The following is a 57,671-nucleotide window of genomic DNA, read 5'->3' as shown; positions in this document are numbered from 1 at the left end:
CGAAACGGGACCGTGCCGGTTTACCGCCATAGATCAACCGCGCGCGTCTGGCTTCAGATAGGTCCATGTCGGCCCGGCTGTCTCACCCGATCCGTCCGGCAACGGGATACGCATCAGTTTTTGCGCCAGCGACTTGATCGAATACATCGTGGGGATCAGGTCACGCAAAGCCGATTTGTCCTCGGTGAAGGCGACATGCAGCCCATCCAGCAGGCCGGACCACGCAGCATTGAACTCGGCTGAGATCGCGGCGATTTCGGGTGCGGATTTATAGTTCTTTTCGCAAGGGTCATCTTTCATCGGGGAAACCGCGCTCCAATCGACGATCAGGTCATCGCCGGTCGGAGGGTCCGTTGCCAGATCCTCGGGGCGATAGTAGCGGCTGTGCAGGATCTCGTTGAACTTGAAGAAATGGGCGATGTCTTCCTGGCCGGCTGGTCCGGGGATGGTGTCGCCGTCACCGGCCCGGTCGCCCAGATCGGCACCTTCGCCTTCTTCCATGATTTCTCTGAGGGCCTCAAAGGCCGCCTCGTGGCATTGCTCGGGTTCCCCTGAGATTTCGATAACCACGCCGCCTGCGCCAAAATAGTCGTCATTGGTGATTTGGCGCGCGGGGTCACCGATGAAGATCGCTTTATCCCCGAACTCCTTGCACGCGTCTTCCAGCAGCTGTCTGACATAGGCGTAGAAGCCGCCAATGGTGGAATAGTGCCCCGTCAAGGCCTTGCGGAGGTCTTTCGGTGCGGTTTCGATCTTGCGAAAGCTCTTGACCTGTTTGGGCGAGAACCGGCGCAGGCGCACCTCGGGTCCGGCCCCGTCCAGCAGCTCTGACGGATATTTCGGCAGCAGATCGGGATTGTTCAGTTGCGGCGTACCGCCAATCGCGTTCATCAGATTCGCTACAAGCACCATATGCAGCATCTCTTCGACCATAACCTGTCGGATCACTTCAATCGGTTCGGCATTGACGATGGTCGGCTCGGACCGGTCGTATTGCCCCTGTTCAAGGATCGAATAGCAGGCCGTCGCGTAGGGCGGGATTGTCGAAAGCTCTAGCATCAAGGCGTCTTGCAGATGATTGCAGAGATCTTTGCGCGCGGCGTCCAGTTTCTTTTTCGAACTCATTTCGCACCCCCTTTCCGAACGGCTTTCTGGATGGCTCTGGCGGCCCTGAAGGCCATGGCCGACATCGTCAGCGTCGGGTTGGACGTGGCAATTGTGGGCATCGAACCCGCGCCCACCAGCCACAGATTGTCGTGGTCCCATGCGCGCATCTCGTCATTGGTGACCGAGTTGTGCCTGTCGGTCCCAATCCTGTGGGTGCCGACCAGATGGCCCGCACCGAAGAAGGTGTATCCCTTGCCATCATAGGTCAAATACCCCGCATCCGACGGGTTGTATGCGGTGTGGTTTTTGATACCCAGCCGCTGGAAAATCTGCGCGCAGGTGTCATTGGCTGCGGCCAACCCGGCGCGGGAATAGTCGTCCAGATCATAGCTGATCACCGGGCGGTATTCGCCCATGGGCGTGCGGAAGGCCGGGTCGATGGTCACTCGGTTTGTGGCTCTGGGCAGTTGCTCGACCATCGTGCCAATTCGGACCTGTCGTTGGACATCGTGATAGAGCTTATCGCGCAGGGCGGCTCCATAGAGGTTGTCTTGCTCGACCAGCCGCGCCACGTCAGAGTTCGGAGAGCCAGCGGCAAAGTTCCATCCCCAATTGCCGATCTCCAACCGGAAAGCTGCATTCTTGTTCCTGAAGTTCCCGTCCCGGAAATTGGCATAGCTCGAGGTCGATCCCGGCCCGCGAAACGGGCCGACCGGCTCGGGCGCGGAACCCCACGTCATCATATAGGGGTGGTCCATCAGGTTGCGGCCCAGCTCGTCACTGCTGGTGCAAATCCCCGAGGCCAGCGCCAGAGTGACGTTTTCCACCGCACCGCCAGCCAGCACGTATTGCTTACCTCTGGCCCGGCGCAATTCGTATTGGGGCACACCGGGGAACGGGTATTTCTTGTAAACGATGCCAGAAACACGCCCGCTTTCTGCCAGTTCGACCTTCGAGGCGATGGCCTGCGTGATCGTCTCCATTTGATGCTTGGCTTTGTGCTTGGCATCCTCGAGCGTTTTCATCGCGTTGTATTTGGCCTGAATCGGGCAGATCGGAATGCAGCTTGAGTTCCCCTCACACCGCTGACCCATATAGGCGAACGGCCCGGTCGCGCCGCGTGGGAGGAACTGTTGCTTGCGCTTGTCGCCAACCTGAATGCCCTTGGCAGTCCTTGGTTTGCGCGGGGTGGAGTTCCGGCCCTGCGGCGTGCGCGAGACTTTCAGTTGAACCGTGCTGGTGGCATCCTCACCGATTTCGATGGGCATCCCGTCTGCCTTGGCAAAAAAGCCATCCACGTAGGACGACGGAATCGAATGCATCGGATAGTCATAGTTCTTGTCGAAATACCCGACATTGTCGTGCCGTCCCGACGTGCGAATACCCAGTGCGTCGGGCGTCTGTTCTTCGGCATCGGCCGAGACGCCGATCTCCCACTCGGCGCGCTCATAATCAGCGCGCAGGTCCTGATAGCTAAAGGGCCAGTCAACGCCTTTGCCAAAGCGGCGTTGCATCTCGAAATCCGCAGGCATCATGCGCAGGCTTGTGCCCAGCCAATGTAGTGTGGTTCCGCCAAAAGCCATCAGATAGTTGCTACCAAAGGGCAGGGGGCCGCGTTGCACGAAGTACCCGTTGGTGTCCGGTTCGGTGCCCCGTACCGCAGTGATGTCCAGCACCGAAGGTGACGGCAGGGTTGGAAGGTTCGGATATGGCGAGTTCGGCGTCTTGGCTAGCGACAGATAGTATTGATCCAGATAAGACCGATACGTCTCCCACGTTTTGCCATGGTCCTCTCCGGCTTCGAGGATCAGAACCGAATGACCGGCCGAGACCAGTTCTTTGGCCAGAATACCCCCGGCAATTCCGGCGCCTACGATGACCACATCATAGGTCCGTTCGTCATCTGCAATCGCGCTCATTTGCCTGCCCCCCGCTGCTTTGGAGGTTCAAGACCCCATGCGCCAAAGCCCTGTTGCTTGGCCCCTTGGGGATGTGCACCGATGGCGTCCCAGACCAGCCCTTCCTTGTAAGATCGGGTCGAGATAATCTTGACCACATCAAACCGCGACGCGCCGAAGCTTTCGCGCCATTCCTGCGACAGCGGCACCCATTGGCCGGTGTACCAAAGCTGGATCAGCGTGCGCGACAGCGGGCCGAGGCATTTGTCCGACAGATAGGTCTGACGGATAATCCCATCGTCGTCCTGCTTGCCCAGCTTGTCGGAATGGGACAGGAACTCTGTAAGGATATCTGCGGGCAGGACCTGCCGGAACTGATGCCAGTATTCGCCTGCACATCCTGTGCCTTGCAGTTCGGCGCTGCTATAGCCGGTCAGGGCGGCGCTGACGGTCAGAAAGGCGTGAAATTCGGGGGTGTCATCATGCGTCTTCATGGCGATCCCCATCAATTGCGTCCACATAGAAGCCACGCGGCTCAAAGCATGCGGGCGGGCTTTCAAAGACCTGTACGGCCACCGGCGTCATATCGGTGAACAGCGTGCGCATGTCGCTGGTCATCGGGAAATCGTTGTTGCCCAGTTTCAGCTTGAAGCTTTTCGCGATGCGTTTGCCTTCTTTCGTGGTCAGCATCGCGGTTTCAAACAGGCCCGAGATCGTCCAGCGGGTCCAAACGGTGCGCCCAAGCCCGGTGGCGAATTCGGGGATCGGTGTGCAGTTGGTCAGAGTCCAGTGATCGCCCTTGAGTTTGCCCAGATCCGCCGTCAGATCGTAAACGATGGTTTGTGGGTCGTCGGGATTGACCAGTTGGATCCACCATTTCTTGGGCGAGATCGGAGGGTGCCCTTTCATCTTGGCATTCAGCGAAGGAACCTTGTAGTTGAAATGGCCCAGAAACTTGGGTTCTCCGAACGCTTGCCGCCCGGCTTTGACGGCCATGGCGTTGTCGGCGGCCACATGGACCCGCAGATGACCGATGGTTTTTGTCTGATCCCGACCATGAAGATATTCGGTCAGGGTCATCTTCGGCACGCCCGGTACCCGGTTCTTGGGATAGGCCAGCAGATTGAATTCGACCTCGTTCACGAAGCCCAGCGAGTTGTCGTAATGCGCGGTATAGCGTTGGAAATTCAGCAGGATGACGGCCTTGGTCTGGCCGTCTTCATCGGGAAATTCGGCGACGCACAGGCCGGTGCCCTTCACAAACTGGCGGGCAACCTCGACCGAGGTGTACCAATACATCCACTGGCATTGCAGCGAGGCATAGTAGAAGGGGAACGTGTCAAATTGCTTTGGCAGTTTCGGCATGACGCCGGTGACATCCGTCTGATGGCACGGGTCGTTTGTGACTTTTTTCTTTGTCATTTGGCTGTGATCTCCCCCACTGGCTGTGACAATTCTACTTGCTCAAATTCCGCCCGATCATGCCTCCGGCTGTTTTGTTTTTAGGGTTTTCAAAATGGCTTTTGCTTCGACCAGTGCAGGTGCTTTGGTCTTGTCGGCAGCCACGGCTGTCGAGATCTCGACAAGGCAGTTTGACGAGGCCTCAAGCTCGGCCAATTCCCGAATGACATGCAGGAGCGGGCCGTAATGGCCCAACTGCAACGCCACCATCGCTGCGTCCTTGAGGCGACCGATCCCGGCGCTGTCGTCCCCATGCGCCATGGCCAACCGTCCGCGCAGACAGATCAGGCCCACGATCCAGAATTTCTCGCCGCTGTCCTTGGCGAAGGCGTCGGCTTCGTCCAGCAGCTCCTCGGCCAGATCCAGCTTGCCGTGCAGAATGGCCGCATCGGCGTAAAGGCACAGGAAAAAGCTTAAACCAAGGCGGCAGCCGGTATCGCGCCATTCGCGTAGGCCCAGAGCGATCTCTTCCAGGGCCTTTTCACCATCGGTGCTCCGGCGCACCCAGCCGTTCATGACCCGCGCCCAACCGCGCCAGAATTGGAACGAATATTCCTCGGAAAGTGCAATCAACGTGGCTGAGCTGTCCTGAACCGTCGCCTCATCACACCGGAAATGGGAAATCCACCCGAGGAAGGCGTTGGCAAAGGACTGGCTGAACGGATGCGCCGTTTCTTCGGCATGGACCAACGCTGCCTTGATCGCTGTCAGGGCGCTGGCTTCGTCGCCCGACAGCCAGTAAGAAAGCGCTCGGTAGCCCTGAAGGGCCACTGCAAGGTCAACAACATCAAAATCGAGGCCCATGAAGCGATGTTCGATGGACAGATTGACCTTCAGTCCGGCCTCAAGATGGGTCAGCGCGTCCTTGGGGTGGCCCAGATAAGTCTGCAGCGAACCCATTGAGCGTTCTGCCGAGACCACGGTCAGCGGGCTGGACAAGTCCTCACACAGCGAGACCAGCCGGTCTGCATTCTGTTTCGAGATCACATACTCTCCGCCCAGCATGGTCGAACGGAACTGCCCGTAGACCACTTTGAACAGCCGCTCGGTCTCGCCATATTCACGGCAGAGGGACTGCGCGCGCGCATAGGCGGAAAGAACTGACTTGTGCGCATAGCCCCGAACAAAGGCCAGAGGCACGGCGATCATGATCTGCATGTCGATCTCGCGCCGGTCGCGTTCCTGCGACTGCGGCATTTCCTGCAAGCACTCCAGAGCATGCTGCAAATGGGTGATCGCCTCGACATTCGCCGAATGGTCCAATGCCTGCCGTGCGGCGGTCATCAGTTTGCCCTCGGCGGCGGGGTAATTGCCGGCGCGCCAGTAGTGATGGCCCAGAATTTCAGGCTCGCGCGCGACGGTTTCGGCGTATTGCTCTTCCAGAACCGCAGCGATTTGGCCATGCCACCGTGACGCGGTCGAGCGTAGCATGGATTGATAGGCCGCATCCTGCACCAGCGCATGGCGGAACCGATAGGCATCTGCCGTACCCGGCTGACCAGCGGGCACGATCAGTTCGGTCTCGAGCAGCTGGTTCAGCGCTTCGGTGATGTCGTGTTCGGTCCAGTCCAGAACCTCGGACAGCAGCTTGCGTTCAAAGTTTCGGCCAATTGCAGCGGCGACTTGTACGATCTCGCGGCTGGCCGATAAACGGTCCAGCCTGGCCATCAGCGAATCCTGCAGCGATTCCGGGATGGCCATGGACAATTCGGCCTGACTTTGGCCACGGTTGACCAAAAGTCCGGATTCCATCGCCATCTTGGTCAGCTCTTCGACAAACAACGGCACGCCATCCGTGCGGTCGGCCAAATGGCTGAGAACTTCCTGTGATGGCCGCAGGCCCGAAATGCTCTCAACCAGTTTATAGATGTCACGACGCACAAGCCGGTTGAGTTCCAGACTGGTGACATGGGACTGGTTGCGCCATGGCGACTGAAACTCGGTCCTGGCCGTCATCAGGATCAGGCAACGCCGGTTCGACACCTGTTCGATCCAGCTGTTGACGAATTCCAGCGTCGAAGCGTCAAACCAATGCACATCGTCCAGTAGCAGCAACAAAGGCTGGTCCTGTTCCAGCCCCGCACATAGTTGCAAAAGCGCCTCGATCAACGCGCCTTTTTCCCGCTCGGGCGCCATCGGCGCGACCAGCGAGGTGCCGTCTTCCAACCCCATCAGGCGCAGGATGGGCGCGGCGCAGGTTTCAGCATCAAGGTTCAGATCGGTGAGAAACCGGGTGACTTTGTCCCGGCTTTCCTCAGGTGGCGCATTGGGCAGCATGCCCGTCAGCGTCGTCAGCGCGTTCTTGATCGGAAAAAACGCGCTGCTCTGGTGCAAGGGTGACCCGAACAGAGTGAACTGAGTGGAATCTTCGCTGGTCAGCTTGTCCTTCAGGCCAAAGGCGATCTTGGATTTGCCGACGCCTGCGTCGCCAGTCAGCAGCAAAACCTGCCCCTCCCCGTCCAGCGCACCGTCCCATCTGGACTGGACCAGAGCGATCTCGGCGGTGCGCCCGATGGTTGGTGTCTGGTCGTGCGAGAAATCCTTGCGCGCGGTCTCAAAACCGGAAATCTTCTGCCCGACCACATAGAGATGCAACGGTGTACTGACACCTGCCAAAGGCGGGCTGCCGATCGAGGTGAAATCCAAGCGCTCTCCGATCAGCCTGCGGGTCACTTCGGATACGACAACCTGACCCACATCCGCAGCCGACTGGATGCGCGCCGCCACGTTCGGAGTATCCCCAAACAGCCAGACCTTTTCCGAGCTTGATGCGCCTGTCGCCGTACCCACGACCACAGGTCCGGTATGGATCCCGATCCGCACATTTGTCGAAACCGATTTGTCCGTCAGCCCCGCATCCCCATCCCGCGTTGCGGACGCGATTTCTAGCGCGCATAGAGCGGCGGAATAGTGGCTGAGTTCCTTCGCGGTGGGATATCCGAAGATGGCGACCACTCCGTCACCGGCGTAGTTGGCAATCTCGCCGCCGAATTTGGTGACGGTCCGGCCAACCAGTGCGCGATATTGCGTGATCAGTTCGCGATAGTCTTCGGGGTCGAGCCTTTCGGACAGGGCCGTCGATCCCACAAGATCGCAGAACATGACGGTCAGTTGGCGCCGCTCGGCGACGTCTTCTGGTGTGTCTTTGGGTGGTGTCGCAGGGGCAGTAGGAGGGGGGGCACCCTTGCCCGGCAGCGCGGCCCCGCAGGCGGTGCAGAATTTTGCATGCGCCATGGCTGATGCACCACAGGAGCTACAGGACAGTGTCAGTGCGTTGCCGCAGCCGTGGCAGAAGTTGGCCTCGGCAGGATTGGCCGCGCCGCATTCACTGCAATTGACATTCGGACGTCCCAATATGGCTGCCCCTGAGCACTAAAATTGCGCTGATTATGAAACAAAGAAACAATTTCGCTTTCTTTAGTAACATAGAATCTACAATTCGTCGCCCATGAATTGTGCGTGGGTTTTGCACGCCCGCAAAGGGTTACTCACTGGTGCGGGCAGACACTATGATTAAGACCCAGCCTGCGGGCGCAGAAATCCCCCAATTCTGTCGACATTTTCGACCAGAACGAAAGGGCTGTCGGACCCCGGTGTGGGCTGAAATAGCTGCCCATGGTTGCGTTGAAATGCGGAAAAGGTCGGGCCATTCAAATGGTCCAGAAAGGCTTGGTGGTTCTTGTAGATTTCGACGAAAACAACGGTGCCGTCACTGCAGGGCGGTGCCGAGCCTTCGCCGCCTGAGTGTATGAGGTAGCCCCAGGTGTCCTGTTCGTTCTTCTCCACATCAAGGGCCAGCTGTTTGAGGGCTGCAATCCCTTCGGCCTCCAGTTCAGGTTTCAAATACCAAGTCGCGATAGTGCTATACATGTTGATCGTCCTTTCAAGGGGCAGGCGAAAAACCCAATTCGTGATCAGGCCCGCCCCGGGCGGTTCAAATTGATTGATCGTGACGGCGTGTATGCCCGCGAAAAATGAGACTGCAATTTGCCACGATGGAGCCTGCGACAGGTCCTCCGGACAAGGGCCACGCACGCCTTATGTTAACATATCATCGACCTGACGGGCAAAAATCGCAGGCGGCCAATGGTTCTCGCGCTTTGGCGCTGGCCTTGCGTTTTCCTTTTTTGATCTAGATCGGCGGGCTTTAGGTCAACGACCCGAGGAGATCTGACGCAGATGTCCGTAGGCGGCTTTGAATTGCGCTTTGGCTGCCTTGTACTCTGCTGTTTTGCTGCTGTCGGGCAGAACACGCGCGCCGATGCCGGGTGGTTTCAGGATATCTTCCGGGGACGCTCCGGTTTCGGCGATCTGGGCAAGGCGTGCGGCCCCCAGTGCTGCGCCGAACTCGCCATCTTTGGGCATCTCGATCGGGACGTTCAAAACGGTTGCGATCAGCTTGACCCAGTAGCGTGACTTTGTACCGCCACCGATACCGATCAGCCGGTCGATGCGCGCGCCTGTCTGCACCAGAGCGTCATACGAGTCGCTTAGGCCAAAGGCGACGCCTTCCAATACCGCGCAGGTCAGGTCACTCTGGGCAGTGTCTTTTCCCAGCCCGGTAAAGCCGCCGCGAATGTTGGCGTCGTTGTGCGGGGTGCGCTCACCTGACAGGTAAGGGAAGAACTGCACACGCCCCGGCATGCGCAATTCATCGCCCAGTGCGCGGGTCAGGTCGGCAGGTTTTTGTCCGGTGATCTGGCCCAGCCAGTTCAGGCTGTCAGTCGCAGACAACATAACGCCCATCTGATACCAGCGGTCAGGCACAGCATGGCAAAACGTGTGCAACGCCGAGGCCGGATCGGGGTGATAGCCATCTCGGGCTGCCAGCAGCACGCCAGAGGTTCCAAGCGACAGAAACCCATCGCCCTCGTTCAAAGCGCCCAAGCCACAGGCGGCTGCGGCGTTGTCTCCGGCGCCACCTGCGACGGTGACGCCATTGCGCAGACCCCAACGGCTGGCCAGATTGGCGCGAAGGGTGCCTGCGGGCTGACATCCCTCGACCAGTCGAGGCATCTGAGATTCCGACATTTGCCCAGCGTTCAACAGCTCCTCCGACCACGCGCGGCGCGAAACGTCCAGCCAGGACGTGCCAGCGCTGTCCGACATGTCAGCAACGTAGTCGCCTGTCAGATAGTGGTTCAGATAGGCCGCAGGCAGCAGAACCTTCGCGATGCGGGCGAAATTGTCCGGTTCATGGTCTTTGACCCAAAGCAGTTTGGGGGCTGTGAATCCGGGGAAAACGATATTGCCCGATATTTCGCGAGTACGGGGCAGGGCGTCCAGATGCCGCGCCTCGGCATCTGCGCGTGTGTCATTCCACAGGATGCAGGGCCGGATCACATCACCTGCGGAATCCAGAAGCGTTGCGCCATGCATATGGCCCGCTACGCCAACGCCACGCAGATCGGCAAATTCGGGATGGGCGTCGCGCAACGCAGCAACCGCACCCTCCAGTGCTGCGATCCAGTCGGCGGGGTCCTGCTCGCTCCAACCCGGGTGTTTGTGATTGGACGTACAAGCATGCTCGGCCGAGCCCACAACACTGCCGTCTTCGTCCAACAGCAAAGCGCGCAGCCCGGATGTTCCCAGATCAATGCCAAGATAGCTCATGCTGCGTCGCCTCTGGTTTCATATTTTTGCAATCGGTCAATTCTGTTCTGAGGGGTCTGCAAAGCGCGGATCAGCCCCCGATGTAGCTGCCGGTCTTTGGGCGATAGAAGATCTTTTGATCATGCAGCTTGCCCAGAAGATCATGCATCCGGCGGATGGTGTCTTCGTCGGTCTCGTTCGCATCGATGGAATAAGAGGCCATCGCCTGACGCAGGGCCTGTTCGATCAGTTCCATATCCTCGACGGATAGTTCGAACATGTCATTATATTGCGGCATTTCTGGTCCTCCGGCTGCGGGTGCAAAACGAGAGCATGCCCTGAAAACCCAGAGTTTACCAGTTTGCGGGATATGTCAGCCCCTTTGCATCTGCGCCGAATAGAATTGTGCGATGGCCGGCGTCCGGTTCTTGACGCCCAGCCTGATCGTTCTGAACCGGCCGCCAGAACTGGCCGGACGTGAGATGGAATTGGTGCAGAACTGCCGCGCCCGAGGTTTTGGTATCGGCCCACCCTCAGCGCGCCCGTGCAAGTGCGGATCGGGATCCTTAACCAGCTGAACCGGAAATCCGTCAACCGGATCGTGCGCCTGTTCGCCGAGGCCATGCGCGAGTTGGGCGTATAGATAGACCGAGACGCAATCGAAGCCCTGCTGGAAAGCCGCCACGGCACTTCGATGGCTGCTTAGTTTCGCTGCATCAACGGGAGGATTGCAGATGGATATTCATGAATGCCAAGCGAAAGAACTGCTTTCGAAATTCGGCGTCGAAGTGCCCCCCCACGGCTCTGGCCTATAGCCCGGAACAGGCGGCTTACCGGGCGCGTGAACTGGGCGGCGACAAACGGATCTTCAAGGCGCAGGTCCACGCCAGCAGGCGTGGCAAGGCCGGAGGGGTCAAGCTGTGCAACACCGAAAACGAGATCTACAAAGCCTGCGACGACAAGTTTGGCCACAAGCTGGTCACGCATCAGACCGGTCCTGAAGGCAAAGGGATCTACCGCGTTTACGTGGAAGCTGCGGTGCCGATTGATCGCGAAATCTATCCGGGTTTTGTGCTGGACCGCTCGAGCCAGCGTGTGATGATCGTTGCGTCCTCGGAAGGTGGGATGGAGATCGAAGACATCTCGGCCGAACGTCCGGACAGCATCGTGCGTTTGATTGTTGAACCTGCGGTGGGTCGGCAAGAGTTCCAGGCCCGTGAAATTGCGTTGCAACTGGGGCTGGAGCCGAAGCTGATCCAGCACATGGTCCGCACGCTGCAGGGCTGTTATGCCGCCTTCAGCGATCTGGATGCCACCATGGTCGAGATCAACTCTCTGGTCATCACCGGAGACGACCGCGTTCTGGCGCTGGACGCGCAGATGAGCCTTGACGACAACGCCCAGTTCCGTCACCGGGCAGATCGCCGAATTGCGAGACAAAAGCCAGGAAGACCCGCGCGAAAGCCGCGCCAGAGATCGGGGCCTGTCCTATGTTGGTCTCGACGGCAATATCGGCTGCATCGTGAACGGCGCCGGTCTTGCGATGGCGAAGATGGACACGATCAAACTGGTTGGCGGAGAGCCTGCGAACTTCCTCGATATCGGTGGTGACGCCTCGCCCGAGCGTGTGGCCAAAGCCTTCCGTCTGGTTCTGTCGGACGACAATGCACAGGCTATTCTGGTGAACATATTTGGCGGTATCAACCGCTACGACTGGGTTGCCGAAGGTGTGGTTCAGGCGTTGAAAGAGCTGGATATCGACATCCCGGTCGTCGTGCGTCTGGCCGACACCAATGTTGAAGAGGGTCAGAAGATCCTCGCAAAATCCGACCTTCCGATCATCCAGGCCACCACTTTGATGGAGGCTGCCGAACGCGCCGTTGACGCATGGAAAAACGACCTGACCCAAGGCACCAAGATGAGGGCTGTGGAATGAGCATTCTTCTCGATCGTAACTCGTGCGTGATCGTGCAGGGTATCACGGGCCAAACTGCGCGGGCACTATCTCGTCGGGCAAAGCGCTGCTGGGGATCATGCCGGGGCACATTTAGTCCCCGCCTGTCAGATCGAACGTAGTTCTGGTCGCGTATGCTCGAACTTGACAGAAGCCGACAATGACAATCTCATTCAAGGGTGCGCATTTCCCGAAGGATCACCGCTCCGAGGTGATCTCGACCAGCCGTCGCGGCAGGATGGGGCCGGGTATCGCGCCTCGGCCGGTGCGGTCGTGATGATCTCACGCGTGTCGCAGGTGCTGGTGCAAAAGACGACGGCCCTGAATCGCCAAGTGGCACAAATGTCCCGAGAACGCTAAAAGTGTGACAAGGTATTCGTGTCACAGGTTTAACCGGAAACGCCATAGTCATACATCACTGGTTTGCGCCGGTTTTCACGTCACCTGGTCAAGGATCCTGTTATCGCAGCGCTTGAGGAAGCCGCGGGCGATCCTTGCGCCCGCGGAACAGGTTAGCCGACCCTACTGTGTCTTGGTCATGGCCGCGCGCAACAGTTGCGGGCGGTCTGATTGTGACGGCAGAAACACGGCCTGAGACCCCGCATCCAAGGCAGACAAGCTTGCGTCATACCACTGCATCGCCAGATCGCGGCGTTCTTGTACGCCAAAGCCTTCGCGCAGGTGGTGCCCGACCAGCTCTCCATATGCGGGCTCACCCATGGCGACCAGCATCAGGGCCGAGCCTACGGCGCTGTCCATATTGTCCTGACGGTAGCCCATCGCCAGACAGACCTTGCTTGTCGCGACAAGATCATCGGGGCTGAGGCCGGAATCCAATGCCAGCTTGCGCATCTGCGTTTCGGCCTCGGTTTTCGAAGTCAACGACAACGAGACAACCTGCGGTTCAAGCATTTCACCATAGGATTCACATTGCGCCGCCACCTGATCCGGTGTCAGGCCCTGAATGTCCTGCATCAGATCCTCGCCGCGTGCCATCGCGTAGCTGCGCGCCAGACAGAACTGCTCACTCAGGGCGAAATCAGGGTCCGACATGTTCGCCAGCGTCGTATAGCCACCATTGGTCGAGGTTTGCAGCATCACCGCACTACAGCGGTTCGCCAGCGACGGGCCGCCAGTGCCGCCTGCAAACAGGCTTGGCAGGGCTGCGGTGGCGGTTTCGGTCACTTCAGGTTCGGGCGCGGGTTCGGCAGGTGCCGCCGTTGCAGTCACAGGTGCGACAGGTTGCGGCGCGGGTTGCGGAGCAGCGGCCACAGCTGTGCCCGTTTGGACTTGCCGACGATAAGCCATCAACAAAGGCTGACCGGAGAGCTGCGTGCTGGCCTGACCGCCACTTGTACCCCAGTAATAAGCCTGCATCAGGAAATCGCGCTGATAGGGTTGGAAATCATACCCGTTGACCGGGTATCCCATGGACGCCTGATACCGTTGGATTGCAGCTCGCGTGCCGCCACCCACCTGACCATCAACCCGCCCTGCATTGTAGCCAAAATAGTTGAGCGCCGTTTGCGTCTGCGCCCCTTGCGAGGTGGACGGGATGCCAGACCGGTACGTCCGGGTGTTCGAGCGCTGCGCCTTCTTCTTTTGCTGATCTTTGCCGATTGCGTATCCGACAACGCCTCCGACGACGGCGCCGCCTATGAAATCACCGGCATCCGCCCTTGCAATCTGGGGATTCGCGGTCGACAACGCGAACGTTAAACAAAGTGTTGCCAATAAACGAAAAATCATAATTTACCTCCAAAACACAACAACAATTGGAAGAAATTATAGCACAACGCCGCCGCGCATGCGTAAAAAAGGCGGATCAGGATCTTTGCAGATCGACCCGCCAGTAGATGCCGCTGCCGGATTCATGAAACCAGAGGCGGCACGCGTTGGTATCAGCCCCGTTGCCCCACATGGCGACCCGCCCCCTGAGGGGTCGGCAGTTTGGCGTGATCTTCGGCAAAACCGGTCAGTTTCGCGGCCACACCCTCGGTCGGCAAAGAGGTTTTGCGCGCGTTCAGATCCATGTGCAGCAGCAGGGTTTCGACGGTGGCCGCGACCTCTCCGCCCGGGCCGTGCAGACGGTGGAACAGGTGCATTTTCTTGCCTTCGCCGCGCAAAACCTGCGTTGTGACGGTCAACCGATCCCCTGCATGCAATTCCGCATGGTACTGCACGAAATTCTCAACCGTGAAGTAACTGTTGCCCGCCGCGATATAGTCCGCATCCGCGTCGATCATCAGCATGAAACTGTCCGTCGCCTGGGCCGAGACCTCGATATAGTGGGCCTCATTCATGTGGCCGTTATAGTCTGTCCAGCTTTGCGGGATGACACGATCCACGGTGATCGGCAGATCATCACCTTCGGGGTCAGGCAACATCGCTTCGTGCGCATTCAGAACGCCGCCCGCCCCGCTGCCGGTTTTCTTCAGCGCGCGCATCATCCCGATCAGGTTGTCATCGCGCAGACGCTCCAATTCGCGGATCGACATATGGCCGGATTGCGCATCCGATTGACCGGCGATCAGGTCGACCAGCTCATCGGTGAATTCCGGCACATCCATCAGCTTGGTCCAGGGCCATTGCAGGGCCGGGCCAAATTGCGCCATAAAATGCTTCATCCCCGCTTCGCCACCTGCAACGCGGTAGGTTTCGAACAGACCCATTTGCGCCCAGCGGATGCCAAACCCCATACGGATCGCTTCGTCGATTTCCTCGGTCGTAGCGACGCCATCCTTGACCAGCCAAAGCGCCTCACGCCAGACGGCCTCGAGGAAACGGTCGGCGATATGCGCGTCGATCTCTTTGCGGACGGTCAGCGGATACATCCCGATGGACCGCAGGATATCCGACGCCTTGGCGCAGGTGTTCGCATCCCCCACCAGTTCGACCAGAGGCAGCAGGTAAACGGGGTTGAACGGGTGCGCGACGACAACGCGACCGCCGTGTTCGTTCAGTTCAGAGGGCTTGAACCCCGAGGTCGAAGACCCAATCACCGCATCCACAGGGGACAACTCTTCGATCTGCGCGTGGATCTTGTGCTTGAGGTCCAAACGCTCGGGCACGCTTTCCTGAACCCATGCGGCACCGGCCAAGGCCTCGCCCATATCGTCATGAAAAGTCAGAGTGCCCTCGGCTGGCAGTGCCTTGTCATACAGGGCGGGCAAGGCGCGGCGGGCATTGGCCAATACTTCGCCGATTTTGCGCTCAGCTTCGGGATCCGGGTCAAAAACCGATACGTTCCAGCCGTTCAGCAGGAACCGGGCCACCCAACCCCCGCCGATCACGCCGCCGCCGACGATGGTTGCTTTTTGTGTCATGGCGCAAGTGTCTCCGTATGGCCATCAATGGACAGAACCTGCCCCGAGATTTTGGTCCCTGCCTCTGAGGCAAGGAAATAGATACTGTTTGCCACGTCCTGCGCCGTGACCCATGTTTTCATCGAAACGCCGGTCACATAGGCCGCGCGCATAGTTTCAATACTCTCACCATGAGCTACAGCTTCGTTGGCCAGCACGCGTTCCATCCTGTCGCCCTCAACAGCACCGGGGCAGATTGCGTTGACGCGGACGCCAAAGGGGCCAAGCTCCATCGCGAGGGTTTTGGCCAGACCGATAAGGGCCCACTTCGCCGCCGCATAGGGCGACCGCATGGGATAACCCATGATCCCTGCGGTGGATGAGGTCATTGTGATCAGGCCACTCTTTTGTGCCTTCATGACCCGCGCTGCCCAACGGCAGGTTAGATATGTGCCATGTACATTGGTCGACAGACATTGCTGCCAATCGGCATAGGCTAGGTCTTCGATCGGCCCGGCGGGGCCCCCGGTGCCTGCATTGGCGCAGACCACATCAATGCCGCCCCATTCGGCCTCGACCGAACTTAGGAAGGTGTCCATGGCGGATTCCGAGGTGACATCGGCCACCACGGCGATACTGCCGGGATGCGCGTCAGCAAAGCTCTGAACTGCTGCGGGGTCTGCATCGCAGACCGCGACCCGCGATCCATCTTGAATGAACTGCTCTGCAATGACGCGGCCGATGCCAGCCGCGCCTGCGGTTACAAGAACGCGTCTGTTCATTTCGCGACGGGAGCGCGCTTGGTCAGGCCCAGTTTCTCGCGCACGGCGTCGGGGCCGATGATCTTTGCGCCCATGTTCTCGATCACCGTCACCGCTCGTTCGACCAATTGCGCGTTGGTGGCCAGAACGCCTTTTTCCAGAAACAGGTTGTCCTCAAGCCCGACGCGGACATTTCCGCCAGCCAGCACCGATTGCGCAACATAGGGCATCTGATCACGACCCAGCGAGAAGGCCGACCATGTCCAATCAGACGGCACCGCATTGACCATCGCCATGAAGGTGTTGATGTCGTTGGGGGCACCCCACGGCACCCCCATACACAGTTGAACCAGAGCGTTGGGCTCCAGAATACCCTCTTTCACCAACTGCTTGGCGAACCACAGGTGGCCGGTGTCGAAGGCCTCGATCTCAGGTTTTACACCAAGATCGGTCATCATCTGACCCATCGCCCGCAGCATGCCGGGGGTATTGGTCATCACATAGTCTGCCTCGGCAAAGTTCATGGTGCCACAGTCGAGCGTGCAGATCTCGGGCAGGCATTCCGCGATATGCGCCATCCGCTCTGTCGCACCGATCATGTCAGTGGCCGCTTCATTGACCGGAAACGGGCTTTCGGTCGGGCCGAACACAATGTCGCCCCCCATTCCAGCCGTCAGGTTCAGAACCACGTCGACCTCGGCATCGCGAATGCGGTCTGTCACTTCGCGGTACAGGCCCAGATCGCGCGAGGGCACGCCGGTCTCCGGGTCGCGCACGTGGCAATGCACAACAGCAGCCCCCGCCTTGGCCGCATCAATCGCCGAATTGGCAATCTGCTCGGGCGAGCGCGGCACATGAGGGGATTTGTCCTGCGTTCCACCCGATCCGGTGACGGCACAGGTGATGAAAACTTCGCGGTTCATGGCAAGGGGCATATCTTTGTCCTTCGATCAGCAGGAATCGCGCCTTGGCAGGCGACTGAATACAGCAACGCTACTTTCAATTCTTCGGAACAAACGATACATTTCTCGTCAGGAGGAATACTTTTGTCGTCATTCCCGCATGAGCATTTCGAGTTCTTGTTGTTGGACGGGTTTTCCAACATGGTTCTGGCCAGCGCGCTGGAGCCGTTGCGGGACGTCAAGATGCGCGCGCTCTACGCCAGTCCGGGTTGGGAGATCACCAGCCTGAACGGCGAACCCGTGGAAAGTTCGAGTGCGATACAGGTCTCTCCCAATCGGGCCTTCGACCCGACGAAAACGACCGGAACATTGGTCATCGTGGCCGGTTATCGCGTCCGGCAGCAGATCAACAAAGAGCTTCTGGTTGCGATCCGACAGGCCGTTCGGACCGCAAAGCGTGTTCTGGCTCTGGATACGGCGGCTTGGATTTTGGCCGAAGCCGGAGTTCTGGACGGGCACCAAGCCACGATTCACTGGCAAGAGCTTGATGCATTCCGCGAAAGCTTTCCCAAAGTAAACGTGTCCAGCGCCCGGTTTGTTCATTCCGGCCCGTTTCTGACCTGCGGAGGGGCCAGTACGGCGCTGGAACTTACACTTGACCTTATCCAGAGCCTGTTCGGCCCCGCCGCCGCGTTTGATGCATCGAATATGTTCATCTACGACCCCGCCCGCAAGTCCGAGCTAAAGCGCGGCTCGCAACTATTGCAGGACCGTGGGTCGCCGAAACTGCTGGACGCCCTGAATGTCATTGCCGAAAACGTCGAGACCCCGCTGACAACCTTTGAACTGGCCGAACGCGTCTCGCTATCTGAACGCAGCCTCAGCCGTGCGTTTGCAGATGAACTGGGGATGACGACCGGCAAATACTACAAGCTCTATCGTCTGCAACATGCGCGCTATCTGGCACAGGAAACGCGACTGAGTGTCGAGCAGATCTCCCTGCGATGCGGGTTCTCCTGCGCTTCGGCACTGGGGCGATCGTTCATCCGAGAATTCGGCCGCCCGATCAGCGCCTTTCGCCCACAAAACCGAAATGGGCCGTCCGATGGGACAGCCCGCTCTGTCTAACGCTTGGCCTATCACGCAGCGGCGATCTGACCTACCTTTTCAACCAGCACCTCCGTCTGCCGGATCTTCGATCTGAGTGACCAGCATGTCGACGGCATAGACGTCTGTGGCAGTTCCAACTTTGGGGATCATGATCAGGCCCAGCCGTTCGCCTGCCTGTGGTTGCGGATGAACTCAGCTGCTTCGGCCTCCTGCGGACCACCGATCTCACCGATCATGGCGATGATGTGGGTGCCCTTACCGTCTTGGAAACGCTGCAGAATATCCTTGAAGGATGAGCCGTTGATCGGGTCGCCGTCGATGCCAACGCTGGTCGAGACACCTATGCCCGCTCTTTCAACTGCGCGGCAGCCTCATAGCCCATCGTCCCTGAGCGACCGATGATGCCAACATTGCCCGGCAGGTAAGATTGCGACAGATCCAGGCTGGACCCTCAGAGTCATTTCGGTTGGGTCAACAGGTATTCTTCAATCGACTGGAAGCCATAACCGATGTGGATTCTCTGCAAATACCCGACCGCTGCGATGTCCTGATGTTCTAGCGCAGTCAACATATCGGATGTCTCGCTGATCAAGGCATCATATGCTTCTGATCCCACCAGTTGCTCCATTCGATGCCAAACACTGGTCGCCTGAAAATACGCCTGATTCCAAAACTCGCGCAGAGACTCGTTTCCGATCAAGGACAAAATCAGCGCCTGCAGGCGCTGGTTCAGTTTCACGAACTCCTGAGAATCCAACTGTTCCCTCAGCCTCAGCGCGCTTTGATGAATCGAGCGGATTTCTTCCTGATGATGGATTTCTATCGTGACAGGTGACAACTCTCCGATCAGGCTGGCCAGCACCATCCGCATTTCATAAAGGTGACGAATGCGTTCATCCGAAAGCTCAATGACGATTGTCCCGACGCCATTGCGCGTTTCGACCAGCCCCAAATGGCCGATACGTTGGAGCGCATCCCGAACCGGTGTTCTGCTCACTCCAAATTCATTGGCCAGCGCGGATTCCTTCAACTGATCCCCCGAACGATAATGCGCAAAGCAGATACGTTCCAGGATTTGCTCCTGAATATGATCTACTGTGGCTTTCGTTGGTGCATCGGTTTGTTGTTCAGCGGTGGTCAATATCTCGAACCTTCTATGTTAGCTGAATTTGATTTTGACCGCTGATCGGATTTCTTTCAACATTATCACTTGCCGGGGGCTGCCGCGAGGGCACCGCCGCTTTGGTGTCAGAGATCAGACAAACCCGCATTCAGGTTCTCAAGGAGCCCTTTCGCCTCCATATGCTGGCGCAATCGTTGATTGTAACCTCCGGGTGTGTTCAGCGATTGAAGAAGGTTCCGGCAATCCGGCGTGGAAAGCAGGCTGGACCCGACCAGGGTGCGCAGGAAGGCTTCGCCTTGTTCGGCATCCTGCACCTGTTGACCCAGCCAGTCACCGGCCCCCTGAACCATCAGAACAGCCGGAGACAAAACAGCCTGTGCTGCCAGATAAGCCGCCAGTTCAGTGTCGGAATTCATCTGAAAGACCCGATTTCGCATACCAAATAGTTCATCGATGAGTGTTGTGTCGCCAAGAACCAGAATCGGTGATCCCCCGACAGCAATTCCCGGAAAAGGGATCATGTTTGCCACCGTACGCGCCGGGGCGGTCATTGCCCCCAACTCCTCCAATGAGGGGCCGGACATCAGAGAGATGACCTGTTGGTCAGCGCGGAATTCAAGCTGTTCAAGTGCGGGCTTCGCCTGATCCGCCATCATACCCAGAAAAACGACATCGCTGGCTTCGATCACGCCCTGATTGTCCGCCACATCCACATTCGGAAATCTCTGCGTCAGCGCGCCAGAGTGTGTTTCACCCCGACGGGAAACCGTGATCTGGTGGCCATCGGTGGCCATTCCTTCGACGACCGCTCTTGCAATTGTGCCTGTTCCGATAACGCCAATGCGCATGGGGTTTTCTCCTGTTTTAGGGCCACTGAAACATTCGTTCAGGGGGTTTAACCTGCGGGTTCCCTTGTGTTTTCAAGCAGATGCCTGCGTATGATGCGATAGCCGTATCCGATATGAATCCGCTGCATGTAACCAACTGCCGCTATGTCCTTCTGCTCCAGTGCAACAAGCAGGTCGTTGGTTTCAATCACCAGCGCATCATAAACTTCCTGCCCTACGGATCTCTCCATTCGGTGCCAGACGCTAGACGCCTGAAAATGCGCTTGGCTCCAGAATTCCCGAAGGATCGAGTTTCCGATCAGGGAGCCGATCAATGTCTGCAACCGTTGGTTCAGAACAACGAATTCTTGCGAGTCGGGATTTTCAGAAAGCTCGCGGGCGTGTCGAGAGATCCAGCGCGCCTCGTCACAATGTTCTTGTGTGATACGGGCGGGGGACAGCTCTCCTATTTGTGTCGCCAGCGTCATCCGGGCCTCATAAAGATGCCGGATGCGTTCGTCGGAGAGTTTGATGACGACAGTCCCAACCCCGTTCCGGGTCTCGACCAGCCCCAGATGCCCGATCCGGGCGAGGGCGTCGCGCACTGGCGTTCGGCTGACGCCGAACTCTTTCGCCAGTGCGGCTTCTTTCAGTTGTTCGTCGGGGCGGTAGTGGGCACAGCAGATGCGCTGCAGAATTTGGTGCTGAATCTGGTCAACGGTCAGTTTGCTTCGTGATTCGATTCGTTGTGCCGATGTCACCGAATTCTCCGCCCTTTGATGATCACATTGACTTGATGACGCATGCTCAGAACTCTTTTAGCAGTCGCCCATATCCGGGTATCTGATCCGTGATGCCCGCTTTCCTGAGAACATCCCAGCCCATCGCCTGATTCGAGCAGATCACGGGTTTGCCGACGGTTTCCTCGATCTGTTCGACGACATCGACAGATCGCAGGGCACCACAGCTGATGAAGATCGCTTCGGCGTCATCCGAATCCACCGACAGCGCCAGTTGCTTGATGGCTTCTGGTCGAACACGGATCATGTCGCTGTCACGCTCAAGGTTCAGACCCCGAATTTCGGTGACCTCGAATCCGCGATCTTCGAGGTATTCCTTTTCCTCGAGATTGACCTCGTCCAGATAGGGGGTGCACACGGCAACTTTCTTAACACCCATTGTGGTCAAGGCATTGATTACTGCCGTGATCAGCGACGAAGCAACAGCGTTGGGGGCACCTTTGTTCAGTTCCTCAAACACCTTGTCTTCGCCCAAAACCAGACTGCCGGATGTACAGGCATAGCTAACCACGTCGATGCTGCCGTCTGGCAGAAGGGTCGATGCCGCACGCGCAAGATCCGGGCCCACGTTGGTCAGGCTTTCGACGGTGATGCTGTCAGGGATGGAAACGCGGGCAAAATGTGCGCCGACCCCTTTGGGCATCATAGCCATCATATCGTCTTCGATTGTCTGTTCAGTGGCCAGCAGGACAAAACCGATCTTGGCCCGGTTGTGCCGACCTTGATCAAAAAGTTCGCCGGCAATCGAATTCTCAAGCTGCATGCATCTATGACCTTTTTTATGGCTTTGCTCACGTTTGAAACAATGATTGACATAAAGCTGCATACAGGTCAATTATCCTATCAGCCTGCGGGGGGTCACCTTCAAAGCAGGCACAGTTCGCATCTAAGGGAGGTATCTTAGCAAATGCAGATATCCAAAATTCTGAAAACCGGTGCTGTAGCACTCGGCTTTGCCGGGTTCGCCGCGTCGAGCTCTTCTGCCCAGGACATCATCCTCGGCCACGTCATGGACCAGGAGCACATCTTCCACAAAGTGTCCGAACAGTTCATGGAACGCCTGGACGAGCTGTCCGGTGGCACCATGTCGGTTTCCTATCACCCCGGTGGTGATCTGGGCGACTGGACATCGATCGTCGAGCAGGTTGCACAGGGCGCCGTTCAGATGACCATGTCCTGGAACCACTCGGAACTGGACCCGCGCTGGGACGTTTCGACCCTGGGCTACATCGCCAACGACTGGGAGCAGGGCAAGGAAGTTTATGGTCCCGGTTCGACCATGAACGAAGTCTACAACGGCATCATGAACGATCTGGGCATGGAGTTGCTGGGCACCATCCCGACCGACTTCACTGGATACGTTGTTCGTAAGGGCGTCGATGTCCCTGTGAACTTCCCCGAAGATTCCGAAGGCTTCAAAATGCGCGTTCCGGGTCAGCCTCTGGCGATCGAACGCTACAAGGCAACCGGTTTCTCGGCTGTGCCCATGGCATTCTCGGAAGTCCACACTGCCTTGCAGACCGGCGCCATCGACGGCCGTGCCTATTCGCCGCCATCCGAAGTTCTGCTGTTCAAAGACGTGCTGAGCGCCTACGTGTTCACCCGCGAAAACTTTGAGCACACCTTCTGGACCGCCAACAAGCGCTGGTTCGACGGTCTGACCGAAGAACAGCAGGGCTGGGTTAAAGAAGCAGCAAACGAAGCTGTGACCTGGGCTTGGGCAAACGCAGAAGCGGAAAGCCCGAAGTGGTTTGCGCAGATCGAAGAAGCAGGCATCGAAGTTGTCGAGCTGAGCCCTGAGCAGCTGGAAAACTATCGCTCTAAGATTGTTGCTGTCGAATATCCCTACATGGAAGGGATCATCGGCGCAGAAATCATGGGCGAAATCAAGAAAGCCGCAGGCGTGGAATAACGCCACCACTCACGAACACGCGCAAGGTCCGCCTTGCGCGTGTTTTCTTTTAAGGGACGGGAGGAAAAATGACCAAGGACATCTTACATACGGACAGCCTGGATGACATCCTGGTGCCGTCACCGATCATACCGGTGCCAGCGCCCGAGGATCGAGATCAGCCCGTTTATCGCGGCCTAGGAGGTCTGTACACCATCGAGGCCAAAGTGGCATGGCTGATGCGTGTCGTCATGTTCGTAGCTATGATTGCACTGGGTTTGGTCATGGCATCGCAGGTTTTCATGCGATATGTCATCTCTTCCCCGTTTCTGGGCATCGAAGAAATGGCGCCGATGCTGGCGCTGTGGATCTACTTCATCGGCATGGCCTATTGCACGCGCGAGCGTGACCACATCGAAGGCGGTGTGATGTCGCTGGTCTTCAAGAACCGCTCGACACTACTGGCGTTCCGGCTGTTCGGTTCGGTTGTCTGCCTGATCGCACTGGTGGTCTTTGCCAAATTCGCCTGGGACTTTGCATCGTTCAACCTGTCTTTGAACCGCAAGAGTTCGTACATGAAACTGCCGAAATACATGTGGGACTTCAGCATGATCTTTGGCTTCGCCCTGACGATTTTCTACATGGTACTTCAAATTTTCCTCGAAGCGCGCGCGCTTTTGACAGGTAAAGGGGGCGAATGAGATGACGCTGTTTTTCCTCGCCATCGCCATCGTTATCTTCCTGCTGCTGATCGAAGTGCCTGTTGGCTTTGCTTTCGGTATCGGTGCACTGACTTTCGGATATCTGCAAGGCTCGGACGTATCGTTCCACACCGGGGCCGGATACTCGCAGGTTAACGCGTTCTCGCTGCTGGCCATCCCCCTGTTCGTTCTGTCTGGCACGCTGATGGGTGCGTCGGGCATCTCTGAACGACTGCTGGATTTCGTCAACTCTTTCGTCGGACGCACCAAGGGTGGTCTGGGTGCTGTGACCGTTGTGACCTGCGCGCTGTTCGGCGCAATCTCGGGTTCGGCTTCCGCCGCAATCGCGGCCATCGGCAAGATCATGGTTCCGCGCATGATCAAGGAAGGCTACCCCCCCGGTCACGCGACCGCGCTGGTGGCTGTGTCTTCGGTGCTTGCGCTGATGATCCCACCCAGCATTCCGATGATTGTTTTTGCGATCGCGATCCGCGAATCCGTGGCCAAGGCCTTTCTGGCGACCATGGGCCCCGGCATCATGCTGGCGATCATCTATTGCGCACTGAACTTCTGGTTCCTGCGCAAGAACACCACGATCACCGTTGCTGAATCGCTGACCTTTGGCGAGACCGTCAAAGAGATCGGCAAGACCGGTAAACGTGCCAGCCTTGCGATCATCATGCCGGTGATCATTCTGGGCGGCATCTACAGCGGTATCGCCACACCGACCGAGGCGGGCTCGATGGCGCTGGTCTACACGCTGGCCGTTGGTATGCTGATCTACCGCACGCTGCCGTTCAACAAGCTGTTTGAATCGACCGTCGAAGCGGCCCGTCTGACCGGCGCGATCCTGATGGTGTTGTTCTTCCTGTTCATCATGAGCCGGGGCATGGTTCTGGCCAAGGTGCCGACACAGTTTGCCGACCTGCTGCTGACCATCTCGGACAACAAGATCGTTATCCTGCTGCTGATCAACCTGCTGCTGCTGATCATGGGCATGATCATCGACGACGTGTCGGGTGGTGTTCTGGCGGCGATCATCCTGCTGCCGGTAACGCAGAAGATCGGTCTGGACCCGATCCATTTTGCGGCCATCGTGGGCACCAACCTGGGTCTGGGCAACGTCTCGCCGCCCTGTGCGCCGCTGCTCTACATGGCGGGTGGGGTCACGCGACAACCGCTGTCGACCTATGTGGGACCGACCATGAAGTTCCTGCTGCTGGGTCACCTGCCGATGGTCTTTATCGTGACCTTCGTTCCGCCGGTTGCCCTGTTCCTGCCGGGACTTCTTGACTGACCAAGTTGCCCGCCTTTCGGGGCGGGCACCTGTTAATACGCTTGCACCACCCCCCTCTGGAGAAGATCGATGCTGTCACCTGCTCAAGTCCAAACCTACGAAGAAGACGGGGTCGTGGTTCTGCGCGACGTCTTCTCGCAGGATTGGCTGAGCGTGGTGCGTAGCTCGATCGACTTCGGTCGTGCAAATCCGGGGCCAATGTATCTGGACTATTCCAAGGATACCAAGCCCGGAACCTATTGCACCGATATGTGGATCTGGCGTGAAAACGAATACATGAAGGATTTCATGTTCAACTCTCCCGCCGCGCAACTGGCGGGTGATGCAATGCAATCTGACTCGGTAGCGTTGATCACCGACAACTGGATGGTGCGTGAGGCGGGCGCAGTCAATCGCGCGCCTTGGCATCATGACAACCCGTATTTTGACGTCAGCGGCAAATGGTGTGTCCTATGGATGGGGCTGGAACCTGTCGGCAAGGGTGGCGGCGTTGTGTTCCTGAAAGGATCGCACAAATGGGGCCGCAAGTTCATGCCGCTTAGCTTTGCGGGCACTGGACAGAAGGCACCAACCCAGGATGGCTATGAGCCGACACCTGATTTCAGCGCCCAGATGGATCAATACGAGGTGCTGGAATACGAACTGGCGCCGGGTGATTGCCTGATATTCGACTCTCGTACTTTGCATGGTGCACCGAACCCGGTGCCGCCATCTGAAACCGTCAACCGCCTGACCATGCGGTTCGCGCAGGGCGATGCCCTGTTCGAAAAGCGCGGCAGTTGGACGGACGAACAAACCGACTACTGGGAAGCCCATGGCATGCGCGAAGGCAGGCCATTGGTCGAAGGCAGTCTGTTGCCCATGCTCTGGCAGCGAAACGCTGCCTGAGATTCACCCCGCTTTCGGCCTCCGTGTCGGACCGAAGGCACTTTTTAAGGATTAAGGCACATGCTTGAACACGCAAAACAGAGAACGATTGAACTTCAGGCCCGCATGAAAGAGGCGGGTATTCAGAAGGCTGTGTTTACCGACGAAAGCTCGATGGCGTATCTGGCCGGTTTCTGGGGCTATCTGGGGATTGAGTTCGGGCGTCCGTCGATGCTGGTGGTGGACGCGGATGATGCGCCTGTCGTCATCACTCCGCTGATGGAATCCGAAATGGTCGGCGCGATGACCTGGGTCGAGGACGTGCGCACCTGGGAAGATATCGGGCAGCGCACCTGGGGCCGGGCTTTGGCTGGTGCATTGGGTGAAAACCCGTCCGAGATCTGGGTTGAAAAGGGCTCGATCCCGGCGATCGTCCGCAACCATCTGGATGAGACCTATGCGGGCGTGCCGCTCAAGGACATCTCGCCGGTGCTGGGCGCGATGCGCACCATCAAGTCGCCGCTTGAGATCGAAGTGATGAAGCAGGCCGGTGAAATCGCGGGTGCGATGATGCTGGCGGCGCATAACTCGCTGAAGGAAGGCGCGCAGGAATATGAAAGCGCGCTGGCCGTGATTGATGCCGGTTCGCGCAAAGCGGCTGGTTTCCTGACCGACAAGGGCTGGGACAGCTTCGTGTCGCCGATGATCCACAACCTGCAGATCGTTCAAAGCGGCAAGAAAACCTCGATGGTGCATGGTCGTGCCAGCGTGAAAGCCTATGAAAAGTTCGATCCGGTCTATTTCTGCTTCTGCAACATGGCGCAGTTCAAGCAGTACAAGCTGGGCTTTGACCGCATGTTCCACGTCGGTGACGTCAAGGATCTGGACCGCGAAGTGCAGCAGGCGGCAATCGATGCGCAGCAGGCCGCGATCAACTCGATCCGTCCGGGTATTTTGGCCGAGGACGTCGCCGCTGCTGCGAACGAAGTCTATCAAGAGCGTGGCTACGAGACCGGCTATCGCACCGGCCGCTCCATCGGCGTTGCCTATCTGGAAGCGCCCGAGCTGAAAGCAGGCGACAAGACCGTGCTGCAGCCGGGCATGACCTTTGCTGTTGATGGCGGTATTTCGGTTGACGGTGTTACTGCTGGCCGGATCGGTGACTCGGTCGTCGTGACCGAAACCGGGTTCGAGTACATCACCAACTATCCCCGCGAAATCCTGCTCAGCAAGTAAGGGCGCGCTTGATGAAAGACATGATCATGAATTCCATGCCTTTTCCTGCGGAAGAACTGAAGGCACGCGTTGACCGCGCGTGCCAGGTTCTGGCGGAAAACAATCTGGACGGTATCCTGATCTCGGTTCCCGAAAGCATCTATTACCTGACCGGCATGGATCACTGGGGCTTTTTTGCCGCTCATGTCGTGATCCTGAACCGCAATGGTGAGATGGGTCTGGCCTGCCGCGCGATGGAAAAGATCACCTATGACAATCAGGTGAACAACGCCGCGTTCTATGGTCACAAAGACCATGAGGAACTGTCGGATTACGTGCATCAGGCGATGAAAGACCTGGGGATCATGGGCGGGCGCGTCGGTATCGAAAAGCGCAGCCTGTTCCTGACCCCGCGCCATGCCGAGCGGATTCAGGACGACGGCGCCGGTACGCAATGGAGCGACGCCTCGGGTCTGATCGACGATATCCGTCTGGTCAAATCGCCGCTTGAGATGGACTACACCCGCAAAGCCGCCCGCGCCGCCGATCTGGGCACGCTGGCCGCGATTGAGGCCGTGCGCGATGGCGCGTCGGACTATGAAATCTCGGCCGCATATCACAACAAGATGATCCTTGAGGGCAGCGAATATCCGGGTTTCGGCCCGTTCTTCCGCCCCACCACCCGTCTGGGTGAGGAGCACACCACATGGCGCGGTGACACGTTCGGCAATGGCGATGCGGTGTTCATGGAAACCTGCGCGGCGTATCGCAAGTATCAGGCACCGATGGGCCGTCTGGTCTATGTCGGTGACGCGCCCGATGGGGCCTATGAGTCCGCCGAACTGGCCATTCGCGGCATGAAGGCCATCTGCGAGGCGCTCAAGCCCGGCAACAAGGCGGGCGACGCCTATGATGCATGGCGTGAGGTCGCGTGCAGTGCCGGTCTGAACGACTATCACCGCCACCATTGCGGCTATCTGGTCGGCATCGGCTTCCCGCCCAGCTGGACCGGTGGTTCGATGGTCACGTCGCTGTTCCCGAACTCGGAACGCCCGATCGAGGTCGGCATGGTGGTGCACGCGCATTCGTGGTTCACCAACACCGATGTCACGGACTATTTCATCTCGAACACCGTCATGGTGACCGAGAATGGCGGCGAAGTGCTGACCAATCAAACGCCGGAAACCCTGATCCTGCGCTAAGACATCATGGCGCGCCGTATCGGGCGCGCCATCTACTCTGGACTATTTTGCCTGAGAACCCACATGGAAAAACTGACCAAACCGACGCTGACAGGGATCTGCAGCCAGATGGCATCGCATGATTTTCGCGATGCCGAGATCAACGAACTTGTCGACCCGCAGCTGGGCATCATCACCGGGTTTCAGGACCTGCTGGATGAGCTGGAAGTGCTGCGCAAGATCGACCTGGGAACAACACCGCCCGCCCTGACCGTGCAGAAACGATAAGACCGATGACCACCGAGATTGCTTTTGACACCGTGCGCGGCCTGAAAAACAGGCTGACTGCCGGGGATATCACCCCCTCTGAACTGGTTGGTGTGTTTGCCGACCGTATCGCGCAGCACAATGACCGCTCCAAGGCGTTCATCACCGTCACGGACGACACCGCCCGCACCGATGCCGCCGGTTTGAGCGCTGATGATCTGGCCGCATCCCCATTCGCGGGCATTCCTTATGCCTCGAAAGACCTGTTCGACGTTCAGGGGGTTCTGACCTCGGCCGGATCGCGGGTTTTCCATGACCGCATCGCCACCGAGGACGCCTTTGCCATCGCGCAAATGCGCGCCGCCAAGGCCGTCAGCCTTGGCAAGACCAACCTCCACGAATTCGCCTATGGCGCAACCGGCGAGAACGAGGTCTATGGCACCTGCGTCAACGCCTATGATCCGAGCCGTTTGGCAGGGGGTTCCTCATCGGGGTCAGCTGCCGCAGTGGCCTTTGGTCTGGTGCCCGCGGCGCTTGGTACTGATACCGGCGGATCGGTTCGCGCGCCTGCCGCGTTGAACGGTCTGGTCGGGCTGAAACCCACGATTGGCCGCGTGCCCACCACCGGAGTCGTGCCCTATTGCTGGACGCTGGATCATGTCGGCCTGATGACCCGCGATGTGGCGGATTGCGCTGATTTTCTTGGTATCGTGGCGGGTTATGACTCTCGCGATCCGGGCGCGCAGAATATCCCTGTCGACAATTATGCCGACGCGCTGAATCAGGATATCACGGGCCTGCGCATCGGTATTCCGGCCAATTTCTACTATGAGCGTACCGATCCGGAAATTCTGGCCGCGATGGAGCAGGTCAAATCCTTCCTCAGCGCCCAAGGTGCCACACTGGTTCCGGTCACCTTCCCTGATTTGGAACACAGCCGCGCGGTGTCGCTGACCGTACAGATGCCCGAAGCGCTGAGCGCGCATTCCGCCTACATGCAGGATCGCGGCGACCTCTATGGGCAGGATTTTCGCGCAGGACTGGCGTTGGGTCAGACCCTGCTGGCCGAGCATTACGTGCGCGCCAAGCGGTTCGTGGAAATGTACCGGCAGGAAACCAATGCGCTGTTCGACGATGTGGATTTGATCCTGACCCCGGCGGCACCGGAAATCGCACAGAAGGTCGGCACCGTGAAAACCACGCGCGACGGTGTGGACGAAGCCGTCGGCAACGCCATCACCCGCTTTACCACTTTCTTCAACATGTCCGGCCACCCGGCGCTGACCATGCCCTGCGCCATGCATTCCGAAGGTCTGCCCATCGCGTTGCAACTGGTCGGTCGGTATTTCGAGGAAAGCATGGTGATCCGCGCGGCGCACACTATCGAACGGAATGAGGCGTTCTCGATCCCATTGCCGAAGGTTGATGTCTGATCACGGCTCTATGACACTGGCAAGCACTGCGATCTCTAAAATCGGTAGGCTTTGTTGCCCCAATCGGAGTGCGGTCGGACTTCGCTTTTCGCCGGACAGACTTGTCCTACGACCTCTGTGATGGGTATGCCAAGCGTGGGCACGGCAACGCGGACTTGGATCTCTGCGACCTAGCGGTCGAAGTCCCGCGCCATGCCCCGCCCGGCAACACATTCGCAGAATGTGTGAGAAGACGCAGAATGTGTGAGAAGAGGGCTTTGCCCCAGCAGCTTCATGCAATGCATCTTTGTTTCGACCCGGCTCCGGTGGTGATAGCCGCTCCATCGCCGTCAGATAGCCTGACCGAGGTATCGCGAGGCATTGACGGCCTCGTTCCGGGCGATGGCCCCGGCGCTCGTGGGTTTCCACAGTTTTGCATTCTTTCTCGGAGGGATGACGGCATGAGCGCCGCGGGCGACAATCGCGTCATGGCATTTCCGAGTGTCGTAGGCCCCATCAGCAGTCATTGACCCGATAGCCTGATCAGGGGGGATTTGGTCAAGCAATTCTGGCAACATGGGCGCGTCGTCAACATTGCTGGTGGTGACCTCGACCGCCTGCACTACAGCATTCCAATCGCCTTCGCCCTCTGCCTTGATACCCGTGCTGTCAATCAAAAGGTCTAGCGGGCCGGTGCTGCCGCGATAGGGCCGGTTCACCTTCAGTGTCTTCTGGCCCCGCTCGGCAGATTTGCGATGCAAATCGCCTGCCGGGCAATGGGGCGGCACGAAAACAGAACAGGTCCAGATCGCACCCGGCCTGTGGCGTTAGATAAGGCCTGTCCTAAGTACCGCTTAGCCAAATTGACCTTGGGTTGGGGCTGTTTCGAACTACCCTGCTTTGCAGAGAACACCGGACCGATTCTCGGTACGAAGGAGTACAAAGCCTATGAGCAGGACACTCGAAATCCTGGACAAACTGATAAGTTTTGACACTGTATCGGCGAAGTCAAATCTCGAAATGGTCAATTGGATCGAGAACTTTCTGAAATCCAACGGTTTTAGCGTTCAGCGTATTCCATCGCCATGCGGCACCAAGGCCGGATTGTTCGCGCAACTTGGTCCAACAGGAAAGGGTGTGCTGCTGTCGGCACATACGGATGTGGTTCCGGTCGAAGGCCAGGATTGGAGCCGCAATCCGTTCCGGCTGACCCGGGAAGGCGACCGGCTGTTTGGTCGCGGTACCACTGACATGAAAGGTTATGTTGCCAGTGTTCTAGCGCTTGCGGAGAAAGCCAAGCGATCGAACCTTGCCGAACCGCTGAAGATCGCGTTGTCATACGATGAAGAAATAGGCTGCGTGGGCATACAACAGATGCTGGCGGCACTTGCACCGTTGCTCGGTCGTCCGCGCGCGTGCTTTGTTGGCGAGCCGACCGAAATGCAGGTCGCTATTGGTCACAAGGGTAAGGCAGCTTTACGCGCTGTTTGTCACGGTCAAAATGGCCACTCCGCACTAGCCCCACAATTTGTCAATGCGTTGCACATGGCCGGGGATTTCCTGTCGGAAATACGTGGTCTTCAGGATAATTATGCCCAAACCGGCGCACGAGATATGGCATATGCCGTTCCATACACGACTTTGCATGTTGGTAAACTTGCAGGTGGGATGGCGTTGAACATCGTACCTGATCAGGCTGAGCTTACCTTTGAATATCGCCACCTTGCTGCCGACAACGCAAAAGAAATTCTGAACCAGATCCAGGCGGCAGCAAAACGGGTAGAAGAGAATTTCAAACCTCTTTGGGCCGGTGCATTTATTGAGGTTGAACAATACAATGCCTATCCGGGTCTGGACGTTGATCCAGAAACGCCAGTTGTCGCATATGCACAGTCCCTCGCACGACAATTTGATATCACGAAGGTCGCCTTTGGAACCGAAGCCGGGTTTTTCGATGGGCTTGGCATACCCACCGTAGTGTGCGGCCCCGGTTCGATGGAAGGGCAGGGCCACAAGCCGGATGAATATCTTTCTCTGGACCAGCTCGCAGCGTGTGACGCGATGATGGATAGAATTCTGAGTGATTTGAGCCAATAAAAATGGAGGCAAACAGGTGTCGATGACCCCTTGTCTGCAAAAAATGGAACGTCAGCCCCTGGATCTATGGGGCCGACCTGAAGACATTGGGTCTGTCACAGTTGAGGGTGACGTAAAATGCTCGGACCGCTTTGATATCGTTAGCCCGGAGGATTCAATCTTCGGGGGCCAATACAGCGGCAAGCGCGGCACGTATCGCGCAACATATGAGTTTCATGAGCACGCCACATTGCTGGATGGTGAGGCCGCGCTGACCACAACGAAATGAGCGGGGAAACCGTTGTCCATGGTCCTGGTGACAGCCATAAAAATGAGGGCGCAGCAGGACAGGTTGGTATTTCGCTACCCGCCGGTAACACCAGGTTTCAAGAACGTAGTTCAGCCCGGGCGATCTATTTCTATCGTGTTGGTTCTTGAAGATGGCTCAATTGCGCTACCAAACTGAAAACGCATAGACTCAATCAAAGGATGAGCCAGAACCTCCAATCAAAAAACGCTCAGATGTCCCAAATTATCTGACGACGGATGGTAGCGGGAACCGTTTCGATCAACACTGTTGACGCGCTGTCCACCCAAACCCCGTTTGGCGGCATGAAACAGTCAGGCGTCGAAAGGGATTTGTCTTTGCTCTTGCTTGATAAGTATACTTCGCTGAAGACAACCTGGATCAAGCACAAGACCTAAAACGGAGATCTCGCCTTGGCAATCAGGTATACACTGCGACAGCTTGAGTATTTTGTGGCCGTTGGCGAGGCGGGATCTATTGCCGTTGCTTCTGAAAAAGTCGGTGTGTCATCTCCGTCGATTTCGGCGGCAATTTCACAGCTTGAGAAAGAGTTTGGGTTGCCATTGTTTGTGCGGCAACACGCGCAGGGGCTGACACTTACGCGCCCCGGGCGCAAGTTGTTGCAACAAGCTCAGATTGCGCTCGATGAAGCCGACCGGATGGTGGACATAGCGAATGAGATATCCGGGACCGTTTGTGGCAAACTTTCAGTTGGATGCCTGCTAACATTCGCCCAGATGCTGCTGCCTGGTATCCGCCGGAACTTCCAGAATAAGTACCCAGCTGTTCACGTGGCACAAACCGAACTAAACCAAGCAGATATCTTTAGCCACATTCGTCGTTCTGAGATTGACGTAGCCTTAACCTACAACCTCGACATACCGACCGATTTGCGATTTGTTACATTGGCGGAGTTGCCGCCGTATGCGTTGATACACGAAGATCATCCTTTGGCAGATTGCGATGAGCTCGACGTTTGTGACTTGCAGCCGCATCCAATGGTATTGCTGGATTTGCCTTATAGTTCAGAGTATTTTCTGTCCTTCTTCCGGGACAGGGACATCCATCCTAAGATAGTCGAGCGAACTCACGACATGGCTGTTTTGCGTAGCCTTGTCGCAAATGGATTTGGATACTCCATCGCCAACATCCGTCCTCTCAACGATTTGTCGCCTGATGGTAAGTCAATCAAGTTCATTCCTTTGAAAGGTGATTTGCGGCCGATGAGGATGGGACTGCTCATGGCGCCGGATGCCGATAGCTCAATCACCATTCGAGCATTCTGCGATCATTGCCATGACCTGGTTGTTAGCAAGCAACTGCCGGGCATCACTAACTTTTGATGTTACCCAACCCAAGTTCAGAGAGTTCGATTTAAGCTGAATATTGCTGCGGGAGGTTCTGTTGCAAACTCTGTCCTACCAGGTCAGATCAAGTGCAGTTCTGGTAGCGAATTGAACCGCCCCGGTTTGCCCGAGACCCAGAAGTACGGAACACGTCATCCAGAGGAGCTCCGCGCCAGGGCGTTGCGGATGGTTTTGGATCACGAGAGCGAAAACGCGAGCAGGTCGGCAGCGATTTTGTCGATCTCTCAGAAGGTTGGATGCAGCAAGGACAGCCTGCGTTTCCGCGCCAAGCAACATTGGACCGATGCGGGTCAGCGCGATGGCGTGACGACCGCAGAGCGGGATCGCATCAAGGCGTTGGAGCGCGTGAACCGGCAGCTGCGTCAGGCCAATGAGATCCTTAAAAAGGCATCTGCTTATTTTGCGCAGGCGGAGCTCGACCGCCCACTACTCCCGAACAGATCGCGTATTTCGAAGGCGTCGATATCATCGAGGAAGATGGCAGCTGGCTGCGCGTCTATGGTAGCCGTCAGAACGTAACGCCCACTCGGCCAACTACTGACGTCACCTAAGCTGATCAAAGCTCTGGCCGAGCGGGCCAGCGCAATGCAGGTCTCCTCTCCCTATGACGAGGGCGGTGACATGGGCCCGATCATCACGCGCCCACAGTTTTCCAAGGTCCGGGAATATTTGGATGGCGCCCGCGTCGACGGGTTGGATCGGCGGTCTGTGCCGACCCTGCTCGCAGCAAGGCGCTGTGTGATGGTATCTAGGCAGGGCAAATCTGGTGCAAAACGCGGCAGATTGTCTATCCCGACAGCGCATGGGGCGGGTTCAGGGCCAGCGGCCTAGGCCGCGAGTTGGCCCCCTGGGGTCTGTCCGTCTATCAAGGTGTCAAACACGTGACATCGCCAACACAATCAAGCGGTCCGGACAAATCCGAGGTTTCTTGTCCAGGCGATGGATGTATCATGAAAGAGATGCATCCAATTGGTTCAAAAAGGGATGATATGCTCGTTTCCAATCCGGCCGCCTCAGCGCCAAGTTCTAACTGATACCAGCGATAGGGACACTATGACTAAAGCCAAGAAACCCAGTGGACGCCGCAAAAAGCTGAAAACGCTTTCCGAGATTTTTCAGTTTCTGCGCAAGAACGAAACGCCAATTTATATTGTGACGCCGACCCCATATAGCCTTTTAGGCCTGGATCAGTGGGTTGGTGGGGTAGAGTTCATCAACTACTTCGATATTTTTGATGGCAATCACCCGCGCTCTTTTGTGCCCACGCCAATCAGCCATGATGATTTCCAGTCGATGGAAGATGTGGCCAACTATCTGGTGTCGCATCCAGAGTTTGTTGAAAAAGTGCAGGCCAATCCGGCCGCCAAGGCCGTCTTTGTGATGTTCAACGAAAAGACGGAACGGCTTTGTGCTGACATCGGGCTGGACATTGCACTGGCACCTGCCGAAATGCGCGAACGGCTGGACAGCAAGATCGTTACCACGCAGTTGGGCAATGAGGCTGGCGTCGACTCCGCCCCCAACGTGTTGGGGCAGGCAAATACCTATGCTGAGTTGAACGAGCTGGCAGACGACGCTGGTCTTGGCCGCGACCTTGTGGTGCAGACGCCCTATGGCGATAGCGGGCGCACCACGTTCTTCATCAAATCCGAGGCGGACTGGGATAAATTCTCGGCCAAGATCATTGATGAAAAACTGAAGGTGATGAAGCGCATCAATCATCTGCCCGGTACAATCGAAGGCTGCGCCACGCGTCACGGAACGCTTGTGGGGCCGGTCATGACCGACATCACCGGATTTGCCGAAATCACCCCTTATAAAGGTGGCTGGTGTGGCAATGACATCTCTCCCACCATCCTGCCCGAAGGCGTGCCAGAGCAGGTTCAGGAAATGACCCGAAACTTTGGCGATCGTCTGTACAAAGAGGGATATAAGGGTGTGTTTTGTCTGGATTTCCTTTTGGATACAGACACAAACAAGGTGTATCTGGGCGAAGTGAACCCACGCGTCAGCGGGGCGACCCCGCCGACCAACCTGATCACCTCGACCTATGGCGGCTGCCCGCTGTTCCTGTTCCACCTGCTGGAATATCTGAACGTGGACTACGACATTGACGTGGCCGAGATCCAGGCGCGCTGGACCGAGTATGACAACTGGACCCAGCTGATTTTCAAGCAGACCGAAGACAAGGTCGAGCTGATCACCAAAGTGCCGCAATCCGGCATCTGGCAGATGGATGACGATGGCGAAGTCAGCTTTGTGCGTCCGGCGCTGAACGTGACATCGGTCGGCCAGGAAAATCAGGCATTTTATCTGCGGGTCTATGGCACGGGGGATTACTGCTACCACGGCGCCGATCTGGGATGCCTGCTGACCCGCGGCAGGATGCAAACCGATAAACGCAACCTGACCAAACGGGCCAAGCTGTGGAATTCGGGGATCAAGGCGCAGTTCAAATCCATTCCGCTCAAGGCTGAGCAGGCCGTGACCATCCCCGAGGATTTCTCGGAAGGGAAGTGGTTCTAAACCTTTGATAAAAGGGCCGGGACGTACCCGGCCCTTATGCCTCAGCAGCCTGATCTCCAAGAGTTATTGCGACAATGGAAAGTGGGCGCGACATGACAACAGATCTCGTGATCCGGCTTGTGCTGCCAAGGGATGAACCCGAATGACGCAGCCTGTGGGTATCTTGTCTTTCGTTCTATGAAACTACAGTTGACAAAAGTGTTTTTCAGACAGCCTTTTCCCGGCGGTTTCCCGATCAGACCAGCGAATTCAACGGGCTGGTTGCTGAATCAGATGGCAAGCTTGCGGGGCTGGCGCTTTTTCTCTTTCACTGATTTTTGTGATCGGTTGAAGGCAGCTGTTATCTGATGGACCTGTTTCCCGATCCCGAATTTCGCGGCAAAGGAATTGCGCGTTCTCTGATCGAAGAGGTGCACCGCATCGCGGGCGGGGCGGATGTGCCCGGTACGTACCGGATGACCCGGGAACTCAACTACAAGGGTCGGATGTCATACGATCAACTCGCCGAGAAAACGTCGCTCATTGTTATTGTGAACATAGCCTCACGGAGCGTCAAAAATGCGGCCAGACGTTGGCCTGACTACTTCAGGCCTGGGCCGCCCATCGGCCCCTCGCCAGAAGGTTCGATGGGTTCGATATCATTGCGAACCCAGAAAAAGCGAAACCCAAAAGACCGCAGCCACTTTTCCAACCGATCCAGGCTGGACCATTCACGGCGCAGCCCGCGCGCGGATTCGACCAGCGCCCATTGCCCGTCGACCAGAAAATACACGGTCCAGGTGTTCGGGTGCCGGTCATTGTTGGCGAATCCACCACCAGCGACCTCGCGCACTGTGCGCACCGCCACGGGATAGTCGGCGATGCGCTTATCCAACATCAACTCGGGCAATTCACTTTGCCGGATTGTGCTTGTCGGGGCTGGTTCGTTGTCCATTTCGCTCTCTTAGTTGGTGTTACCCAACTACAGTCACGAGATTTCAGTCGCGTCAACCGGCTCAGGTTCAGATACTTCCGGGGCGGTCATTGCGGCACCGCTGCGCGCGGCAATCTCATCCTTGCTCAGAACTTCGACGCGTTCCGCCACGGTCCAGCGATGGCCAAACGGATCTGCCAGAGCAGCAGTGCGTTCACCCCAGAATGTGTCCTGTGGTTCCGAAACTAATGTAGCGCCTGCGGCGACTGCCTGATCAACACTTGCGGCAATGTCTTCTACATAAAGATGCAGCGAGACAGCACCTGCAGCGGTCGGTGCCTGCGGTACATGTCCATGTGCAGCCCAGCCGTTGGTGACAAACACCATGGCGTTGCCCAGCTTGACAGAGGCAAATCCCGGAGCATCGGCGTTGTCTTGATTTTTCACTTCGGCGTCGAATGCATTTTCCAAGAAATTCAGCATTTCAGGAACGTCCAAAACGGCCAAAGAGGCGGTCACAGTTGTATACCCGCGAGGGCGAATAGCTGGTTTTTTCATCGTTCAGTCCTGGTTTGTGTCAGCACGCTCACAAATTGGTGCTTCTGGAAACATTATGGTGCATGGTGTAGCATTTTTGGGTTGCGCATGCAACACCATGCACCATAATGTCGAAAAACATGGCAGGGAAAAAGTATCCAGATGACCGTCGCAGCAGAGCAGGTTCACGACAATCAAACAGCGGGATTCGTAATGAATCGGAACCTGTTGTTGTTGTCGGAAGACCGCCCGCAGGACGGGTGGGCGCAGATCTGCCGAAACTTCTGGCCCGGCTGGAAAAAATGGTATCTTTCCAAGGGAAAGATGTCGGCCACGTCCAAAGAGGCCAAACATGCCGTGCGTCGGTATATACCCGAACTTGAGCGCTTGATTGACCGCCTGTGCGAAGTGGCACCAGACGATGAGAATTTGCATGATTTTCTGACCTTCTGGTGCCCGCCTCGGTATCTGACCAACTGCTCTCAGGCGGCGTCGCGCGATGCACGGGGGCCGTATTTGATTCGCAACTATGATCTTGATCCCGCGTTGAACGAACTGACGCTTCTGCGGTCAGCTTGGCGTGGGAAAAAGATCATTGGCATGGTTGATGGGTTGAGCGGCCTGTCCGATGGCATCAATGAACATGGTCTGGCTGTATCGCTGAGTTTCGGTGGTCGGCTGGCAGTCGGGCGCGGATTTGGTGTCCCGCTGATCATCCGTTATGTGCTGGAAGTGTGCACCGATATTCAGGACGCAATTGAAGTGCTACGATATCTGCCCTGCCATATGTCGTACAATGTGACATTGACGGACCGTTCCGGCAAAGTGGTCACAGCTTTTATCGCCCCCGACCGCCCACCCATGTTCCGCAGCCAGAACTGGGCCACGAACCACCAGCTTGGGGTCGAGCTGTCAGGTCACGGCAGGTTCTCGGCGACACTGGAGCGGGCAGACATTCTGCAAAACGCGATGTCACACGGACCTGCGGATGCCGAAACGCTGAAGCATATCTTTCTTGCCGAACCGGTTTTCGCCAAAAAATACCGTGACGGCTTTGGCACTGTATTCACCTCGCTGTATCGACCGGAAACCTGCTCTGTGGAGTTGCTGTTCAGCAATGGACCAGCGGGGCAATGGACGGTTGACGACACTCCCAACTCTACTATTTCGCTGCAATTCGATGATCAGGGATCTCGAATTCGGTGACCAGACAGACAAGAAGGATAACCCAATGACCAAATTCGCCATCGGTGGAATCCAGATGCATCTAGCGATGCACGACAATATGCCGGAAATGAGAAAGCGGCTGAGCATCATGATGCACCTCTACCCATGGGTGGAAATGGTGGTGTTTTCTGAGTTGTGCCACTCGGGTCCGAACCCTGCCTCGGCCCAGCCGCAGGGCGGTGAGTACGAGACCCAGTGTCAGGAACTGGCGCAGAAATATGGCATCTGGCTGATCCCGGGTTCCTATTTCGAAAAGGGTGAGCAGGACGGCGTTATCTACAACACCTCACCGATCATCAACCCGCAGGGCGAAATCGTCACCCGCTATCGCAAGATGTTCCCTTTTACACCGTACGAGGCACACACAACACCAGGGAGCGAAGTCTGCGTTTTCGAAGTGCCCAATGTCGGCAAGTTCGGTATGTCGATCTGCTATGACATCTGGTTCCCGGAACTGTCACGGCAAATGGTTTCCCAAGGGGCTGAGGTCATTATCAATCCGGTTCTGGCCAGCTTTATCGACCGCCATGCTGATCTGATCATCGCGCAGGCGTCGGCGGCGATGTTCCAGTCTTATGTGTTTTCGATCAATGGGTTGATGGCTGGCGGGAACGGCTATTCGCGTGTCATCGACCCAGCCGGGCAACTGCTGCATGATGGCTGCGTCAACGAAGAGATGATCCCCATTGAAGTGGATTTCGAAAATGTCCGTCGCCAACGGCGCCAGGGCATCCTGAACATGGGTCAGCCTCTCAAAAGTTTCCGTGACACGCCCATGCGATTTCCGATCTATGGCGAGGGTGAACACCGCTCCGACTACCTGGACTCGCTTGGGCTGTTGAAGAAACCTGAACGGCCAATTCGCGGGTAATGTTCGGATCGGGTATTGCCAATCTGTTGGCAACCGATTGTGAAAAATTGGAAAAAGCAAGGATACACTGCCATTGCGGCAGTGTATTCGGCACATGGGCTGAACGTACCGAAGCTGGCCTGATGGTTTGAGGGCGCGCTGAAAACGAACGCGTCTGGTGTCAAAGCACCATCTGGGGGCGGCCGCAAAACCCAAAACGGTTTTGTTGCCATGCCAAGAATGACCGAGTTTTGGGGCTTGCGGGCCCTTGCGCCAAGGCCAAAACTGCACAAGGCGAGAATGACAGCGCAGTGTGAAGCTATCCGCTGGTCAGAGTTCCGCTCAAAAGGGCTGGACTTTCGCAACCCATAGACTTGCCACAAAAACGCTATACTGATGAATAGAGTGGTTTCGGCGACATTGGTGCGACATGCGGCAGCGCGAACCAAGTGCCGGCAAAAATTGGGATTTGCCCATAACTTGAGGAACGGGGAAAGTTCTCTACCCCGGTATTTAGATGGCGATTGGTGAATCAGGCAGTTTTGTTACGGACGGATCTTCTGACAATCCGCCGACCTTTACCGTCACCCTGACCGAAGCCTTGACCGATCCGGTATTCGCTTTCACTGCGACGGGAAACGGTGCCCACAGTTTCAACCTGCGACTTACAGACCAGACACTGGATGCAGACGGAAACACGACGTCCTTCACCGTTACCCTTGAAGAATGGGAATATCTGGACGGCGCGCATCCGGCCATCGAAACCATCAACTGGCTTGCAATCGAAGAGGGCGTGCACACGCTTCCCGACGGGCGCATCGTCGAAGCTGGAAGAACGACAATCGGAAGCACCGGGCAGAATACCGGTGGCTCCGAGACATTCAGTGCGGGATTCACCGACCCTCCGGTCGTTCTGACATCGGTGATGTCGAATAACGACAGCACGACGGTCGACAGTGACCCATCGAATATAACATCCACCGGATTCAACCTGACTCTGCAGGAAGAAGAGGCCGAAGACGGGGTCCACGCAGCGGAAACCATCGGCTGGATCGCGATTCAGGCAGGAGGTGATACGACAAATGGCACCGCGAGCGTTTCTGGCAACTCGGTGACTCACAACACAAGTACCCTTGATCTGGGCGATACGTTTACCAACGGCGTCGTACTTGCTGAAACGCAGACACTTGATGGCCCCGATACGGCGGTTGTTTCGATTGACGGCCAGACCGGTTCAACGGTCAGCGTCTATATTGATGAAGAACAATCAGCCAATTCCGAGACCAATCACACCACCGAAGTGGTCGGGATTGTTGCTTTTGAAGAAGGTCTTATCCCCTGCTTTGCCCGAGGCGTGCGCATTTCTGTGCCCGATGGCACGCAGCTGATTGAACAGCTTTCGGTGGGCGATGCTGTCCTGACCGGCAGCAACGGCCTGCAAACAATCCGTTGGATCGGGTCGCGCAGGTATGATTTTGACGCATTGACCCGAAACCCCAAGCTCCGTCCGGTGCGGATTGTGGCCGGGGCTTTGGGAAATGGCTTGCCGGAACGGGATCTTCTGGTTTCCCGCCAGCACCGGATGGTGGTCAGTTCCCGAATTGCCGAACGTATGTTCGCCACCCGCGACGTCATGATCCCTGCGATCAAACTCACTACTCTGCCAGACATATTTGTCGATGAAGGCGCCGAGTCCGTGGAATATCTCCACCTGATGTTCGACCAGCACGAAATCATCTATGCCGAAGGTGCGCCCTCGGAAAGCCTGTTCACCGGGCCCGAAGCGTTGAGAGCGCTCACTCCTGAAGCTCGCGCAGAGATCGAGGCCATTTTCCCGGAAATTTGCGACCCGAACTTCCTTCCATCCCCGGCTTGCTTCATTCCGGAAAACGGAAAACAAATCAAAAAACTCGTGGCACGCCACCGCAGAAACAGCAAACCGCTCTTTACGGTTGCCTGACGCATCGCCGGTTGTGCCGCCGTGCCAAGGTCGGTTCATTCACAGTGGCAGCGAGAACAACGCAGGTTCAGCAAACCGACTAAGGTAGGGGCCAGGTAAAAAACCAACGGGGTTATTCGCGGATCTCCGACGGTTCGACGCCCCAAAGATTGGCTTTCAGCGTCCATCCCCTGTAGCCCCCTGCTGAAATGCGACACCAGTCCAGCGAACACGCGCCAAGGCGGGCGACCACTCCGGTCTCGAAATGCGCGTTGACGGTCGAGTTCGGATCGGGTCGGGCGTAAACCGGCAGCATTTCGGATTCGATCAGCACCGTGCGTACACCGGACAACAGAGCGTAGTGAACCCAGCCTCCGGCCCCGTCGCGGTCCTGCACCTTGCGCCAGTTGCCGTATTCCGCCGTGATTTGCAGCGGCATGCCGCGCCGTTTGAACACCCAGTCGATTCGGTGGGTCAGGGACGGACCACGGCGCACGTTGCCTTCGGCAGCCTTCATCGAGACATAGCGCGGAAGGGGCAGGTTGGTGACCGGGCCGCGCAGGTCTTCTGCCGCGACCGAAACAGAACCGAACGCAATAAGATACGCGGATAGGATCGCCAAACAAAGGCGTTTCACCGGTAGAAGACCACTCACTGACTGCCTGCTCTTGTGCCTGTTGATGTGCTTTCGAAAAAAGGTCGACTCAATGCCTTTGGGGTTCTTGTGCCCCGCCTTATCCTGCGCCACGATGCCATGACGCAAGCGCGTTTGCAAAGCAGTGGGAGGGCGGAAGTGCCAAGAGAACGTCTGAGTGTTGTTGTTACGCGACGGTTGCCGGAAGCAGTAGAGACACGGCTGAGTGAACTGTTTGATGTTCGCCTGCGCGACAATGACACCCCCATGACCCGAGAGGAACTGGTCGCTGCGGTGCAGCAGGCCGACGTGCTGGTGCCGACGGTGACCGACACAATCGACGGTGGTCTGCTGGGGCAAGCCGGTGAAAATCTGCGCTTGATTGCCAATTACGGGGCAGGGGTCGACAATATCGACGTCTCGACTGCGCGTCAGCGTGGCATTCTGGTCTCGAACACTCCGGGTGTTCTGACCGATGATACGGCCGACATGACAATGGCGCTGATCCTGGCAGTTACGCGTCGTTTTCCCGAAGGCGTCGCGATGATGCAGCAGGGCGATTGGTCGGGCTGGGCCCCGACTGCTTTGATGGGAGGTCGGATCGGAGGGCGACGTCTGGGTATTCTGGGCATGGGTCGGATCGGTCAGGCTGTGGCGCGCCGCGCCAGTGCCTTTGGGATGCAGGTACACTACCACAATCGCCGCAGGCTGCGTCCCGAGATCGAACAGGATCTTGAGGCCACCTATTGGGAAAGCCTCGATCAGATGGTGGCGCGAATGGATGTCATCTCGGTCCATTGCCCATCGACCCCGTCGACATTCCACTTGCTGAACGCGCGGCGATTGAAGCTACTGAAACCCTCGGCTGTGGTGGTGAACACCTCGCGCGGTGAGGTGATCGACGAAAACGCGCTGACGCGACTGATCCGGTCGGGCGATATCGCGGGCGCCGGGTTGGATGTCTATGAACACGGTACACAGGTAAACCCACGCCTTCGCAAGCTGCCCAACGTTGTGCTGCTGCCCCATATGGGATCAGCCACGCTGGAAGGGCGGATCGAGATGGGTGAGAAAGTTATTATCAATATCAAGACCTTCGAGGATGGGCACAGACCTCCGGATCAGGTGGTTCCATCCATGCTGTAATCATATTTTCAGGAGGGAAATTATGCGTATCAACCAGATTTCAGGACTACTTCTGTCTGTCATTGCCTTTGCAGCTCCGGGTTTTGCCCAGGAAACAGCGGATTCCGTGGCCCCCGAAGGTGCGAGCGAAGGTCAGGTTCAAGCCCTGACCGACGAGTTGATCGCGGCGCTTGAGGCCAAAACAAGCGGCGTGCCCGTGCAATCGGAAAACTGGATGGTCGCTGCGGCGAACCCTCTGGCGGTTGAGGCCGGGGCGAAGATCTTGCGCGCGGGTGGATCGGCAGCAGATGCCATGGTCGCCGTGCAGGTTGTTCTGGGATTGGTCGAGCCGCAATCCTCGGGCCTTGGGGGCGGGGCGTTTCTGGTCTGGTACGACGCTGCCACCGGACAGCTGACGACATTGGACGGGCGCGAAACCGCCCCGTTGGACGCGATGCCGACCCTGTTTCAGGATGAAAACGGCGAACCTTTGCAGTTCTTTGATGCCGTCGTCGGTGGGTTGTCCGTTGGCACGCCCGGTACGCCTGCCTTGCTGGAGGAAGCACACCGCCGGTGGGGTCGCTCGCCGTGGCCCGGTCTTTTCACCGATGGTATCCGGCTGGCGGATGACGGGTTCCTTGTCTCGCCTCGTCTGGCCAGTCTGGTCGCGGGTGACGCCGAGCGTCTGTCGCGTTTTCCTGCAACGGCTGAGTATTTCCTGCCCGAAGGAGAGCCGCTGCAGCAGGGCCAACGCCTGATGAACCCCGCCTATGCGGATACCCTGCGCGTTCTGGCCGAGGACGGTGCCGCCGGGTTCTACGGCGGACAAATCGCGTCTGATATCGTGCGGACCGTCCGCACTGCGCCGGGGAATCCGGGCGTATTATCGGGCACCGATCTGGCCCTGTATCAGATCATTGAACGTGATCCGGTCTGCGCGGCCTACCGCGCCTATGAGGTCTGCGGGATGGGTCCGCCTTCGTCCGGGGCGCTGACCGTGGGGCAGATTCTGGGTATGCTGAACAGCTATGATCTGGCCGCGATGGGGCCTGAGAGCATGGAGGCATGGCGCCTGATCGGCGAAGCCTCACGCCTCGCCTTTGCGGATCGTGGGCGGTACATGGCCGACAGTGATTTCGTGCCGATGCCGACCACCGGGCTGGTCGATCCGGACTATCTGGCGCAGCGCGCGGAGCTTTTGAACGCCGAGGACGCGCTGACCGAGGTTGCTCCGGGCACTCCCGAGTTCGATCATGCGTTGAACTTGGCCGATGACGAGTCATTGGAGCTGCCTTCGACCTCGCATATCTCGATCGTCGACAGTTACGGGAATGTCTTGTCGATGACGACGACGATTGAAAACGGCTTTGGCTCGCGCCTGATGACGAACGGGTTTTTGCTGAACAACGAACTGACGGATTTTTCGTTTCGCACCCATCGCGACGGAGTGCCCATCGCGAACCGGCTGGAGCCCGGCAAGCGCCCGCGTTCGTCGATGAGCCCGACCATCGTCATGCAGGACGGCGCGCCGGTTCTGGCCATCGGTTCCCCCGGAGGCAGCCGTATCATTGGCTACGTTGCCAAATCGATCATCGCCTGGGCGGATTGGGATATGGATGTGCAGCAGGCGATCTCGCTGCCCCATCTGGTCAACCGTTTCGGAACCTATGATGTCGAGGTGGACACCGCTGCCGAAGGCTATGCGGATGCGCTGATCGAGATCGGGTTCGAGGTGAACCCCCGCGATCTGACCTCGGGTCTGCATGCGATTGAGATCGGCGAAACTCTCAACGGTGGGGCGGACCACCGGCGTGAGGGGATCGCGCTGGGCGAATAAAACCGGGGTCTTGCCCGGCTCGGGCGGGCCTTTTCGGCATATCGGGAAAGGCCCGCGCATCTGGCGGGCAGGAGAGGGTTAGCATGGTGCAGGCGACGATTTTGCCGCGAAACGAGGCGGGGATCATAACGGCGCTCGGTATCTTGAAGCAACAATTTGGGGATCGGCTGCAAACCGGTACGGCCATCCGCGAACAGCATGGCCACACCACGACCTGGATCACCAATCAAAGCCCCGACGCGGTGGTGTTTCCCCGCACCACGCAAGAGGTCTCCGAGATCGTCAAAACCTGCGCCGCGCATAAGGTGCCGGTAATTGCGTTTGGCACGGGCACTTCGCTTGAAGGGCATGTGAACGCGCCAGCCGGTGGGGTGTCGGTCGATCTGACCCAGATGAACAAGGTGCTGGCGGTGCATGCCGAGGATCTGGACTGCGTCGTGCAACCCGGTGTCACCCGCGAAGACCTGAACGCGCATCTGCGCGATCAGGGCCTGTTCTTTCCGATTGATCCCGGTGCAAATGCTTCACTCGGCGGGATGGCTGCGACCCGCGCGTCGGGCACCAACGCGGTGCGCTATGGCACCATGCGGGACAACGTTTTGAGCCTTGAGGCGGTGATGCCGGATGGACAAATCATCCGGACCGGCAATCGCGCCAAAAAGTCCTCGGCGGGGTACGATTTGGCGCGGCTATTGATCGGGGCCGAAGGCACGCTGGGCATCATCACAGAATTGACCCTGCGCCTGCATGGTATCCCCGAGGCGATCAGTTCGGCCCGCTGCTCTTTCCCAACCGTTGATGCCGCCTGCCGGGCGGTGATGATGACGATCCAATACGGTGTACCTGTGGCGCGGATCGAATTGCTGGATGAATTGTCTGTCAAAGCCGCCAATGCCTATTCCGGTCTGACCCTGCCCGAAACGCCTCTGCTGCTGTTGGAATTCCACGGCTCGGACGCCAGCGCCGCCGAGCAGGCCGAGACCTTTGGCCAAATCGCGGAAGAGTTTGGCGGTACGGACTTTGCGGCAACCTCGTCCACCGAGGAACGCAACAAGCTCTGGCAGGCGCGTCACGACATGTACTGGGCCAGCCTTCAGCTGCGACCGGGCGCCAAGGGGATCTCGACCGATGTCTGCGTGCCGATTTCCCGTCTGGCCGAGGCCGTGGGGGCCGCACAGGACAAAGCGGCCGAGCTTGGCCTGCTTGCACCTGTCGTTGGGCATGTCGGCGACGGGAACTTTCACACATTGCCGCTGATCGACATGGACAACGCCGAAGAAGTCCGCAGGGCCGATGAGTTCGTTGGTTGGCTCAACGATCTGGCCATCTCGATGGAGGGTACCTGCACGGGCGAGCATGGCATCGGGCAGGGCAAGCGCCCTTATCTCGAGAAAGAGCTGGGCCGGGCAACACACTACATGGCCGCGATCAAGGCGGCGCTGGACCCCGACAACATCATGAATCCGGGAAAGATACTGGCCGATCAGCCCTGACGGTTTCCGCGATCTTGTCCGTTTTGTGCCCACAAATCGTCTAGGTGATGTGGTGTCTTGTGGTGAAAGACAAACAGGTGATCAGCATGAGTGCAAAATATCTGGCTGGCTTTGTTGCGGTGGCCGGTTTGGCGGTCGCAGGGCTGGACTACTATCAGAAAGCCAAGACCTCGAACGAAGGGCTGAGCGCAAGGGACTATATTGCAGCCTTCACCGGCGGGGCAGAGGATGCGCCCGCAAGCGCTGACAGCACACCGGAAGTTCAGGAATCGGAAGCCGCCGAGCCGCCCGGCAAGCTGGTGTGCAAGACCGTCGGAAACACCAAACGGTGTCGTTCGGAAGGCTGATGGCTGGTTCTAAGTCGCCATTTAACGACCTGCATCTCACGTGCGGGTCGTTTTTCTTATATCACTGGTCGGATGGCTTCCGCGTTTGATTTCGGAATCAAGCCATATGGTGGCAACAGATTCCAAGGGGAGACACCCGGTTATGAAAACCCAAGTCAAAGCACTGGTCGTTGGCGGCGGCGCCGTCGGAACCTCGATTGCCTATCACCTGGCCAAAGCGGGCTGGGATGATGTGATGTTGATCGAACGGGACGAGCTGACCTCAGGCTCGACCTGGCATGCAGCGGGCTTGCTGCCGCTGTTCAACATGTCTTACGCGACGACCCACATCCACAAGTATTCGGTCGACTTCTACAAGCAGCTTGAAGAGGAAACCGGTCTGAACGCGGGCTTCGCCGTGGTCGGCAACCTGCGCATGGCGCAGACGCAAGAGCGTATGGACGAATACATGCTCTATGCGTCCACAGCCGAGACCTGCGATGTTGCCTATGAATGGCTGACACCCGAGCAGATCAAGGAACGCTGGCCGCTGATCGAGACCTCGGACCTGAAAGGCGCGATCTACCACACTGAGGACGGCTATATTAACCCCGCCGACGTGACACAGGCGATGGCCAAGGGTGCCCGTCAGCGTGGCGTGGACATCGTGCGCAAGATGCAGGCCGATGCTTTTCACTGGACCGGCACCCACTGGGAAGTCACCTGCACCAAGATGGTCGAAAAGGGCGGTAACCTGGTCCCCTCTGACGAGCAGGTCGTGATCACCGCTGAACATGTCGTGACGGCATCGGGCAACCACGCACAGCGCACCGCCAAGATGCTGGGCATCAAGATGCCCGCAATTCCGGTTGAACACACCTTCATCGTCATGGACAAAGACCCCGAGCTGGTCAAATGGCGCGAAGCGGGCAACCCCGAGCACCCTGTTGTGCGCGATGCTGACAATGAATCCTATGCGCGCGAGGAACGCGGCGGCTGGATTCTGGGCATCTACGAACATGGCGCACCCGCGCAGTTCGAACATGGCGTGCCCGACAGCTTCCGCGCCGACCTGTTCCCACTGGATCTGGACCGGATTGCGGATCAGTATATGGCGATGGCCGAGCGTGTGCCGTCCTGCGCCGAATCCGGTCTGAAGGACGATTTCAACGGCCCGATCTGCTATACGCCTGATGGCAACCCGCTGGTCGGTCCCGCTCCGGGTCTGCGCAACATGTGGCTGGCCGAAGGCTTCAGCTTTGGCATTACCGCCGCAGGCGGGACTGGCTACTATCTGGCGCAGATGATGGTCGATGGCGAAGCCGAGATCGACATGGCCTCGCTGGACCCCAAGCGGTACTCGTCGAACTGGATGACCACCGAGTTTGCAGCCCGCAAGAACGAAGAGTGCTATGAGCACGTCTACATCCTGCACCACCCGGATGAAGAACGCGAAGCCTGTCGCCCGCTGCGGACCGTTCCGGCCTATGAACGTCAGAAAGCCCGTGGCGCACAGTTTGGCTGGGTCAATGGTTGGGAACGTCCGAACTATTTCGGCCCCGTTGATGCACCGGACAATTTCGACAAAGAAAGCCGTTCCTTCCGTCGAGGTGGCTGGTGGCAATATGCCGTCGAAGAGGCCAAAGCAATCCGCGAAGGCGTTGGCCTGATCGACGCGTCGGCCTTCACCAAGCATGTCGTCAAAGGCCCCGGAGCGACCCAGTTTCTGGATTGGTTCACCTGCAACAAGCTGCCCAAGGTCGGGCGTATCAACCTGACCTATGCGCTGACGTCGCTTGGCACCACCCGTACCGAATACACCATCGTCCGCAATGGCGAGAACAACTACTATATCGTCTCTGCTGGTGCCTGGACCGAGTACGACGCCGACTATCTGCGCAAGGCGGCCGAGGACAAGATGGAGGAGTTCGGCTACATCGAGATCCAGGACGTGACCACCCAGTGGGGCGTCTTTGCCATCGCCGGACCCAAGTCGCGTGACGTCCTGAAAGAGGTCATCAAAGACGCCGATCCAGAAACCGCACTGTCGAACAAGCGCTTCCCCTGGCTTTCGGCCCGCCAGATCGAACTTGGGATGTGCCCGGTCAACGCGATCCGCGTGGCTTACACCGGTGAGTTGGGTTGGGAACTGCACCACCCCGTAGAGATGCAGAACTACCTGTTCGACCTGCTGGAAAAAGCCGGTGAGAAGCACGGTATGAGGCTGGTCGGTGCGCGTGCTCAGAACTGGCTGCGTCAGGAGAAATCCTACCGCGCCTTCGGCACCGAACTGGGCCGCGACGCGACCCCGCTGGAGGCCGACCTGCCGCGCTTTGTCGATCTGTCGAAAGACTTCTACGGCAAAGCCAAGCTGGAAGATACCGGCGTGCGCGTGAAATGCTGCACCCTGTTGATCGACGGACCCGACGATGCCGACCCGTGGGGTCGCGAGGCGCTCTACACGCCGGAAGGTGCGCGCGTGGGTCGTCTGACCTCGGGTGGGTATTCGGTGGCCTTCGAGAAATCCATTGGCATGGGCTATGTGACGCCTGAGTTGGCGGTCGAAGGAACCAAGCTGAAGGTCAAGATTCAGGACAAGCTGTGGGATGCCGTGGTCACCTGCGACAGCCCCTACGACCCGAAGAACGAAACCATCCGCAAGGACGGCTGACCTTCTGGACGATTGCGGCGGCGCGAGGAAATGCGCCGCCTGCGGCGACACATGCCTCCGGCGGAGGTATTTTAAAACAGAAGAAGCAGGGGCTGGTGCAAGATCCAGCCCCCCTGCTTTTGGCTAGGGGGGCCTTCTCCTGTTGCGGTCATCGGCGCCTCCGCCTGTACCGCAAATTCACAATCGCATTTCAGAGTTAACGATCCGTTACTTCTTCTGTTCAAAAATACCTCCGCCGGAGGCAAGCCTGCGTCAGCAGGCTTTGACTAGCCCAATTGCCGCTCAGGTTCCTGGTCGTTGTGCAACAAACGCCAGATTGTTGGAGGGCATTTCGATTTGGTGAATCAACTGCAAGCGGTAGTGCTGTAAGCGCGCTTTGATCTCGGTGTCGTTCTTGTATCCGATCTCTGGATCCTGTGAGATGAGGGCTTCGTGGAATTTCTCATCCCCAGGGCTAGTCAATAAGCCGTCTCGCTTGAATGGGCCATAGAAGATCAACCTGCCGCCCGGACGCAGCGCCTTTGAGGCTTCGCTGAAAAAAGTATCAGTTTCGGGCCATGAGATGAGGTGTAGCAGGTTGATCAAAACGATCAGGTCTTGTCCTTGAAAGGTCGTCTGCCAGCCTGCGGATGTAGCGTTCAGATCGGTGGCAGGCAGGATATTGGAAACATCCGTTGCGTAGGCGTCGATACTGGCGCGGCGGTCAGGGTCGATTTCCGTGGGTTGCCAGACCAAGTTGGGCAGTGTCTTCGCAAAGGCAGCAACATGCTGGCCGGTACCGCTTGCGATCTCGAGTGCGCAACCCGAGGCAGGGGCCATCCTGGCCAACAAGGCGCAAAGCGCGTCCGAGTTTCGGCTTGCCGCCGGGGCGATCATTCGGGCCCCGTCGCCTTGCGTCGCGACGCTGGCATTCGAAGGCAGCGCGCGTTTGGTCATGATCTTAGCCTTTCCACATGCAACTGCGCGACAATGTCCTGAGGCAATACAGACGGCGCGCCCGTCACGAGGCCGGCCAGCAGGGATGAGGCAGCAGGCGATGTCTGGAATCCGTAGCCACCTTGCCCGCCGCACCAAATGAACGAGCGATCCTGCGGGTCCGGCCCCAGAACCAGCGTGCCATCCGATACAAAGCTGCGCAGTCCGGCCCAGTTCGCTTCGAGCCGGGTAACCGGGGTCGTCACCATCGCCTCATATCGCGCCAGCCCTTCGGCAAGCACCATATCGTCGGCATAGGCATCGTGCGGCGTTGTCGGCTCGGCTTCGGAGGGTGAGACCAGATATTTGCCCGCATCCGGCTTGGCGTACCAGCCTTCCCCCGACCCCATCAGCATGGGCCAGTCGGACACATCATGCCCTCCCGGCGCGGGAATGCGCGCCACAGAGCGACGTTTCGGAACGATGCCAATGGGCGGCAGCCCGGCCATCGTCGCGACCTCATCCACCCATGCGCCGGCTGCGTTGACCAGGTTTCGGGCCTCGAACACGTCGCCTGCCTGAATGACCCAATGCCTGGTTTTTCGGATCCCGGTGACGGCCTGACGGGTCAGGATCGAACCGCCGTTCCCTCGGATCACGCGTGCGAAATCCTGCATCAGGCGATCGGTATCGATGTCGAAGGCGTTCTCACTGATGGCAGCATGGCCCAGAACGTCCGGGTTCAGGATCGGGACCTTGTCCAGGGCCTGCTGCAGCGAAATGGAGCGTACATTCAGCGCCTCGACATCTTTGGCAAACAGGTCTGCCTGATCGTAGCTGGCAACCAGCATGAGGCCGCGGGGGGTCAGGTACCCTCCGTTCTCTGTGTGCAGGTACTCCACCCCCGCCTGATTGAGCGCAACGACTGAGCGGGGGCCGTAGTTTTCCTCGAACAACGCGGCCGAGCGGCCTGATGCGTGATAGCCCAGAGCGTCCTCAGCCTCGAGAACGGTGACAGAGCCATGGGCAGACAGGCGCGCGCCCGCGCTGAGGCCCGCGATGCCGCCGCCGATGACAAGAAAATCAATCATAGTTTGGTGGCCGGGAAAGAGTGTATTGAAGCAGATGTCATAAGAGCCTTGGTGCTTGTGCCTAGAATGTGCTTGGATTTCGAAGAACTTTAAACAGGCTTGAATTTGGCGATCAACCCGGCCAGAGACGCTTGATAGAAAAGAAGGAGATTAAGGTGACTTCAGCGGACCTACATCCCATGGCTACGGGACATATCCCCAAATATGTCGTCGCAGCCGACGGGAGCGATTATCTCTTTTCAGTAATGGTCGTGTTTTTCGTCGCTCTCGTGGTGATGATTGGTGTCGGATATCTGACGCTGCATTCGGTTCCCGAGAAGATGGCGCATGAGAACAACCACCCTCAATTCCAGTTGGTGGGCATTCTGGCGCTGTTGGCACTGTTCACACATAACGGCCTTTTCTGGGTCGCAGCCGTTCTGGTTGCCGGGTTCCAGTTCCCCGATTTTGCGACACCGTTGCGAAACATAGCGGATGCCATCCGCTCGCTAGGGCAATCACTTGCGCCTCAGGCACCGGTCGAACCGGCCCCTCCGGCACCGCAGACCAACAACACGCCGGAGCAATAAACCATGATCGAAACGATGCTGTGCGCCCTGATTACGGTGCTTCCGGATTACCTGTTTCGCCGCTTTGTCCAGGGCAAGCGGATCGGGCATGAGATTACCCTATTCACCATGTGGTACGAGCTGCGCTGGGGCCTGACCACCTGTGCCATTTTGGCGCTGACTGTGATCACCACGCTGTTCTACTTTCATCCGGCCTCCAGCACGGCGGCCTCGTATTTCCGAACGGTCACAATCCTGCCGCAACTGGGTGGGCGGGTGTCCGAGGTTTATGTCCGCAACAACGAGGCGGTCATCGCCGGTCAGCCGATTTTCCGGATCGAGGATTTCACCCAGCAGGCGCAGGTTCAATCAGCCCATGCGCAGGTCGCGCAGGTTCAGGCCTCATTGAAAGTGGCTGAAACGGATCTGGCGCAGGCGGATGCCGGGATCGCCGGTGCGCGCGCAGCCTTGGCGCAATCGGTCGAAGACCTTGAACGCAACACCACACTGCGCGACGAAGGCTCCAGCGCGGTGCGTCTGGCCGAGATCGAACGGTTGGAGAACCTGGTGGCCGAACGCGAAGCGCAGGTCACCGCAGCCCAGTCGCAACGCGCCGCCGTGGTCCAGCAGATCGAAGAGCTGATCCCGGCCCAACTGGCCAGCGCCAATGCCCAGCTGGACGCAGCCCTGACCGAGCTGGACAAGACCGTGATCAGCGCGGGCGTTACCGGTCGCGTGGAACAGTTCGGTCTGCAGGTTGGCGATTATGTCAGTCCGCTGTTGCGCCCGGCGGGTATTCTGGTGCCTTCGAACTCGGGTCATGACCGGTTTCAAGCTGCCTTCAATCAGCTATCGGCTCAGGTCATCAAACCGGGCATGATCGGAGAGTTGGGCTGCATGACCAAGCCATTCACCGTAATCCCGATGGTTGTGGTTGAGGTGCAGGACGTCATCCCTTCGGGCCAGATCCGACCCACGGATGAGCTGCGCGACGTGCAAAGCAATACGGTGCCCGGCTCGATTTTGGTGTATATGGAGCCGCTGTATAAAGGCATGGCGGACGATATCCCTGCGGGCAGCAACTGTCTGGCCAATGTCTACACGGACAACCACCACAAGCTTGAGGATGAAAGCCTGGGCTTCTGGAACAAGGCGTTTCTGCATGTGGTCGACACGATCGGTGTGGTTCACGCAGCAGGCCTGCGTTTGCGCCTGATCCTGATGCCGGTGAACACGCTTGTGCTGACCGGGCATTGACGTCGACAGGTTCATCTCGTCCCGTCTGTCGAGGTGAACCTGTGATCCAAAAGGCTTGTCTGATTGCGACAGGTTATAGAATAGGTGATCCCAAAACCTGCATATGACGTGGAATACGAATTGACCGGTTGGTGGCGCCAAATCAAAGGGCAGGGGGCATCCAGTTTTGCGGAGTCGCCTTGCAAGGGTCTGCTGCCGAGGGCTTTCTGACCCGCCCAACATCCTCTATGATAAGCAAAATCGTATTTCATTTTGGATTGCACAGAAAACATGGTCAACAAATCTGATCTCGCTTATCAGCACCTGCGAGACGCAATTATTTCCGGCAAAATCGCGCCGGATGTCCCTTTGCGCATCGCAACTCTGGGCAAGGAAACAGGCTATGGCACCACACCTGTGCGCGAAGCGTTGCGGCGGCTGGAGGCAGAAAGCCTGGTCGTTTCCGAGGTCAATCGCGGATTCCGGTCTGCGCCTTTGTCTCTTGACGAAATCAAGGACCTTGAGAGCAGCCGCCTTGTCGTTGAAACCGCCTTGTTGAAGGAATCGATTTCGCAGGGGGACGACCAATGGGAAAGCAGAATTGTCGCCGCGTTCTACCAGTTGTCCAAAATGGATGTGCCGGTAGACATGCCTGACCAGCTGACCCAAAACATCTGGGCAGAGCGACATCAACACTTTCACGATGCTCTCATCGGGGGGTCGCGGTCGAAATGGCTGTACGTATTTCAAGGGCAGATCAACGAACAGCTGCTGCGCAGGTTCAAGTTTACGATGAACGAGGCCCTCTTGAGAAAGTTGGAAGAATCCCCCGAACTCAAAAGCGCGTTCGAGCAATCCCTTGGCGTGCCCCATCACAAGCTTCTGATGGAGGCCACTCTGGACCGAGACTCTGTTCGCGCGGTTGCGCTGCTTGAGGAACATATCCAGTTCGCGGCCCGTTTCTTTGCCCGGTGTTTTCCCGATTGACGAAAGCAGCTTTCAAATTTCTGATATCCAGCTGGCAGAAACTACTTGCCCGTTAAAATCGTATATGATTTACGCAATAATGCATTAAATTGACTGTCCTGAATACGTGATGCGCTTCATCCCCGTCGGGTCGTGCAGTGGTCTGGTCCGATGTCGCGGAGACGTTTCGAGTTTTTCAGTCATATCAAACCGGAGAGATATCTATGACCGACTTCGAAAAAACGCGCGCCATGTTTGATATCCCCGAAGGGGTTATCTACCTCAACGGCAACTCGCTTGGCCCGATGCCAAAAGCAGCGCCCGGAGAAATGACCCGTTTCCTGAACGATGAATGGCGATCCGAACTGATCAAGGGTTGGAACACCAAAGGTTGGTGGACGGCCGCCAACGAACTTGGGGATCGGGTGGGCAAGCTGATCGGCGCGGCCCCGGGCACAACGGTTATCGGCGACAGCCTGTCCATCAAGGTCTTCCAGGCCGTCGCCGCGGGTCTGGCCATGGTGCCCGAACGCCGTGTGATCCTGTCGGATAACGGCAATTTCCCCTCGGACCTCTATATCGCCGAAGGGCTGATCAAGCTCAAGGATCAGGGCTACGAACTGCGTATCCCCAACCCCGAGGATGTTCTGGACCAGATCACCGAAGAGGTCGCCGTTGTTATGGTGACCGAGGTCGATTACCGCACAAGCCGTCGCCATGACATGAGGGCGATCATTGAAAAGGCGCACAGCCTCGGCGCGGTCGTGGTTTGGGATCTGGCGCATTCGGCGGGCGCGATCCCGGTTGATCTGGGCGGGCTGGATGTCGATTTTGCGGTCGGTTGCACATATAAATACATCAATGGCGGCCCCGGTTCGCCCGCCTTCATCTATGTCGCGCCCCGGCTTCATGACAGCGCCGAACCCTATCTGTCGGGCTGGTGGGGGCACGCAAACCCGTTTGCCTTCGACACTGGATATGAACCGTCGCAAAACCACATCACGCGCATGCGGATCGGCACTCAGTCCATCGCGGCCTTCAACCTGCTGGCCACGGCATTGGATGTCTGGGATCATGTGGACATGGCCGATCTGGATGCGCGCCGCGTGGAACTGTCCGAATTGTTCATCCACGAGGTCGAGGCGCGCTGCCCCGGCGTGACCATGGCCAGCCCACGCGACCCGAATGAACGTGGCAGCCACATCGCGTTCCGTTTTGAACACGGCTACGCCTGTATGCAGGCCCTGGCCGCGCAAGGCGTATTTGGCGATTTCCGCGCGCCTGACACGATGCGCTTCGGCTTCACGCCGCTTTTCATCAACGAAGACGACGTTCTCAAGGCGGTGAGCATTCTTGAAGATATCCTCAAGAACGAAACCTGGAAGGATGACCGGTTCCAGGTGCGCTCAAACGTGACCTGAGCTCCAGTCAGGCGACATTCTGCAAAGGCATTATCGTTTGATGCGCTGAGTTTGCCGGGCAGCGCATCGGCCGCGATTCTGATCATCGCGTTCTTTCTAGGCCCCCGCTTTGAGCTTTCATTTGGGCAGACCGCAACCCTGTTGCGGGGTGATGTGACCAATCTGATCAACCACCCGATTGCCTTGGTGTTGCTTGTGATGTCGGTATTTACGATCTACTGGCTGGGTTTCAGAAACCGGTCGGCGTAAAATTCGCGCGCAATGTCGCGAAAAGGGGAAATGAAAACTGATGGCAAAGAACATCCTGTTTATCATGTGCGATCAACTACGGTTTGATTATCTGGGGTGCTCGGGTCATCCCAGCATCAAGACCCCGAATATTGATGCACTTGCCGCACGTGGTGTCAGGTTCGACAAGGCCTATGTTCAGTCGACCATATGTGGTCCCAGCCGGATGAGCTTTTACACCGGGCGCTATATGCGTAGCCACGGATCGAACTGGAATGGGTTTCCCCTGCGCGTGGGCGAGATGACATTGGGCGATCACCTGCGCCCTTTGGGGGTGCGGACCGTGCTCTGTGGGAAAACCCACATGCGGGCGGATATCGAAGGGATGAAGCGGCTGGGGATCGACCCGACCACCGGTATAGGCGCGCTGACCTCGGAATGCGGGTTCGAGGTCTGGGACCGCAATGATGGTGTGATACCGGACGGGTCCTCAAAGCTTGGGACGCAATATAACAAGCACCTGACCGAGCAAGGCTTCGATGGCCCCAACCCCTGGCACGAATGGGCCAATTCGGGTCGGGGGAAAGACGGTGATATCCTGTCGGGCTGGTTGCTCAAACACGCCTCGGAACCCGCAGCGGTCCCAGAGGAGGAGTCCGAGACGCCCTATACCACCACCCGCGCGATTGAATTCATGGAGCAGGCCAAAGATGATAACTGGTGCCTGCATCTCAGCTATATCAAACCGCATTGGCCCTATATCGTGCCGGCCCCCTATCACGACATGTATGATGAAACCGACATCATCCCCGTCAAACGGTCCGAGGCCGAGCGCGAAAACCCGCACCCGTTGCTCAAGGGGTTTTATGATCATCGCTATTCACACGCCTTCAGCCGGGACGATGTGCGCAAGAGCGTCATCCCGGCCTATATGGGCCTGATCACCCAAATCGACGATCAGATCGGTCGTTTGATGACCTACCTCAGGGAAAGCGGGCAACTGGATGACACGTTGATCGTCTTTACCTCGGACCATGGCGATTATCTGGGCGATCACTGGCTGGGTGAAAAAGACCTGTTCCACGATCAATCCGCGCGGGTTCCACTGATCATCGTAGACCCGGACGCGCGGGCTGATGGGACCCGTGGCACGGTGGTACGGGATCTGGTCGAGGCGATTGATCTGCTACCCACATTTGTCGACTATCACGGCGGCGAAATCCCGGATCATATTCTGGAAGGCCAATCCCTGATGCCCTGGCTGCATGGGCATCCTGCCCAATCTCGGGAAGTCGCAATTTCGGAATATGATTATTCCCCGCGGCCCCATCTGCGCCACCTCAGCCCGGATGCCAGCAGTTGTGCGCTGACTATGGTGTTTGACGGGAGGTGGAAAATGACATGGGTCGAAGGCCATCGCCCGATGCTTTTTGATCTGAAAACCGACCCGGACGAATATCACGATCTGGGCGCGGACCCATCCCATCAGGATCAGATCGACCGGTTGAGTGCCGCCATGTTTGCCTGGGCGCGCAAACAGCACAACCGCGTCACGGTCTCCAATCGTGAGGTCGACGAAGAAATGTGCCACGACGATGCGGTCGAAGGGGTTTACCTGGGGTTCTGGGATGAAGATGAGCTAAAAGCATGGAAGGATCAGAACCCTGCATAGTTTGCGTCGGCAGTGCGAAAAACTGCCGGTCAAGGTTCTCTGCGATTTTCTGCTGTGTTTCAGTCATGCCACTTTGGTAGAGCGATCACTCTACA

Annotated in this window: 53 protein-coding genes and 4 pseudogenes; 32 read left to right on the top strand and 25 right to left on the bottom strand. The window is 57.8% G+C overall.

Annotated elements, in window-relative coordinates; all coding sequences use genetic code 11:
* Positions 1–33: 33 nt before the first annotated feature.
* The 10 genes and pseudogenes from AC2FD8_RS14615 to AC2FD8_RS14570 form a co-directional block, all read right to left on the bottom strand.
* On the bottom strand, positions 34–1,125 hold the full coding sequence (locus tag AC2FD8_RS14615) for a ferritin-like domain-containing protein (RefSeq protein WP_496857331.1): 1,092 nt from the start codon (positions 1,123–1,125) through the stop codon (positions 34–36).
* Positions 1,122–3,026, bottom strand: a complete 1,905-nt coding sequence (locus tag AC2FD8_RS14610) for a GMC family oxidoreductase (protein WP_496857333.1) — start codon at positions 3,024–3,026, stop codon at positions 1,122–1,124. Before AC2FD8_RS14610 ends, AC2FD8_RS14615 begins: the two co-directional genes overlap by 4 nt.
* Complete coding sequence (locus AC2FD8_RS14605) at positions 3,023–3,499, bottom strand: hypothetical protein (RefSeq protein ID WP_496857335.1); 477 nt, start codon at positions 3,497–3,499, stop codon at positions 3,023–3,025. The genes AC2FD8_RS14610 and AC2FD8_RS14605 overlap by 4 nt, the downstream gene beginning before the upstream one ends.
* Positions 3,486–4,427, bottom strand: coding sequence for a hypothetical protein (locus tag AC2FD8_RS14600; protein ID WP_496857337.1), 942 nt, complete (start codon positions 4,425–4,427; stop codon positions 3,486–3,488). Before AC2FD8_RS14600 ends, AC2FD8_RS14605 begins: the two co-directional genes overlap by 14 nt.
* 57 nt (positions 4,428–4,484) lie before the next feature.
* A complete protein-coding gene (locus AC2FD8_RS14595) occupies positions 4,485–7,700 on the bottom strand; it encodes an adenylate/guanylate cyclase domain-containing protein (RefSeq protein ID WP_496857425.1) in 3,216 nt (1,071 codons plus the stop codon).
* Between the two features lie 27 nt (positions 7,701–7,727).
* A pseudogene (locus AC2FD8_RS14590) lies at positions 7,728–7,820 on the bottom strand (DUF7577 domain-containing protein); the annotation flags it as partial.
* Between the two features lie 159 nt (positions 7,821–7,979).
* On the bottom strand, positions 7,980–8,336 hold the full coding sequence (locus tag AC2FD8_RS14585; RefSeq protein ID WP_496857339.1) for a putative quinol monooxygenase: 357 nt from the start codon (positions 8,334–8,336) through the stop codon (positions 7,980–7,982).
* A gap of 282 nt (positions 8,337–8,618) precedes the next feature.
* The gene (gene xylB, locus AC2FD8_RS14580; protein WP_496857341.1) at positions 8,619–10,079 is read right to left on the bottom strand and encodes a xylulokinase; all 1,461 of its coding nucleotides are present in this window, start codon (positions 10,077–10,079) and stop codon (positions 8,619–8,621) included.
* 70 nt (positions 10,080–10,149) lie between these two features.
* Complete coding sequence (locus tag AC2FD8_RS14575) at positions 10,150–10,356, bottom strand: hypothetical protein (RefSeq protein WP_496857343.1); 207 nt, start codon at positions 10,354–10,356, stop codon at positions 10,150–10,152.
* Between the two features lie 75 nt (positions 10,357–10,431).
* On the bottom strand, positions 10,432–10,743 hold the full coding sequence (locus AC2FD8_RS14570; RefSeq protein ID WP_496857345.1) for a hypothetical protein: 312 nt from the start codon (positions 10,741–10,743) through the stop codon (positions 10,432–10,434).
* 49 nt (positions 10,744–10,792) lie between these two features.
* Between AC2FD8_RS14570 and AC2FD8_RS14565 the strand changes: the two are divergent.
* Positions 10,793–11,994 (top strand): annotated as a pseudogene (locus tag AC2FD8_RS14565) (malate--CoA ligase subunit beta).
* Between the two features lie 540 nt (positions 11,995–12,534).
* On the opposite strand, the gene AC2FD8_RS14560 reads toward AC2FD8_RS14565, so the two are convergent.
* The 4 genes from AC2FD8_RS14560 to bcoG all read right to left on the bottom strand — a co-directional run bounded on the left by AC2FD8_RS14560 (position 12,535) and on the right by bcoG (position 17,013).
* Positions 12,535–13,719, bottom strand: a complete 1,185-nt coding sequence (locus AC2FD8_RS14560) for a peptidoglycan-binding domain-containing protein (RefSeq protein WP_496857347.1) — start codon at positions 13,717–13,719, stop codon at positions 12,535–12,537.
* A gap of 194 nt (positions 13,720–13,913) precedes the next feature.
* Positions 13,914–15,338: a carnitine 3-dehydrogenase gene (locus AC2FD8_RS14555; RefSeq protein WP_496857348.1), complete on the bottom strand. Its 1,425-nt coding sequence runs from the start codon at positions 15,336–15,338 to the stop codon at positions 13,914–13,916.
* The gene (locus AC2FD8_RS14550; protein ID WP_496857350.1) at positions 15,335–16,099 is read right to left on the bottom strand and encodes an SDR family oxidoreductase; all 765 of its coding nucleotides are present in this window, start codon (positions 16,097–16,099) and stop codon (positions 15,335–15,337) included. Before AC2FD8_RS14550 ends, AC2FD8_RS14555 begins: the two co-directional genes overlap by 4 nt.
* A complete protein-coding gene (gene bcoG / locus AC2FD8_RS14545; protein ID WP_496857352.1) occupies positions 16,096–17,013 on the bottom strand; it encodes a 3-dehydrocarnitine:acetyl-CoA trimethylamine transferase BcoG in 918 nt (305 codons plus the stop codon). Before bcoG ends, AC2FD8_RS14550 begins: the two co-directional genes overlap by 4 nt.
* Positions 17,014–17,124: 111 nt before the next feature.
* On the opposite strand from bcoG, the gene AC2FD8_RS14540 reads away from it, so the two are divergent.
* Positions 17,125–18,108, top strand: coding sequence for a GlxA family transcriptional regulator (locus AC2FD8_RS14540; protein ID WP_496857354.1), 984 nt, complete (start codon positions 17,125–17,127; stop codon positions 18,106–18,108).
* A gap of 158 nt (positions 18,109–18,266) precedes the next feature.
* On the opposite strand, the pseudogene AC2FD8_RS14535 reads toward AC2FD8_RS14540, so the two are convergent.
* The 5 genes and pseudogenes from AC2FD8_RS14535 to AC2FD8_RS14515 form a co-directional block, all read right to left on the bottom strand.
* Positions 18,267–18,514, bottom strand: a pseudogene (locus AC2FD8_RS14535) (succinate--CoA ligase subunit alpha); the annotation flags it as partial.
* A 33-nt stretch (positions 18,515–18,547) separates the two neighbouring features.
* Positions 18,548–19,231: a GntR family transcriptional regulator gene (locus AC2FD8_RS14530; RefSeq protein ID WP_496857356.1), complete on the bottom strand. Its 684-nt coding sequence runs from the start codon at positions 19,229–19,231 to the stop codon at positions 18,548–18,550.
* 107 nt (positions 19,232–19,338) lie between these two features.
* Positions 19,339–20,061 (bottom strand): NAD(P)-binding domain-containing protein, encoded by a 723-nt coding sequence (locus AC2FD8_RS14525; RefSeq protein WP_496857358.1) that lies wholly within the window; start codon positions 20,059–20,061, stop codon positions 19,339–19,341.
* A 47-nt stretch (positions 20,062–20,108) separates the two neighbouring features.
* Entirely contained in the window at positions 20,109–20,801 is a 693-nt protein-coding gene (locus AC2FD8_RS14520; RefSeq protein WP_496857360.1) for a GntR family transcriptional regulator, read from the bottom strand.
* A gap of 46 nt (positions 20,802–20,847) precedes the next feature.
* Positions 20,848–21,603 (bottom strand): maleate cis-trans isomerase family protein, encoded by a 756-nt coding sequence (locus tag AC2FD8_RS14515; RefSeq protein WP_496857362.1) that lies wholly within the window; start codon positions 21,601–21,603, stop codon positions 20,848–20,850.
* A 144-nt stretch (positions 21,604–21,747) separates the two neighbouring features.
* Between AC2FD8_RS14515 and dctP the strand changes: the two genes are divergently transcribed.
* The 8 genes from dctP (at position 21,748) to AC2FD8_RS14475 (ending at position 29,692) form a co-directional block, all read left to right on the top strand.
* Positions 21,748–22,752, top strand: coding sequence for a TRAP transporter substrate-binding protein DctP (gene dctP, locus AC2FD8_RS14510; RefSeq protein ID WP_496857364.1), 1,005 nt, complete (start codon positions 21,748–21,750; stop codon positions 22,750–22,752).
* 68 nt (positions 22,753–22,820) lie between these two features.
* Positions 22,821–23,432: a TRAP transporter small permease gene (locus AC2FD8_RS14505; RefSeq protein ID WP_496857366.1), complete on the top strand. Its 612-nt coding sequence runs from the start codon at positions 22,821–22,823 to the stop codon at positions 23,430–23,432.
* A gap of 1 nt (position 23,433) precedes the next feature.
* Entirely contained in the window at positions 23,434–24,729 is a 1,296-nt protein-coding gene (locus tag AC2FD8_RS14500) for a TRAP transporter large permease (protein WP_496857368.1), read from the top strand.
* Positions 24,730–24,798: 69 nt separating this feature from the next.
* The gene (locus AC2FD8_RS14495; RefSeq protein ID WP_496857370.1) at positions 24,799–25,617 is read left to right on the top strand and encodes a phytanoyl-CoA dioxygenase family protein; all 819 of its coding nucleotides are present in this window, start codon (positions 24,799–24,801) and stop codon (positions 25,615–25,617) included.
* A 60-nt stretch (positions 25,618–25,677) separates the two neighbouring features.
* Positions 25,678–26,832: a M24 family metallopeptidase gene (locus AC2FD8_RS14490; protein ID WP_496857372.1), complete on the top strand. Its 1,155-nt coding sequence runs from the start codon at positions 25,678–25,680 to the stop codon at positions 26,830–26,832.
* A gap of 11 nt (positions 26,833–26,843) precedes the next feature.
* A complete protein-coding gene (locus AC2FD8_RS14485; protein WP_496857374.1) occupies positions 26,844–28,013 on the top strand; it encodes a M24 family metallopeptidase in 1,170 nt (389 codons plus the stop codon).
* A 63-nt stretch (positions 28,014–28,076) separates the two neighbouring features.
* Positions 28,077–28,280 (top strand): hypothetical protein, encoded by a 204-nt coding sequence (locus AC2FD8_RS14480; RefSeq protein ID WP_496857375.1) that lies wholly within the window; start codon positions 28,077–28,079, stop codon positions 28,278–28,280.
* Between the two features lie 5 nt (positions 28,281–28,285).
* Positions 28,286–29,692, top strand: coding sequence for an amidase (locus AC2FD8_RS14475; protein WP_496857377.1), 1,407 nt, complete (start codon positions 28,286–28,288; stop codon positions 29,690–29,692).
* Between the two features lie 35 nt (positions 29,693–29,727).
* On the opposite strand, the pseudogene AC2FD8_RS14470 reads toward AC2FD8_RS14475, so the two are convergent.
* A pseudogene (locus tag AC2FD8_RS14470) lies at positions 29,728–30,411 on the bottom strand (transposase); the annotation flags it as partial.
* 208 nt (positions 30,412–30,619) lie between these two features.
* Here AC2FD8_RS14470 and argE point away from each other — a divergent pair.
* From argE to AC2FD8_RS14430, 8 genes are all read left to right on the top strand, one after another.
* Positions 30,620–31,768 carry an acetylornithine deacetylase gene (gene argE, locus AC2FD8_RS14465; protein WP_496857379.1) on the top strand — a complete coding sequence of 383 codons (1,149 nt, stop codon included), beginning with the start codon at positions 30,620–30,622 and terminating at the stop codon, positions 31,766–31,768.
* 43 nt (positions 31,769–31,811) lie between these two features.
* The gene (locus AC2FD8_RS14460; protein ID WP_496857381.1) at positions 31,812–32,036 is read left to right on the top strand and encodes a hypothetical protein; all 225 of its coding nucleotides are present in this window, start codon (positions 31,812–31,814) and stop codon (positions 32,034–32,036) included.
* 18 nt (positions 32,037–32,054) lie between these two features.
* Complete coding sequence (locus tag AC2FD8_RS14455) at positions 32,055–32,213, top strand: hypothetical protein (RefSeq protein WP_496874312.1); 159 nt, start codon at positions 32,055–32,057, stop codon at positions 32,211–32,213.
* Between the two features lie 80 nt (positions 32,214–32,293).
* The gene (locus tag AC2FD8_RS14450; RefSeq protein ID WP_496857383.1) at positions 32,294–32,452 is read left to right on the top strand and encodes an aldehyde dehydrogenase family protein; all 159 of its coding nucleotides are present in this window, start codon (positions 32,294–32,296) and stop codon (positions 32,450–32,452) included.
* Between the two features lie 15 nt (positions 32,453–32,467).
* The gene (locus AC2FD8_RS14445) at positions 32,468–33,397 is read left to right on the top strand and encodes a LysR family transcriptional regulator (protein WP_496857385.1); all 930 of its coding nucleotides are present in this window, start codon (positions 32,468–32,470) and stop codon (positions 33,395–33,397) included.
* A 126-nt stretch (positions 33,398–33,523) separates the two neighbouring features.
* Complete coding sequence (locus AC2FD8_RS14440) at positions 33,524–33,940, top strand: hypothetical protein (RefSeq protein WP_496857434.1); 417 nt, start codon at positions 33,524–33,526, stop codon at positions 33,938–33,940.
* Between the two features lie 18 nt (positions 33,941–33,958).
* Complete coding sequence (locus tag AC2FD8_RS14435) at positions 33,959–34,252, top strand: aldehyde dehydrogenase family protein (RefSeq protein ID WP_496874318.1); 294 nt, start codon at positions 33,959–33,961, stop codon at positions 34,250–34,252.
* 222 nt (positions 34,253–34,474) lie between these two features.
* Complete coding sequence (locus AC2FD8_RS14430; RefSeq protein WP_496857387.1) at positions 34,475–35,947, top strand: biotin carboxylase; 1,473 nt, start codon at positions 34,475–34,477, stop codon at positions 35,945–35,947.
* A 580-nt stretch (positions 35,948–36,527) separates the two neighbouring features.
* On the opposite strand, the gene AC2FD8_RS14425 is transcribed toward AC2FD8_RS14430, so the two are convergent.
* Complete coding sequence (locus AC2FD8_RS14425; protein ID WP_496857389.1) at positions 36,528–36,881, bottom strand: hypothetical protein; 354 nt, start codon at positions 36,879–36,881, stop codon at positions 36,528–36,530.
* A gap of 33 nt (positions 36,882–36,914) precedes the next feature.
* Positions 36,915–37,418 carry a VOC family protein gene (locus tag AC2FD8_RS14420; RefSeq protein WP_496857391.1) on the bottom strand — a complete coding sequence of 168 codons (504 nt, stop codon included), beginning with the start codon at positions 37,416–37,418 and terminating at the stop codon, positions 36,915–36,917.
* Positions 37,419–37,559: 141 nt separating this feature from the next.
* Between AC2FD8_RS14420 and AC2FD8_RS14415 the strand changes: the two genes are divergently transcribed.
* The 3 genes from AC2FD8_RS14415 (at position 37,560) to AC2FD8_RS14405 (ending at position 41,434) form a co-directional block, all read left to right on the top strand.
* Positions 37,560–38,603, top strand: a complete 1,044-nt coding sequence (locus tag AC2FD8_RS14415; protein ID WP_496857392.1) for a C45 family autoproteolytic acyltransferase/hydrolase — start codon at positions 37,560–37,562, stop codon at positions 38,601–38,603.
* A gap of 25 nt (positions 38,604–38,628) precedes the next feature.
* The gene (locus AC2FD8_RS14410; RefSeq protein ID WP_496857393.1) at positions 38,629–39,495 is read left to right on the top strand and encodes a carbon-nitrogen hydrolase family protein; all 867 of its coding nucleotides are present in this window, start codon (positions 38,629–38,631) and stop codon (positions 39,493–39,495) included.
* Positions 39,496–39,991: 496 nt separating this feature from the next.
* Positions 39,992–41,434, top strand: a complete 1,443-nt coding sequence (locus AC2FD8_RS14405; protein ID WP_496857395.1) for a Hint domain-containing protein — start codon at positions 39,992–39,994, stop codon at positions 41,432–41,434.
* 112 nt (positions 41,435–41,546) lie between these two features.
* Here AC2FD8_RS14405 and AC2FD8_RS14400 read toward each other — a convergent pair whose 3' ends face one another.
* The gene (locus AC2FD8_RS14400) at positions 41,547–42,035 is read right to left on the bottom strand and encodes an SH3 domain-containing protein (protein ID WP_496857432.1); all 489 of its coding nucleotides are present in this window, start codon (positions 42,033–42,035) and stop codon (positions 41,547–41,549) included.
* A 171-nt stretch (positions 42,036–42,206) separates the two neighbouring features.
* On the opposite strand from AC2FD8_RS14400, the gene AC2FD8_RS14395 reads away from it, so the two are divergent.
* From AC2FD8_RS14395 to AC2FD8_RS14375, 5 genes are all read left to right on the top strand, one after another.
* Positions 42,207–43,193: a 2-hydroxyacid dehydrogenase gene (locus AC2FD8_RS14395; protein ID WP_496857397.1), complete on the top strand. Its 987-nt coding sequence runs from the start codon at positions 42,207–42,209 to the stop codon at positions 43,191–43,193.
* 22 nt (positions 43,194–43,215) lie between these two features.
* Positions 43,216–45,009: a gamma-glutamyltransferase gene (gene ggt, locus AC2FD8_RS14390; protein ID WP_496857399.1), complete on the top strand. Its 1,794-nt coding sequence runs from the start codon at positions 43,216–43,218 to the stop codon at positions 45,007–45,009.
* An 83-nt stretch (positions 45,010–45,092) separates the two neighbouring features.
* The gene (locus AC2FD8_RS14385) at positions 45,093–46,502 is read left to right on the top strand and encodes an FAD-binding oxidoreductase (RefSeq protein ID WP_496857400.1); all 1,410 of its coding nucleotides are present in this window, start codon (positions 45,093–45,095) and stop codon (positions 46,500–46,502) included.
* A gap of 86 nt (positions 46,503–46,588) precedes the next feature.
* A complete protein-coding gene (locus tag AC2FD8_RS14380; RefSeq protein WP_496857402.1) occupies positions 46,589–46,849 on the top strand; it encodes a hypothetical protein in 261 nt (86 codons plus the stop codon).
* Positions 46,850–46,991: 142 nt separating this feature from the next.
* Positions 46,992–49,499, top strand: a complete 2,508-nt coding sequence (locus AC2FD8_RS14375) for a GcvT family protein (protein ID WP_496857404.1) — start codon at positions 46,992–46,994, stop codon at positions 49,497–49,499.
* Positions 49,500–49,781: 282 nt separating this feature from the next.
* Here AC2FD8_RS14375 and AC2FD8_RS14370 read toward each other — a convergent pair whose 3' ends face one another.
* Both AC2FD8_RS14370 and AC2FD8_RS14365 read right to left on the bottom strand, forming a co-directional pair.
* Complete coding sequence (locus tag AC2FD8_RS14370; protein ID WP_496874317.1) at positions 49,782–50,375, bottom strand: DUF938 domain-containing protein; 594 nt, start codon at positions 50,373–50,375, stop codon at positions 49,782–49,784.
* Between the two features lie 56 nt (positions 50,376–50,431).
* Entirely contained in the window at positions 50,432–51,505 is a 1,074-nt protein-coding gene (locus AC2FD8_RS14365; RefSeq protein ID WP_496857407.1) for an NAD(P)/FAD-dependent oxidoreductase, read from the bottom strand.
* Positions 51,506–51,660: 155 nt separating this feature from the next.
* Between AC2FD8_RS14365 and AC2FD8_RS14360 the strand changes: the two genes are divergently transcribed.
* From AC2FD8_RS14360 to AC2FD8_RS14335, 6 genes are all read left to right on the top strand, one after another.
* Positions 51,661–52,074, top strand: a complete 414-nt coding sequence (locus AC2FD8_RS14360; protein ID WP_496857409.1) for a hypothetical protein — start codon at positions 51,661–51,663, stop codon at positions 52,072–52,074.
* A gap of 3 nt (positions 52,075–52,077) precedes the next feature.
* The gene (locus tag AC2FD8_RS14355) at positions 52,078–53,310 is read left to right on the top strand and encodes an HlyD family secretion protein (RefSeq protein WP_496857411.1); all 1,233 of its coding nucleotides are present in this window, start codon (positions 52,078–52,080) and stop codon (positions 53,308–53,310) included.
* 270 nt (positions 53,311–53,580) lie between these two features.
* A complete protein-coding gene (locus AC2FD8_RS14350; protein WP_496857413.1) occupies positions 53,581–54,276 on the top strand; it encodes a GntR family transcriptional regulator in 696 nt (231 codons plus the stop codon).
* A 203-nt stretch (positions 54,277–54,479) separates the two neighbouring features.
* Positions 54,480–55,676 carry a kynureninase gene (gene kynU, locus AC2FD8_RS14345; protein ID WP_496857415.1) on the top strand — a complete coding sequence of 399 codons (1,197 nt, stop codon included), beginning with the start codon at positions 54,480–54,482 and terminating at the stop codon, positions 55,674–55,676.
* A gap of 51 nt (positions 55,677–55,727) precedes the next feature.
* Positions 55,728–55,925, top strand: coding sequence for a hypothetical protein (locus tag AC2FD8_RS14340; RefSeq protein ID WP_496857417.1), 198 nt, complete (start codon positions 55,728–55,730; stop codon positions 55,923–55,925).
* Between the two features lie 40 nt (positions 55,926–55,965).
* Positions 55,966–57,576, top strand: a complete 1,611-nt coding sequence (locus AC2FD8_RS14335; RefSeq protein ID WP_496857419.1) for an alkaline phosphatase family protein — start codon at positions 55,966–55,968, stop codon at positions 57,574–57,576.
* Positions 57,577–57,671 lie beyond the last annotated feature (95 nt).

Source organism: Ruegeria sp. YTSC192 (assembly GCF_059609705.1).
This window is presented reverse-complemented; position numbering and strand designations above follow the sequence as displayed.

What these genes read in the sequence shown, in the direction of transcription:
- AC2FD8_RS14500 (WP_496857368.1), top strand. Translation starts at nt 23,434, where the DNA reads ATGACGCTGTTTTTCCTCGCCATCGCCATCGTTATCTTCCTGCTGCTG.
- bcoG (WP_496857352.1), bottom strand. Translation starts at nt 17,013, where the DNA reads ATGCCCCTTGCCATGAACCGCGAAGTTTTCATCACCTGTGCCGTCACC.
- AC2FD8_RS14450 (WP_496857383.1), top strand. Translation starts at nt 32,294, where the DNA reads ATGGTAGCGGGAACCGTTTCGATCAACACTGTTGACGCGCTGTCCACC.
- AC2FD8_RS14605 (WP_496857335.1), bottom strand. Translation starts at nt 3,499, where the DNA reads ATGAAGACGCATGATGACACCCCCGAATTTCACGCCTTTCTGACCGTC.
- AC2FD8_RS14600 (WP_496857337.1), bottom strand. Translation starts at nt 4,427, where the DNA reads ATGACAAAGAAAAAAGTCACAAACGACCCGTGCCATCAGACGGATGTC.
- AC2FD8_RS14610 (WP_496857333.1), bottom strand. Translation starts at nt 3,026, where the DNA reads ATGAGCGCGATTGCAGATGACGAACGGACCTATGATGTGGTCATCGTA.
- AC2FD8_RS14370 (WP_496874317.1), bottom strand. Translation starts at nt 50,375, where the DNA reads ATGATCGCCCCGGCGGCAAGCCGAAACTCGGACGCGCTTTGCGCCTTG.
- AC2FD8_RS14365 (WP_496857407.1), bottom strand. Translation starts at nt 51,505, where the DNA reads ATGATTGATTTTCTTGTCATCGGCGGCGGCATCGCGGGCCTCAGCGCG.
- AC2FD8_RS14455 (WP_496874312.1), top strand. Translation starts at nt 32,055, where the DNA reads ATGGTCCTGGTGACAGCCATAAAAATGAGGGCGCAGCAGGACAGGTTG.
- kynU (WP_496857415.1), top strand. Translation starts at nt 54,480, where the DNA reads ATGACCGACTTCGAAAAAACGCGCGCCATGTTTGATATCCCCGAAGGG.
- AC2FD8_RS14425 (WP_496857389.1), bottom strand. Translation starts at nt 36,881, where the DNA reads ATGGACAACGAACCAGCCCCGACAAGCACAATCCGGCAAAGTGAATTG.
- dctP (WP_496857364.1), top strand. Translation starts at nt 21,748, where the DNA reads ATGCAGATATCCAAAATTCTGAAAACCGGTGCTGTAGCACTCGGCTTT.
- AC2FD8_RS14495 (WP_496857370.1), top strand. Translation starts at nt 24,799, where the DNA reads ATGCTGTCACCTGCTCAAGTCCAAACCTACGAAGAAGACGGGGTCGTG.
- AC2FD8_RS14475 (WP_496857377.1), top strand. Translation starts at nt 28,286, where the DNA reads ATGACCACCGAGATTGCTTTTGACACCGTGCGCGGCCTGAAAAACAGG.
- argE (WP_496857379.1), top strand. Translation starts at nt 30,620, where the DNA reads ATGAGCAGGACACTCGAAATCCTGGACAAACTGATAAGTTTTGACACT.
- AC2FD8_RS14430 (WP_496857387.1), top strand. Translation starts at nt 34,475, where the DNA reads ATGACTAAAGCCAAGAAACCCAGTGGACGCCGCAAAAAGCTGAAAACG.
- AC2FD8_RS14385 (WP_496857400.1), top strand. Translation starts at nt 45,093, where the DNA reads ATGGTGCAGGCGACGATTTTGCCGCGAAACGAGGCGGGGATCATAACG.
- AC2FD8_RS14490 (WP_496857372.1), top strand. Translation starts at nt 25,678, where the DNA reads ATGCTTGAACACGCAAAACAGAGAACGATTGAACTTCAGGCCCGCATG.
- ggt (WP_496857399.1), top strand. Translation starts at nt 43,216, where the DNA reads ATGCGTATCAACCAGATTTCAGGACTACTTCTGTCTGTCATTGCCTTT.
- AC2FD8_RS14585 (WP_496857339.1), bottom strand. Translation starts at nt 8,336, where the DNA reads ATGTATAGCACTATCGCGACTTGGTATTTGAAACCTGAACTGGAGGCC.
- AC2FD8_RS14375 (WP_496857404.1), top strand. Translation starts at nt 46,992, where the DNA reads ATGAAAACCCAAGTCAAAGCACTGGTCGTTGGCGGCGGCGCCGTCGGA.
- AC2FD8_RS14460 (WP_496857381.1), top strand. Translation starts at nt 31,812, where the DNA reads ATGGAACGTCAGCCCCTGGATCTATGGGGCCGACCTGAAGACATTGGG.
- AC2FD8_RS14550 (WP_496857350.1), bottom strand. Translation starts at nt 16,099, where the DNA reads ATGAACAGACGCGTTCTTGTAACCGCAGGCGCGGCTGGCATCGGCCGC.
- AC2FD8_RS14350 (WP_496857413.1), top strand. Translation starts at nt 53,581, where the DNA reads ATGGTCAACAAATCTGATCTCGCTTATCAGCACCTGCGAGACGCAATT.
- AC2FD8_RS14525 (WP_496857358.1), bottom strand. Translation starts at nt 20,061, where the DNA reads ATGCGCATTGGCGTTATCGGAACAGGCACAATTGCAAGAGCGGTCGTC.
- AC2FD8_RS14420 (WP_496857391.1), bottom strand. Translation starts at nt 37,418, where the DNA reads ATGAAAAAACCAGCTATTCGCCCTCGCGGGTATACAACTGTGACCGCC.
- AC2FD8_RS14505 (WP_496857366.1), top strand. Translation starts at nt 22,821, where the DNA reads ATGACCAAGGACATCTTACATACGGACAGCCTGGATGACATCCTGGTG.
- AC2FD8_RS14380 (WP_496857402.1), top strand. Translation starts at nt 46,589, where the DNA reads ATGAGTGCAAAATATCTGGCTGGCTTTGTTGCGGTGGCCGGTTTGGCG.
- AC2FD8_RS14355 (WP_496857411.1), top strand. Translation starts at nt 52,078, where the DNA reads ATGATCGAAACGATGCTGTGCGCCCTGATTACGGTGCTTCCGGATTAC.
- AC2FD8_RS14405 (WP_496857395.1), top strand. Translation starts at nt 39,992, where the DNA reads ATGGCGATTGGTGAATCAGGCAGTTTTGTTACGGACGGATCTTCTGAC.
- xylB (WP_496857341.1), bottom strand. Translation starts at nt 10,079, where the DNA reads ATGAGCTATCTTGGCATTGATCTGGGAACATCCGGGCTGCGCGCTTTG.
- AC2FD8_RS14575 (WP_496857343.1), bottom strand. Translation starts at nt 10,356, where the DNA reads ATGCCGCAATATAATGACATGTTCGAACTATCCGTCGAGGATATGGAA.
- AC2FD8_RS14555 (WP_496857348.1), bottom strand. Translation starts at nt 15,338, where the DNA reads ATGACACAAAAAGCAACCATCGTCGGCGGCGGCGTGATCGGCGGGGGT.
- AC2FD8_RS14480 (WP_496857375.1), top strand. Translation starts at nt 28,077, where the DNA reads ATGGAAAAACTGACCAAACCGACGCTGACAGGGATCTGCAGCCAGATG.
- AC2FD8_RS14335 (WP_496857419.1), top strand. Translation starts at nt 55,966, where the DNA reads ATGGCAAAGAACATCCTGTTTATCATGTGCGATCAACTACGGTTTGAT.
- AC2FD8_RS14515 (WP_496857362.1), bottom strand. Translation starts at nt 21,603, where the DNA reads ATGCAGCTTGAGAATTCGATTGCCGGCGAACTTTTTGATCAAGGTCGG.
- AC2FD8_RS14595 (WP_496857425.1), bottom strand. Translation starts at nt 7,700, where the DNA reads ATGGCGCATGCAAAATTCTGCACCGCCTGCGGGGCCGCGCTGCCGGGC.
- AC2FD8_RS14415 (WP_496857392.1), top strand. Translation starts at nt 37,560, where the DNA reads ATGACCGTCGCAGCAGAGCAGGTTCACGACAATCAAACAGCGGGATTC.
- AC2FD8_RS14615 (WP_496857331.1), bottom strand. Translation starts at nt 1,125, where the DNA reads ATGAGTTCGAAAAAGAAACTGGACGCCGCGCGCAAAGATCTCTGCAAT.
- AC2FD8_RS14485 (WP_496857374.1), top strand. Translation starts at nt 26,844, where the DNA reads ATGAAAGACATGATCATGAATTCCATGCCTTTTCCTGCGGAAGAACTG.
- AC2FD8_RS14410 (WP_496857393.1), top strand. Translation starts at nt 38,629, where the DNA reads ATGACCAAATTCGCCATCGGTGGAATCCAGATGCATCTAGCGATGCAC.